58 protein-coding genes and 2 riboswitches (2 of these 60 running past the window's edge) are annotated in these 57,355 nt (G+C 51.1%); of the genes, 43 read left to right on the plus strand and 15 right to left on the minus strand.

The features are described 5' to 3' along the window. Both H70357_RS02565 and H70357_RS02570 read left to right on the plus strand, forming a co-directional pair. Positions 1-738 carry the 3' portion of an ABC transporter permease gene (locus tag H70357_RS02565; RefSeq protein WP_038585422.1) on the plus strand. Its footprint begins 552 nt before the window's first position, so 738 of the gene's 1,290 nt are visible here — the last part of the coding sequence; its start codon lies beyond the left edge, outside the window; it ends in the stop codon at positions 736-738. Positions 739-1,000: 262 nt separating this feature from the next. After that, positions 1,001-1,189, plus strand: a complete 189-nt coding sequence (locus H70357_RS02570) for a hypothetical protein (protein WP_038585425.1) — start codon at positions 1,001-1,003, stop codon at positions 1,187-1,189. A gap of 77 nt (positions 1,190-1,266) precedes the next feature. On the opposite strand, the gene H70357_RS02575 is transcribed toward H70357_RS02570, so the two are convergent. Both H70357_RS02575 and H70357_RS02580 read right to left on the minus strand, forming a co-directional pair. Continuing rightward, the gene (locus tag H70357_RS02575; RefSeq protein ID WP_038585428.1) at positions 1,267-1,719 is read right to left on the minus strand and encodes a hypothetical protein; all 453 of its coding nucleotides are present in this window, start codon (positions 1,717-1,719) and stop codon (positions 1,267-1,269) included. A 28-nt stretch (positions 1,720-1,747) separates the two neighbouring features. After that, on the minus strand, positions 1,748-2,257 hold the full coding sequence (locus H70357_RS02580) for a hypothetical protein (protein ID WP_038585431.1): 510 nt from the start codon (positions 2,255-2,257) through the stop codon (positions 1,748-1,750). Between the two features lie 124 nt (positions 2,258-2,381). Beyond that, positions 2,382-2,564, minus strand: a riboswitch (cyclic di-AMP (ydaO/yuaA leader). Between the two features lie 421 nt (positions 2,565-2,985). After that, positions 2,986-3,174: riboswitch (cyclic di-AMP (ydaO/yuaA leader) on the plus strand. 105 nt (positions 3,175-3,279) lie between these two features. On the opposite strand from H70357_RS02580, the gene H70357_RS02585 reads away from it, so the two are divergent. Then, entirely contained in the window at positions 3,280-3,696 is a 417-nt protein-coding gene (locus H70357_RS02585) for a hypothetical protein (RefSeq protein WP_038585433.1), read from the plus strand. Between the two features lie 97 nt (positions 3,697-3,793). Here the strand turns inward: H70357_RS02585 and H70357_RS02590 are convergent, their stop codons facing one another. Together H70357_RS02590 and ytxJ are read right to left on the minus strand one after the other, a co-directional pair. Continuing rightward, entirely contained in the window at positions 3,794-4,036 is a 243-nt protein-coding gene (locus H70357_RS02590) for a glutaredoxin family protein (protein WP_038585436.1), read from the minus strand. Further along, positions 4,033-4,359, minus strand: coding sequence for a bacillithiol system redox-active protein YtxJ (gene ytxJ / locus H70357_RS02595; protein WP_038585439.1), 327 nt, complete (start codon positions 4,357-4,359; stop codon positions 4,033-4,035). The genes H70357_RS02590 and ytxJ overlap by 4 nt, the downstream gene beginning before the upstream one ends. 195 nt (positions 4,360-4,554) lie before the next feature. Here ytxJ and H70357_RS02600 point away from each other — a divergent pair, with 195 nt between their 5' ends. From H70357_RS02600 to H70357_RS02630, 7 genes are all read left to right on the plus strand, one after another. Next, positions 4,555-5,277, plus strand: a complete 723-nt coding sequence (locus H70357_RS02600) for an SDR family NAD(P)-dependent oxidoreductase (protein WP_038585441.1) — start codon at positions 4,555-4,557, stop codon at positions 5,275-5,277. Positions 5,278-5,316: 39 nt separating this feature from the next. Next, on the plus strand, positions 5,317-5,952 hold the full coding sequence (locus tag H70357_RS02605) for a ThuA domain-containing protein (RefSeq protein ID WP_038585444.1): 636 nt from the start codon (positions 5,317-5,319) through the stop codon (positions 5,950-5,952). 136 nt (positions 5,953-6,088) lie between these two features. Next, the gene (locus tag H70357_RS02610) at positions 6,089-7,852 is read left to right on the plus strand and encodes a spore germination protein (protein ID WP_081965656.1); all 1,764 of its coding nucleotides are present in this window, start codon (positions 6,089-6,091) and stop codon (positions 7,850-7,852) included. 30 nt (positions 7,853-7,882) lie between these two features. After that, positions 7,883-8,971 carry a spore germination protein gene (locus H70357_RS02615; RefSeq protein ID WP_038585447.1) on the plus strand — a complete coding sequence of 363 codons (1,089 nt, stop codon included), beginning with the start codon at positions 7,883-7,885 and terminating at the stop codon, positions 8,969-8,971. Then, entirely contained in the window at positions 8,968-10,161 is a 1,194-nt protein-coding gene (locus H70357_RS02620; protein WP_038585450.1) for a Ger(x)C family spore germination protein, read from the plus strand. The genes H70357_RS02615 and H70357_RS02620 overlap by 4 nt, the downstream gene beginning before the upstream one ends. Positions 10,162-10,257: 96 nt before the next feature. Next, positions 10,258-10,644, plus strand: coding sequence for a MerR family transcriptional regulator (locus H70357_RS02625; protein WP_038585453.1), 387 nt, complete (start codon positions 10,258-10,260; stop codon positions 10,642-10,644). 61 nt (positions 10,645-10,705) lie between these two features. Next, complete coding sequence (locus H70357_RS02630; protein WP_038585454.1) at positions 10,706-11,041, plus strand: thioredoxin family protein; 336 nt, start codon at positions 10,706-10,708, stop codon at positions 11,039-11,041. A gap of 69 nt (positions 11,042-11,110) precedes the next feature. Here the strand turns inward: H70357_RS02630 and H70357_RS02635 are convergent, their stop codons facing one another. Continuing rightward, complete coding sequence (locus H70357_RS02635; protein ID WP_038585456.1) at positions 11,111-12,010, minus strand: CHAD domain-containing protein; 900 nt, start codon at positions 12,008-12,010, stop codon at positions 11,111-11,113. Between the two features lie 211 nt (positions 12,011-12,221). Here H70357_RS02635 and H70357_RS02640 point away from each other — a divergent pair, with 211 nt between their 5' ends. Continuing rightward, positions 12,222-13,292, plus strand: coding sequence for a lipoate--protein ligase family protein (locus H70357_RS02640; RefSeq protein ID WP_081965657.1), 1,071 nt, complete (start codon positions 12,222-12,224; stop codon positions 13,290-13,292). Between the two features lie 578 nt (positions 13,293-13,870). On the opposite strand, the gene H70357_RS02650 is transcribed toward H70357_RS02640, so the two are convergent. After that, entirely contained in the window at positions 13,871-14,650 is a 780-nt protein-coding gene (locus tag H70357_RS02650; protein ID WP_038585460.1) for a carbon-nitrogen family hydrolase, read from the minus strand. A 184-nt stretch (positions 14,651-14,834) separates the two neighbouring features. Here H70357_RS02650 and H70357_RS02655 point away from each other — a divergent pair, with 184 nt between their 5' ends. The 10 genes from H70357_RS02655 (at position 14,835) to H70357_RS02700 (ending at position 23,536) form a co-directional block, all read left to right on the plus strand. Continuing rightward, on the plus strand, positions 14,835-15,266 hold the full coding sequence (locus H70357_RS02655; protein ID WP_081965658.1) for a MarR family winged helix-turn-helix transcriptional regulator: 432 nt from the start codon (positions 14,835-14,837) through the stop codon (positions 15,264-15,266). 38 nt (positions 15,267-15,304) lie between these two features. Continuing rightward, positions 15,305-15,940, plus strand: a complete 636-nt coding sequence (locus H70357_RS02660; protein WP_038585462.1) for a nitroreductase family protein — start codon at positions 15,305-15,307, stop codon at positions 15,938-15,940. Positions 15,941-16,005: 65 nt separating this feature from the next. Continuing rightward, a complete protein-coding gene (locus H70357_RS02665) occupies positions 16,006-16,302 on the plus strand; it encodes a putative quinol monooxygenase (RefSeq protein ID WP_038585465.1) in 297 nt (98 codons plus the stop codon). 31 nt (positions 16,303-16,333) lie between these two features. Continuing rightward, on the plus strand, positions 16,334-16,807 hold the full coding sequence (locus tag H70357_RS02670) for a DinB family protein (protein WP_038585469.1): 474 nt from the start codon (positions 16,334-16,336) through the stop codon (positions 16,805-16,807). Between the two features lie 112 nt (positions 16,808-16,919). After that, positions 16,920-18,092: a pyridoxal phosphate-dependent aminotransferase gene (locus tag H70357_RS02675; RefSeq protein WP_038598450.1), complete on the plus strand. Its 1,173-nt coding sequence runs from the start codon at positions 16,920-16,922 to the stop codon at positions 18,090-18,092. A 171-nt stretch (positions 18,093-18,263) separates the two neighbouring features. Next, a complete protein-coding gene (locus tag H70357_RS02680; protein WP_231578369.1) occupies positions 18,264-19,862 on the plus strand; it encodes a phospholipase D-like domain-containing protein in 1,599 nt (532 codons plus the stop codon). A gap of 62 nt (positions 19,863-19,924) precedes the next feature. Beyond that, positions 19,925-20,302: a hypothetical protein gene (locus tag H70357_RS02685; RefSeq protein WP_038585471.1), complete on the plus strand. Its 378-nt coding sequence runs from the start codon at positions 19,925-19,927 to the stop codon at positions 20,300-20,302. Positions 20,303-20,421: 119 nt separating this feature from the next. Beyond that, entirely contained in the window at positions 20,422-20,748 is a 327-nt protein-coding gene (locus H70357_RS02690) for an ArsR/SmtB family transcription factor (RefSeq protein ID WP_038585474.1), read from the plus strand. Positions 20,749-20,855: 107 nt separating this feature from the next. After that, a complete protein-coding gene (locus H70357_RS02695; RefSeq protein ID WP_038585478.1) occupies positions 20,856-22,631 on the plus strand; it encodes a SulP family inorganic anion transporter in 1,776 nt (591 codons plus the stop codon). Positions 22,632-22,834: 203 nt separating this feature from the next. Then, positions 22,835-23,536: a DUF1361 domain-containing protein gene (locus H70357_RS02700; RefSeq protein ID WP_038585481.1), complete on the plus strand. Its 702-nt coding sequence runs from the start codon at positions 22,835-22,837 to the stop codon at positions 23,534-23,536. On the opposite strand, the gene H70357_RS02705 is transcribed toward H70357_RS02700, so the two are convergent. Continuing rightward, positions 23,512-23,850: an MGMT family protein gene (locus tag H70357_RS02705; RefSeq protein ID WP_038585483.1), complete on the minus strand. Its 339-nt coding sequence runs from the start codon at positions 23,848-23,850 to the stop codon at positions 23,512-23,514. The two genes, H70357_RS02700 and H70357_RS02705, sit on opposite strands and share 25 nt — an antisense overlap. Before the next feature lie 78 nt (positions 23,851-23,928). Here H70357_RS02705 and H70357_RS02710 point away from each other — a divergent pair, with 78 nt between their 5' ends. Beyond that, complete coding sequence (locus H70357_RS02710) at positions 23,929-24,438, plus strand: DUF2569 domain-containing protein (protein ID WP_038585486.1); 510 nt, start codon at positions 23,929-23,931, stop codon at positions 24,436-24,438. A 370-nt stretch (positions 24,439-24,808) separates the two neighbouring features. Here the strand turns inward: H70357_RS02710 and H70357_RS36455 are convergent, their stop codons facing one another. Next, positions 24,809-25,633, minus strand: coding sequence for a transposase (locus H70357_RS36455; RefSeq protein ID WP_231578370.1), 825 nt, complete (start codon positions 25,631-25,633; stop codon positions 24,809-24,811). A 6-nt stretch (positions 25,634-25,639) separates the two neighbouring features. Then, a complete protein-coding gene (locus H70357_RS36460; protein WP_231578371.1) occupies positions 25,640-26,182 on the minus strand; it encodes an IS110 family transposase in 543 nt (180 codons plus the stop codon). A gap of 309 nt (positions 26,183-26,491) precedes the next feature. Between H70357_RS36460 and H70357_RS02720 the strand changes: the two genes are divergently transcribed. From H70357_RS02720 to galU, 11 genes are all read left to right on the plus strand, one after another. Next, positions 26,492-28,042, plus strand: coding sequence for a spore germination protein (locus H70357_RS02720; RefSeq protein WP_197073647.1), 1,551 nt, complete (start codon positions 26,492-26,494; stop codon positions 28,040-28,042). After that, on the plus strand, positions 28,039-29,193 hold the full coding sequence (locus H70357_RS02725) for a Ger(x)C family spore germination protein (RefSeq protein ID WP_038585489.1): 1,155 nt from the start codon (positions 28,039-28,041) through the stop codon (positions 29,191-29,193). Before H70357_RS02720 ends, H70357_RS02725 begins: the two co-directional genes overlap by 4 nt. A 1-nt stretch (position 29,194) precedes the next feature. Then, positions 29,195-29,398 carry a hypothetical protein gene (locus tag H70357_RS02730; protein WP_038585491.1) on the plus strand — a complete coding sequence of 68 codons (204 nt, stop codon included), beginning with the start codon at positions 29,195-29,197 and terminating at the stop codon, positions 29,396-29,398. Between the two features lie 27 nt (positions 29,399-29,425). Then, a complete protein-coding gene (locus H70357_RS02735; protein WP_038585495.1) occupies positions 29,426-30,532 on the plus strand; it encodes a GerAB/ArcD/ProY family transporter in 1,107 nt (368 codons plus the stop codon). An 85-nt stretch (positions 30,533-30,617) separates the two neighbouring features. Next, on the plus strand, positions 30,618-31,250 hold the full coding sequence (locus H70357_RS02740; protein WP_197073648.1) for a DJ-1/PfpI family protein: 633 nt from the start codon (positions 30,618-30,620) through the stop codon (positions 31,248-31,250). Positions 31,251-31,287: 37 nt separating this feature from the next. Continuing rightward, positions 31,288-31,920: an alpha/beta hydrolase gene (locus tag H70357_RS02745; protein WP_038585498.1), complete on the plus strand. Its 633-nt coding sequence runs from the start codon at positions 31,288-31,290 to the stop codon at positions 31,918-31,920. 94 nt (positions 31,921-32,014) lie between these two features. Next, positions 32,015-32,827: a phosphotransferase family protein gene (locus tag H70357_RS02750; protein WP_038585501.1), complete on the plus strand. Its 813-nt coding sequence runs from the start codon at positions 32,015-32,017 to the stop codon at positions 32,825-32,827. A gap of 24 nt (positions 32,828-32,851) precedes the next feature. Beyond that, positions 32,852-33,397, plus strand: coding sequence for a DUF1697 domain-containing protein (locus H70357_RS02755; RefSeq protein WP_038585504.1), 546 nt, complete (start codon positions 32,852-32,854; stop codon positions 33,395-33,397). A 364-nt stretch (positions 33,398-33,761) separates the two neighbouring features. Beyond that, entirely contained in the window at positions 33,762-35,948 is a 2,187-nt protein-coding gene (locus H70357_RS02760) for a glycosyltransferase family 39 protein (RefSeq protein WP_038585507.1), read from the plus strand. Positions 35,949-36,029: 81 nt separating this feature from the next. Then, positions 36,030-37,013, plus strand: a complete 984-nt coding sequence (locus tag H70357_RS02765; RefSeq protein ID WP_038585510.1) for a glycosyltransferase family 2 protein — start codon at positions 36,030-36,032, stop codon at positions 37,011-37,013. Between the two features lie 18 nt (positions 37,014-37,031). Further along, the gene (gene galU, locus H70357_RS02770) at positions 37,032-37,967 is read left to right on the plus strand and encodes a UTP--glucose-1-phosphate uridylyltransferase GalU (RefSeq protein WP_038585513.1); all 936 of its coding nucleotides are present in this window, start codon (positions 37,032-37,034) and stop codon (positions 37,965-37,967) included. A gap of 656 nt (positions 37,968-38,623) precedes the next feature. Here galU and H70357_RS02775 read toward each other — a convergent pair. From H70357_RS02775 to H70357_RS02785, 3 genes are all read right to left on the minus strand, one after another. Further along, complete coding sequence (locus tag H70357_RS02775) at positions 38,624-39,190, minus strand: FAD-dependent oxidoreductase (protein ID WP_038585516.1); 567 nt, start codon at positions 39,188-39,190, stop codon at positions 38,624-38,626. Between the two features lie 207 nt (positions 39,191-39,397). Continuing rightward, positions 39,398-41,032: a sensor histidine kinase gene (locus H70357_RS02780; RefSeq protein WP_052091778.1), complete on the minus strand. Its 1,635-nt coding sequence runs from the start codon at positions 41,030-41,032 to the stop codon at positions 39,398-39,400. After that, complete coding sequence (locus H70357_RS02785; protein ID WP_038585519.1) at positions 41,029-41,715, minus strand: response regulator transcription factor; 687 nt, start codon at positions 41,713-41,715, stop codon at positions 41,029-41,031. Before H70357_RS02785 ends, H70357_RS02780 begins: the two co-directional genes overlap by 4 nt. 478 nt (positions 41,716-42,193) lie before the next feature. On the opposite strand from H70357_RS02785, the gene H70357_RS02790 reads away from it, so the two are divergent. The 3 genes from H70357_RS02790 to H70357_RS02800 all read left to right on the plus strand — a co-directional run bounded on the left by H70357_RS02790 (position 42,194) and on the right by H70357_RS02800 (position 47,018). After that, the gene (locus H70357_RS02790) at positions 42,194-43,357 is read left to right on the plus strand and encodes a glucose-1-phosphate adenylyltransferase (RefSeq protein WP_038585522.1); all 1,164 of its coding nucleotides are present in this window, start codon (positions 42,194-42,196) and stop codon (positions 43,355-43,357) included. A gap of 23 nt (positions 43,358-43,380) precedes the next feature. Beyond that, positions 43,381-44,484 carry a glucose-1-phosphate adenylyltransferase subunit GlgD gene (gene glgD / locus H70357_RS02795; protein WP_038585525.1) on the plus strand — a complete coding sequence of 368 codons (1,104 nt, stop codon included), beginning with the start codon at positions 43,381-43,383 and terminating at the stop codon, positions 44,482-44,484. A 101-nt stretch (positions 44,485-44,585) separates the two neighbouring features. Beyond that, on the plus strand, positions 44,586-47,018 hold the full coding sequence (locus tag H70357_RS02800; RefSeq protein ID WP_038585528.1) for a glycogen/starch/alpha-glucan phosphorylase: 2,433 nt from the start codon (positions 44,586-44,588) through the stop codon (positions 47,016-47,018). Positions 47,019-47,120: 102 nt separating this feature from the next. Here the strand turns inward: H70357_RS02800 and H70357_RS02805 are convergent, their stop codons facing one another. Next, complete coding sequence (locus tag H70357_RS02805) at positions 47,121-47,600, minus strand: GAF domain-containing protein (RefSeq protein ID WP_038585532.1); 480 nt, start codon at positions 47,598-47,600, stop codon at positions 47,121-47,123. Positions 47,601-47,837: 237 nt separating this feature from the next. Between H70357_RS02805 and H70357_RS02810 the strand changes: the two genes are divergently transcribed. The 3 genes from H70357_RS02810 (at position 47,838) to H70357_RS02820 (ending at position 50,473) form a co-directional block, all read left to right on the plus strand. Beyond that, a complete protein-coding gene (locus tag H70357_RS02810) occupies positions 47,838-48,137 on the plus strand; it encodes a hypothetical protein (RefSeq protein WP_038585534.1) in 300 nt (99 codons plus the stop codon). A 274-nt stretch (positions 48,138-48,411) separates the two neighbouring features. Then, positions 48,412-48,939 carry a GNAT family N-acetyltransferase gene (locus H70357_RS02815; RefSeq protein WP_197073649.1) on the plus strand — a complete coding sequence of 176 codons (528 nt, stop codon included), beginning with the start codon at positions 48,412-48,414 and terminating at the stop codon, positions 48,937-48,939. A 25-nt stretch (positions 48,940-48,964) separates the two neighbouring features. Then, the gene (locus H70357_RS02820) at positions 48,965-50,473 is read left to right on the plus strand and encodes an MDR family MFS transporter (protein WP_038585536.1); all 1,509 of its coding nucleotides are present in this window, start codon (positions 48,965-48,967) and stop codon (positions 50,471-50,473) included. 146 nt (positions 50,474-50,619) lie between these two features. On the opposite strand, the gene H70357_RS02825 is transcribed toward H70357_RS02820, so the two are convergent. Next, positions 50,620-51,087, minus strand: coding sequence for a MarR family winged helix-turn-helix transcriptional regulator (locus tag H70357_RS02825; protein ID WP_038585538.1), 468 nt, complete (start codon positions 51,085-51,087; stop codon positions 50,620-50,622). Between the two features lie 533 nt (positions 51,088-51,620). Between H70357_RS02825 and H70357_RS02830 the strand changes: the two genes are divergently transcribed. After that, positions 51,621-52,388, plus strand: a complete 768-nt coding sequence (locus tag H70357_RS02830; protein WP_081965661.1) for an ABC transporter ATP-binding protein — start codon at positions 51,621-51,623, stop codon at positions 52,386-52,388. Then, positions 52,367-53,677: an ABC transporter permease gene (locus tag H70357_RS02835; RefSeq protein ID WP_156130800.1), complete on the plus strand. Its 1,311-nt coding sequence runs from the start codon at positions 52,367-52,369 to the stop codon at positions 53,675-53,677. The genes H70357_RS02830 and H70357_RS02835 overlap by 22 nt, the downstream gene beginning before the upstream one ends. A gap of 128 nt (positions 53,678-53,805) precedes the next feature. Here H70357_RS02835 and H70357_RS02840 read toward each other — a convergent pair whose 3' ends face one another. After that, positions 53,806-55,068: a BaiN/RdsA family NAD(P)/FAD-dependent oxidoreductase gene (locus H70357_RS02840; protein ID WP_038585542.1), complete on the minus strand. Its 1,263-nt coding sequence runs from the start codon at positions 55,066-55,068 to the stop codon at positions 53,806-53,808. A 398-nt stretch (positions 55,069-55,466) separates the two neighbouring features. On the opposite strand from H70357_RS02840, the gene H70357_RS02845 reads away from it, so the two are divergent. Both H70357_RS02845 and H70357_RS02850 read left to right on the plus strand, forming a co-directional pair. After that, positions 55,467-56,975 carry a two-component system sensor histidine kinase NtrB gene (locus H70357_RS02845; RefSeq protein ID WP_156130801.1) on the plus strand — a complete coding sequence of 503 codons (1,509 nt, stop codon included), beginning with the start codon at positions 55,467-55,469 and terminating at the stop codon, positions 56,973-56,975. Between the two features lie 160 nt (positions 56,976-57,135). Continuing rightward, positions 57,136-57,355, plus strand: the 5' portion of a protein-coding gene (locus H70357_RS02850; protein WP_038585544.1) for a BrxA/BrxB family bacilliredoxin. It continues 215 nt past the right edge of the window; the window shows 220 of its 435 coding nt (coding positions 1-220); its start codon is at positions 57,136-57,138; the stop codon falls past the right edge of the window.

Raw genomic sequence — 57,355 nt, forward strand, 5'->3', positions numbered from 1 at the left:
GGTACGGCAGAGGAATCACCGCCAATTATCAACTATGTGATTGTATATGCCCTGCTTATGCTGTTCTTTATGTCGATTATGATGACAGGCAATATGATCTCGGCCGAAATCACTTCGGAGAAAAGCTCCCGTATCATGGAGATCCTGATTACAAGCGCTGCACCACTGACGCAAATGTTCGGCAAAGTGATTGGCATCTTCCTGGTCGGCATCCTGCAAATTGCGATTATCTCCGCAGGCGTAGCTGCCAACCTTATGCTTCCGCATAATGCCAGTATCCTGACCGATTTTGATCTTGATCTGGGGCAGCTGGACATCAGTATCCTTCTATACGGACTGGTACTCTATATTCTGGGCTACTTCCTGTACGCCTTGATGTACGCAGCTGTAGGTTCCATTGTCAGCCGTACCGAGGACCTGGGCCAGGCGATCATGCCGATTCTTATGCTGGGCTTCGTCAATTTATATCTTCCGATGTTCAGCATCTCTGTCCCGGATACCCTGCTCGTTAAGGTAGCAAGCTTTGTTCCATTCACTTCTCCGCTCAGCATGCTGCTGCGTATTGGTGTTGGCGAGGTAGCGACCTGGGAGATTCTGGTCTCGCTTCTCATCTTACTGGCAACTACCTTACTGTTCGGCTGGCTGGCCGCCAAGATCTACCGCACGGGAGTGCTGATGTACGGCAAACGCCCAAGCATCAAGGAGATCAGAAAAGCGATGAAGGCCTACAAAATTTAATTGGAATCATCAATATATACCTTTTGAGGAGTGCTTGATTTCATTCAAGGGCTTTTGACAGGAATGGGCATTGCCGGTATGATTGCGTCATTAATCATCTTTGGCAGACATTCTAAACGCGCAAACTAAGAAGTGATCATAGGTTTTACTGAGGAAGCCGCGGTTCGGAAACCGCGGCTTTTTTGCGGCTCCCCGGGAGTTCAGAGCCAAACTGGATCAGTGAAGGTTTATGGTGTATGTTATTTAATAAGGAGTGGTAATCTTGAAAAAAAACAATCAAATCCCCGCGATCCTCGCAGCTTCAATTCTGCTGATTCTGCTCAGCAGCATGCTTAAGCCAGAGGGCTCTACCCTGCTGGGTGTGCTGCAGACGTTAATGCTCGGAGTGGGCTTGCTGGGCTGCTGTACAGCGGCCTGGAGATTCGCCAAAGGCGGCAAGGGCAAGAGCTGAGTATAAATAGAAAAGGCCGCAGCACTATGCTGCGGCTTTTTCATGCGCTTTGACAAGTTGCTATATTCCATACGCAGCTATACAACAAACAAGTTTGCTTCAGGCCGCAACGTTTCCAACCGGCACATTTGCTCGCGCACATGTCTCAGCCGGGTTTTCAGCACTGGCACGCTTTGCTCAAGAATGGTGCTGATTGCCGGCAGGGGCAGCAGCATGCCGTACCATAACACCTGCACAATCTGATCCTCCCAGGCTAATCCATTGGAAACAAAGAGGCTGCACTCCTCTGCAGCCCGGGAGCATTGCTGAATGCACTCCCGGTACGCATCCAGAGAGAAAGGCTGCGGGATGAAATCATCATGAAGGTACCGGGTATAAAGCTCAGTGAAGGTCTTCATCGCAGTCTTTTCAGCAACGGCACCCTCTCCCAGCAGCAGACTGGTGAGTGCATAAATATTTCCGGTGTTCTTTTGGACATATTCCGCAAACCCGCTGGCAGCTGTCCATCCCGGGGATAATGGGTCTGGCATGTCTTCACGTTCCTTTCTGAATAAGAAATTATAAGATGGAGAAATAAGCGATGGATCTGTCCATTAGCTCGGCTATGTCCGGTTCCTGCCAGCTGCCTTTATGCAGCAGGGAACTTGAAGGTTTATAGTACATCCGTCTGAAGGGGGGCGTACCGCCGGCCCCAGCTGTACGGGAATAGGGAACCATTTGCAGATGTGACGTGACGACCTTGCCTTGCAGCTTGGCTTTTAAATCCAGCAGGGCCGTTTGCACGATTTCTTGCTGACCCGGCTCCCACTGCGCACCTAGCTGCTGTACAATTTCTATGGCTTCTTCCAGCCTGTGATTGCGTATACTTCTCAGAAAGGTGCTCCATTTAATGACGTCAAAATGATCGCCTTCCGCAGACAGTATCCCCGCTCCCCAGCTGCACCCAGCCTTGCACGTAAGCTTCAGCACACCATACCGGCATTTGCCGGATGACTCCGTGGCATGATGGAATGGCCAGGGGGCATCGAATACAAACACTTCTATACGTAACAGCCTGCGCTGGTTCATTTCGTTTTCCCTCCTACCCATTTATAAGCTGCAGCCTCAGCACAAAAAACCGCAGCAGAGGAGGACCTCTGCTGCGGTTTTGGTACAGGCTTAAATACACCTGGCGCAAAAACGTGGCGGATCAAGGTTCTCTCTAGTCGCTTACGGGGTTAGCTGTCGGATTCGGACGGTGAGAGTCGCCCTACCTAATGAGACCACAGTCTCCTTCGGATTCACCCCAAGAAAGATTCTTATCTTCCAGGAAAGGCCCTGCGGGCCTGATGGTTCCCCCGTTTCCCGCACTGCGGGAATTCAGCGTTCATATTGCATTTCATGCATTGGATTCAAACCGAATCATACTCTTTTCGCATGAGCTTTGTAAAAAGGAAAAAACATTCTTCTGAGCCGATTTTCAGGGAATTCTGGCAAAGGAAACGGTAAGATGCGCTAAAAGGGTGTTTATCAACGGTTTTCGGCTTTTTATCTCGTGCATACGACTGCTTTTGAATTAGGGTGATCAGAGCACAAAAGGCAATTTACTCAACATTGGGTGAATAAAATCACAACGCTGAATGCTTTTTCGCAAATCGTTGATAAGCCGAGTAAATAAGAGGAATGATGAGATTGAGGCTTAAGTAAGCGCTACCTGATCTGGATTGGGTTTACTAAATGCATTATTTTGGCAGGTTTGGCGGTTTACAAGGCCGTGACCGCCAGAGTATGATTACTTCTGTTTACTACACAATCGAATACGCAGTCCGCTTAATTTCCGTTATGGAAAGCGGGGGAACCAACAATCGGCAGCCGATGTGAGAGTCGGAGCCGGTTATGGGGTGAATCCTGTGAAAGTGCGAGAGAATGCTCGCATGGATACAGGTAGGGCGACTCTCACTGCCCGAATCCGACAGCTAACCTCGTAAGCGTATTAGAGAGGATGAGCACAATGTGACCGCTAATTGGACCACAGAGGGAATTCCTTTGTGGTTTTTTGCTGTGTTCGTACGAGAAATGAATGGAAGTCCTAGGCCGGAGGAGAGGAAGATATGGCGAATTCGGAAGAATATGTACTCATTAACGCTCCGACTAAAGCGGGGGAGCATTTTATCAAAATCTTAAAGTTCAGAGGCTACAAGATCGCAGGAATCGCCAACAATGCGGCGGAGAAGCGGCGTCTGGAGGAGCTGGGAATCGAGGTCAATCTTGTGGTGGATACACATCATCAGAATACATGGTTCCGCCCCTCTTTTCCGGTAGGCAGAGTATTTCTGTTCGAGAGCAGTGTGACCTTATGCTGCCGGTATATCCAGATGTGCCGGACCTGGACGACAAAACCAATATACGTAATTACGACTTCGATGAATCCCAGACTGGTCTATAAAGGACTTGGAGCGGATTCCGTCATCTATTCCCACAGCGGAAATGTCTCTTTTCTGGCGGATGTCTCAACGAATCCAGGATAAGGCCATATAAAATGGCAAATAAAAGGCATCCCCTGGACAGAGGTCCAAGGAGATGCCTTTTTCAAAATATAAATATTTATATGCCTCACGCTATGAATTATTCAGCAGTTGCTCCAATAAGCTCCTTAAGTTCGGAAACGTTGAAGCCTTTGACTGCGCGGCCTTCGTACACAGTAACAGGCACACCCATGAAGCCCAGCTTCTCGACTTCTTCCTGATACACTGTACTTGTCATAACATCACGCACCTCGAAGCTAACATCTTGCTCGGTCAGCCACTGTTTCACTTGATTACAGTCGCTGCATCCTGTGGTGGAATAGACAATAACCGGCTGGCTCATTGGCTCACAGCTGCCTTGATGGCGTCCCGGGTGATTTTCCAATGGGAGGTGTTCCAGCGCACTTCGCCGTCTTCGAGCAGGAAGATCTGCGGAGATTCATGCTTGATCCCGAAATCTTCGGCAATCTGATTGGACAGCGGACGGTCTTCAATCACATGGACAATGGCAGCTGGAGTCTCGGAGCCTTGCGTATAGGCTGTGAATTCCTCGTTGGCCTTGGCGCTGATCGGGCAGGTAGTGCTATGCTTGAAAAGCAGTTTTTTACCTGGTTGAGCAACATATTGCTGCAGTTCTTCCAGAGTATGAAGTTGTTGGATAGACATCGGTATCTCACCTTCCTATAAGTACTTGTAACTACGATTGTAACATAGTTCAAAATTAAATCAAAAGGAAGTTAGAGCACCTCTTTCAGCGGAATTACAGTCCCATGAAGGACGTTGAAAAAACGTGACTGCCATGCTAATGTGAGAGAGATGCCGCGTGTATTCTGAAGAATCGTAAAGGGTGTGTCCATAATCATGAAAAGGGTTGCTTTTGTTACCGGTGCTGACCGTGGTTTAGGTTTTTTTCTGGCAAGCTGGCTTCTAGAGAACAAATATTCCGTATTTGCCGGTCAGTATATGAAGGAGTCGGAATCGCTGGACGCACTGAAAAAGCAGTACCCGGACCGATTAACTCTGATCCCGCTGGATATCGGCGACCGTGAGAGTGTCAAGCAAGCGGCACGCAGCATTTCGGGCAGTACCGCTCATGTTGATATGATTATCAATAATGCCGGTATTATTCATAGAGCTGATGATGCCACGATGCTTGTTGATATGGACGATGAAGCCATGGCTCACATTTATAATGTAAACACGCTTGGTTCTTTGAGGGTCAGTAATGAATTGATGGGCCTGTTAATGCAGAGCAAGCAGAAATTGATTGTTAATATCTCCTCAGAAGCCGGAAGCATTGGCCGGAACAAACGGATTAATATGTACGGATACTGTATGTCCAAAGCAGCGCTTAATATGCAGTCCTCCCTGATGCACAACCATTTGAAGGTGATGGGCGGGCAGGTTATGGTCTTTCACCCCGGCTGGCTGCAGTCCTATATGAATGGTGAGAAGGCTCTGGAGGCACCTATTCCTCCTGAAGAGTCGGCGCGTAAGATTATGAATATCGTGCAGGAGCACAAGAAGTATATGGGTGAGGAGCCGGCTTATCTCGACCTGGACGGCAATGCGTGGCCCTGGTAACTATACACTAAGAGAAGCAGGAAGAGAGGCGGGAAGAACATGTCTGAATGGAAAGCACTTGCACTTGGCAGCTACAGTGAGGTGAAATACCATCCTTTTGCCGGTGTGGATCATGAGATTAAGCGCATTCTGTCACCTGATCTGCAGGTGGAGGCTTCTGAAGATTACAGTCTCCTGAACAAAGACAACCTCGAGGGATTGAAGCTGGTTATCGCTTATACCGAATTTTCCGATCAGAAAATAGCCCCGGAGCAAAGTGCCGCTTTGCTGTCTTATGTAGCGGGGGGCGGAGGTCTGCTCGTTATACATAACGGAATCTCCCTGCAGCGGAATCAGGAGCTGGGCGCCATGCTGGGCGCGCATTTCACCCATCACCCGGAATACACCTCCCTGCATATGAAAATACCGGCACACGGGCATCCCATTATGCAGGGGATCAGCGAGTTCGTCATCGAGGACGAGCCGTACTACTTTGAAATGCATCCTTATTTTGAGACGACTGTGCTGGCAGAGTACCTTCATGAAGGGGCCATGCGTCAGGCAGCCTGGTGCCATGAGTTCGGACTTGGCCGTGTAGTTTATCTGATGCCGGGGCATCATTTGCCTTCCTTCTCGGTAGAGCCGTTCCGCCAAATGATCCGCCAAGGCGGAATGTGGGCAGCGGGTCTGTTGTAACTCCTATCTTTGAATCGTTTTCGCACATCATAACAGCTGCACGTTCCCCAAGAGGAGCGTGCAGCTGTTTTTTTGATGTATGAATGTTCCAGCTTCGGTCAAAATAGGGTTACGAATAAAAAGGGGGACGCATGGAATGTGGAAGATGCTATGGGATCTAGTGCCCGGCTGGAAGGTGCTGTTTCAAGGTTTTGTCATCTTCGTCGTTCCGGTTGTCTTAACCCGCCTAATGATCTGGCTCCGAATGAAAGAGGGCAAGGCGAGCACCCGGGGAATGCGGGCTGAAGGCAAAAAAGGCGGGGGTGTTCCAAGCTCCGAAGATACGGGGGAGGCGGATCAAACCAGCGTCGCTGTGCAGAATAAAAAATCCGCCGCACCCGCACCCCCTGTTCAAAACAACGCTGGACAGGCCACTCCTTCCCTGACCTATACCGGAGAGTTCCAACATGATGTTCAGTCCTTCAGGGAGATAAGTACCGATATGTCAGACGTCAATGTCAGAGAGCTGCGCATTGGAAGCCTGGGAATCAAGGCGGCGCTGTTTTTTGTGGATGGACTTACAGACAAGGAAGGCATGGACCAGAACATCCTGATGCCCTTGATGAACACGGTGCGGCCCTTTGAAGGCATGAGTACAGCCCCGCCAGCAGAGATATTGAAAGGAATTATCGTGCATCAGGTAGTACAGGTCTCGGAAATTGAATATACCGACCAGCTGAGACTCTCGCTGCAAAAGGTATTGTTCGGCTCTGCGGTATTGTTAATTGACGGAATGTCGGAGGTTTTTGTACTAGGTACCCCGAAAGGCAACACAAGAAGTGTGGAGGAGCCGATATCGGAGGCGCTTCTGCGCGGTCCGCGGCTGGGTTTCAATGAAACGCTCAGTGATAACACGGCGATGCTGCGAAGACACGGGCAGAGCACGGAGCTGGCCATGATTTCTTTTACCGTGGGAGAGCGAATTGAGAAGGAACTGGTGCTGACCTATCTCAAGGGCGTCGCCAACGATGAGCTGATTAAGGAAATCACCCGGAGAATCAAGACGATCAATATAGATGATGTCCAGGAATCAGGATATTTGGAACAACTCATGGAAGACAACTACCTCAGCCCCTTTCAGCAGATCCAGAACACAGAACGCCCGGACCGGGTCATGGCGGCGCTGCTGGAGGGAAGAGCGGCCATTCTTCTGGACGGCACGCCGTTTGCGCTGATAATGCCGACTACCTTCGGAATGCTGCTGCAGTCACCGGAGGATTATTATGACCGCTGGTTTTCGGGTACACTGCTGCGGCTCCTGCGTTTTTTTGCCGCATCGGTCTCGTTGTTTGCTCCGGCGCTCTACATTTCTTTTCTCTCGTTTCATCCCGGGCTGATTCCTACCAAACTGGCGATTTCAATCATCAGCTCCAGGCAGGGCGTCCCCTTTGCTACACTGATTGAAGCGCTGATTATGGAAATCTCTATCGAAATATTGCGTGAGGCCGGCCTGCGCCTGCCCAAACCCATTGGACCGGCCATGGGCATTGTCGGGGGTCTGATTATCGGCCAGGCAGCGGTAGAGGCGGGGATTGTCAGTCCGATTCTGGTCATTGTCGTTGCGGTTACAGCGATCTCCTCTTTCTCGATTCCCATGTACAGTGCGGGGATTACCTTGCGCTTTCTCCGTTTCCTGGCGATGTTTTTCGCTGCTGTATTCGGGCTTTACGGTGTCGTTATGTTTTTCCTCCTGCTCAGCAGCCATTTGATTAAACTGAAGAGCTTCGGGGTTCCCTATTTAAGCATGGTTACTCCCTACAGGATGAGCGACCTGCGCGATTTTATTATCCGCATCCCCCTGCAATTGATGAAGCGCCGTCCGGCATTGCTGCAGCCCAAGGATCCAATACGTAAAAAATAAACCACAACTCAGGAGATCGAGGTGAGAACCATGAATGCGAAAGTACAGGATAGCATCACGACGAGCCAAGCGACCATTATTATGGTCAATTACATCCTCGTAGCAGGCGTATTCACCCTTCCCCGGACAACTGTACAGGCTGCCGGCACTCCTGATGTATGGATATCACTTATTGTGAGCGCCCTGCTGTCCATGGTGGCCGGCACGGTAATTGTCCTGCTTAGCCAGCGGTTTCCGGGCAAGACCTTCTATCAATACAGCAGGAGCATTATCGGCAAGCCGCTTGCAGCGATTCTGGGAGTGGTCATCGCCGCGTATTTTCTATGTATTTCCGGATATGAGCTGCGTTCGATGCAGGAGGTGACCGGATTCTTTCTGCTGGAGGGAACGCCCAACTGGGCGGTTGCCTCTGTATTCATGTGGATTGCGATTTATTTATGCAGAGGGGGAATTAATGCGCTGTCCCGGATGTGCAGACTGATTGCCCCCATGGCCGGGGCGATTTTTTTCGGGGTTTGTCTGCTTAGCCTGAAAATATTTGATATAGACAATCTCCGCCCTGTGCTCGGGGAAGGGCTGGGTCCGGTATGGAGAGGCACTAGGCCGACAGCGCTGACGTATACGGCAGGTGAAGCGCTGCTGTTCCTTGTAGCTTTTATGGAAAAACCCAAAAAAGCAGGGCGGGTGCTTGTCGTAGGGACATTGATTTCTATGATCTTTTATGTGGTTGCTGTTGTCATGACGATAGGGGCATTTTCTGTAGAGGGTGTAGTCACCCGGACATGGCCCTTCATCGATCTGATACGCAGCTTTGAGGTGAACCTGCTGTTTGAACGTTTCGAATCCTTGCTCCTGGTCATCTGGATTATGCAAATTTTTTGTACCTTCTGCATTTCCTTCTATGGAGCGGCGCTCGGAATATCGCAAATCTTCAACAAAAAGCTCGACCATTGTCTATTCGCCTTGCTTCCGCTTGTTTATTTTATTACGGAAACTCCTCCGAATATCAATGGCTTGTTCGCATTCGGCACCAGCCTTGGTAATTGGGCCATTCTGCTGTTCGGATTGCTGCCGCTGCCGCTGCTAATTATTGCTCATTTCAGGAGAGCCGGATCATGAAGCGAATCGTACTGCTTGCCGTGCTTCTAATTCAAAGCATAGGGTTATCCGGCTGCTGGAGCAGCACGCCCATTGAGAACTTAAATATGGAAGTGGCCGTGGCACTCGACGTAGCGGATGAAACACCAATCGAAGAGGATTTTGAGCAGAGGGGCGGGGGGTACCCGAAGAATAAACGAATGTCCTGCACCTACCAATTTATCGTACCCCAAGGTTCAGTGGGTTCCAAAAAAGAAGGCGCATCCTCCAGAAATTTCTATAATATGACTGAAACCGGAGACTCCATCTTCGAAGCGATCCGTGAACTGTCGCTGCGTACAAACAATCCTCCCATTGGACATCATCTGAAGGTCATCGTAATCGGCGAGCAGCTGGCACGTTCTACCAAGCTTTCAGAGCTGATCGATTTTTTCAGCCGGGATAATGATATCCGCCCCAGTGTGCTGATTCTCGTCAGCAAGGGAAAGGCCAGTGATGTGCTGAACAACGTGCTTCCGGGCCAGACACCGGCGTTTGTGCTGGAGGGGATATTTGGCAACCGGGACCGGAACCTGCGAATCTGGGAGCCAGTGTCTATCGCCAAGGCCGCAGGACCCCTGCACGGGAAAACCACCTTTATGTTGCAGAATGTCATTGCTGCGAAGAATGAGATGAAATTTGCCGGAGCCGGTGTGATCAAGGGGGAGACGGGCAAGCTGCAAGGCTTCTTAAACGAGGAGGAGCTGGAAGGTGTGGTCTGGCTTACGGGAAAAGGGAAAGGCGGAGTGCTTAAGACCACTGAGGATGGCAGCGGCAGGCTGATTACTTATGAGGTTAAGTCCATGGGCAGCAAAATCAAGGCTAAGGTCGAGGAAGGTAACATCTCTTTTGCCGTGAAAATCGAGTCTACAGGCAGATATGCTGAGACTTTCGCTCATGGAGGACAAAAGCTGGACGCTGCTTATATGAAGCAGGATGAACTGGTGCTGCAGGATAAGGTAAAGGAAATGGCCGGAGCCTCTGTGGAGACAATGCAGCAAAAGCTGCATGCCGATGCCGCCGGATTCGGCAAAATCCTGCATATTCAGCATCCTGCCGTATGGAGAAAGGTGAAAGGGAACTGGGATGAAACCTTCAGCCGGGTTCCGATAACCATTGATGTCAAGCTGCATATAGAGGAATACGGGGCTTCCGGAACCTCCACCGAATAAAGCACGGTTATTCAAGAAAGTCCTTGACCCTTACACTGGTGTCAGGGTTTATACTTGGAATAGAAGTTCTCATGAACCCCGGGGAGAATGAATGCTATGAAAATAGGTGAACTTGCAGCACAGACGGGCGTCAGTGTCCGATCACTGCGTTATTATGAGCGTCAGGGGCTTATCGCTCCCCTCCGCCAGGCGAATGGATACCGGGAGTATTCAGCGCTTGCTGTAGAGACGGTGGAGACGATTAAGCTGTATTTAAATTTGGGTTTGTCCACGGAAGAGATTTCCGGTTTTCTGCACTGCGTGCTGAAGAATAAAGAAGCGTTCTGCGCGGAAGTGATGCCGCTATACCGCAGCAAGCTGGAGGAGATTGAGCGCCAGATTGTGCAGCTCAGCCAAATTAAGCTGAACCTGCAGCAGCGGATGGCCTCCATCCAGCAGGAACGGCTGGAGGCAGAGGCAGCTGTTAATTCGCTGTCTGAATGAAGTTCTGTCAAATTATGTACTTTTTGTATTATTCGGGATATACACATGGGAGGAACTAACGATGGCTATTATCAATGCAGAGAAAACTGAGGATCTAAGAGCCGAGCTAAGAGGCAGCGGGGCCGTACTGGTTGATTACGGAGCGCCATGGTGCGCGCCTTGCAAGATGCTGCTGCCTGTTCTGGAGGAACTGAATGACGAGTATGGAGACAGTGTGGCTATCGTTAAGGTGAACTGTGATGAACTGCCGGAGCTGGCGGGGGAGGCTGGAGTCATGGGCCTGCCTACCGTGATTGTGTATAGCGGAGGACAACCGGTGGAGAAGCTGGTCGGTCTGCGTCCTAAATCGGCCTACCAGGGTGTATTGAACAAGTATGCGGCTGTAAGCAACAGATAAGAGAATAAGAGGCAGTGAGCGGCATGCCTAGCATGCGCTTCCTGCCTCTTCCTATGTCTATTTATGAATTCAAAGTGACTTGGCTTTCTCTGTAACGGGAACAACCTCATTATGATGCAATGCCTCCAGCACTTCGGTCCGAAGAGCATCTGTGAACTCATTCCACGTTTTTTTGCCAACACCCAGCTCATCGCGTCCGATGGAATTCAGTGTTTCCAGCCACACGCGTTTGTCATTAATTTCGCCAAGCTGCTCCTGGATCTGTTTATAGATCTCCTCATGGGCATGGAATTTCTGGTTGAGTGCGAATGCGGCCGCATTGGCCGTATAGCGCAGCTCCTTGGCGGCGATCCGCAGCTCATGCAGTGCGTCGAAGGCTTCCTGTGATTCGGCCCCGGGACCTTTGAATAGGGTTTTGCATGTTTTTTTCTTCTGCTCAAAAGCTACTTCAAGTTCGCGCATGACGACGTTTACATCTCTTTTCGCTGCCAGCGGCTCAAGCGTGCTGCTCCGAAAAGCTTCCCATAACCCGTCCAATTCCTTGCCGGCCAGCTTTGGGAGCTCAGCCTCCAGCTTCTTGCGGTATTCCTTCCGCTTATCCTTCTGGTGTTTGATGACCGCCTTCAGCAGTTCGGCAGTTTTCGCCTCGCCGGCTTCCTTGGCGCGCTTGCGTCTTTCCTTGAAAGATTCAATAAGAACATCTGCATCCCTGACCTTACCCAGCCTTTTCTGGGCCTGCTTGAATACGTTGTACAGCTCGGCTGCGGCGGAATGATCCGGGTCGAGAATGGACAGCAGGGTCAGCAGCTTGCGGCTGTTGACTCTGGCTTGATGAATATCCTCGTCATCAAAGTTTTTGAGCGCGTCTTTGCTGTAGTCCCTAAAGTTGATAAACAGCTTGTGCATCGCCTGTTCCCACTGCCTGGTCTTGCTTAACTGCCTGTCCTTCGCAAGTTGTTCGACTGTCATGCGGCATCACTCCTCAAGGTTGTGTATAGCATGAGCTTCAGCGCTTAATCTTGCCGCTGATTGAAACTTGTTATGGTAATAGGATAACGGTATCCTGCAGCTATTTCAAATGCTGAACTCACGCTTTGCCTTCGCGCCAGGCTGCGGATCGGTTACAATATGACTATTGGTTCGGACAAAGGTTAACATTCAATAGGTACTCGGGGGATGAATGATGATCAATAAAGGAATTAACAGAGCAGAATCGGGCGCGGAGCGCGCTCTTCCGAATGTAATGGTGCTGTTTGAGCATTTGTCAGAAGATGACGGGAAGGCTGCAAAATATGGCGGAAGTGGGGCTGCTGAAGGTGGAGCGGTGACGGAACATGCTGTGAGGTCAGGAGATGCGGGAGAAGCGGAACATGTTATGTTGGCCGGAGATGCCGGGAAGCCGGAGCATGCTGTGACGTCAGGAGATGGTGGAGAGGCGGAGCATGCTGTGATGGCCGGAAATGCGGGAGGCATGCTGGTTCCCTTTGCATTTGAGGAGACGCTGTGCCGGGACATTGGAGCGGGACTGGCCCCTCCAGCCCTGCATCTCTGGAGTCATCCCGCAGGTGTTGCACTGGGCCTGCGGGACAGCAAGCTACCCCGCGCAGATGAGGCGATGGCCAGGCTTGAGCGGCGCGGGTTTCGTACAGCGGTCCGTCACTCCGGCGGGGCTGCCGTGCCGCTGGATGCCGGGATCGTCAATGTGGCGCTGGTCCTTCCCAAAACTCCGGGCAAGCTGGATTTTCACGACGATTTCCGGCTGCTGGCTTCCCTGATTCAGGAAGCCGTAGCGGTAAGCCATCCGCAGGCTGCGGCGTTGATCCAGGCCGGAGAAATCACCGGTTCCTATTGTCCCGGTGATTTCGATCTGGCTATCGGCGGCCGCAAGTTCTGCGGCATTGCCCAGCGGCGGCAGAGCAGCGCGTATTTCGTTCACGCGTTCGTTGTGGTCTCCGGCTCCGGGCAGGAGCGCGGGGAGCTGATCCGCGGATTCTATGAGACTGCGTCCGGCGGGGACGAGTCTTTGTCTTATCCGCGGGTCCGCCCGGAGACCATCGCTGCGTTAAGCGAACTCGGCGGGCCGGCTTCGGCGGCGGTGTTCTCTTCAGGCATCCGGCAGGCGATATCCGGGCGCGGAGTGCAGCTTAAACCGGCTGCCCTCCTCAGGGAGGAGACCGGTTATGACTTGCAGTATGCGGATCAGCGTGTGCTGGAAGCGGCACGGGTGCTGCGGGAACGTTATGCCCGCTGAGATCTGTGCGTCTGCAGGGATTGAGCTTGAATCTGAGCTGAAGCTTGAGTTGGAACTGGGGTTTGAGTTTTGGGTTTGGGTTTTGGGTTTGGGTTTGGGTTTGAGTTTGGGGTTTGGGTATGGCGATTCCGGCCAGACCCCGCAAAAGGTGCTGCAAGACAGCTGCTTTAAGCAGCTGCAGCAGCACCTTTTGTTATGGGGTGATAAGGAGCCGCAATGTTACTGATATAAGCTGAGCTGAACGCAAGTTTGCAACTAATACCGTGCCCATGCTAACCGCACAGTGTCCACGATAATAAGAGGCACTGCTAAGGCGATAGCTGTACTCCATACAACTAAAACCTGACCTTTTAGGCCTGGCAAGGAGATAACTGCACTCTGTACACTTAAAAAGTGTCGAACCGGCCCAAACATAGCTTTCCGGAATTTTTAATTGCAGGAAATACACTTATTTCCAAATAATCTCCATTTTGGACCTGATTAGTTGCAGTAAATACATCTATATGGTGCGGTGTAATGAGACCGCTGTTTTGTTCAAATTATATAATTCTTGTTTCGGCTTTTCCTGCGGGCAGCGGCTACGTATACAGCTCCGGCCGTCTGTCGGAGAAGATCGGAATCTGCTGTCTTACCTCCCGCACCTTCTGCAAATCAATGACGCCGCTCAGGATTTCCTCGCTTTCTCCGGCCTCACATATAATGTCGCCCCACGGATCAATGATCATGGAATGCCCGGCGAAAATATTCGCCGGATCAGCCCCGGCGCGGTTGCAGGCGACGACGTAGCATTGGTTTTCGATTGCCCGGCTGATCAGCAGGGCACGCCAGTGGGACAGCCGGGGCAACGGCCATTCGGCGCTGATGAACAGCACCTCCGCTCCGAGTGCCGTATGGGCGCGCACCCACTCCGGGAAGCGGATATCATAGCAGATCAATCCGGCGCATAACGAGCCGTCCAGGCTGAACAGCCCCTTGGCTTCTCCCGGCTGAAGATACAGGTGCTCATCCATCAGGCGGAACAGATGCAGCTTGCTGTATTCCCCGGCAAGCCCGCCATTACGGCCAAAGACGAACATGCTGTTGGTGATCCCGGCAGCCTGCTTGTTGGCCACGGAACCGGCAACGATGTTGATGCCATATTCGCGGGCCAGGCCGGAAATAAAGTCCTTCGTAATCTGCCCCTCTGGATCGGCAATTTCATCAAGCCGTGTTAGATCATATCCGGTCGTCCATAATTCAGGGAGAATGAGGCAGTCAGGACGAGTTGCTGCGGCCTGGCGTATTTTGTGTTCAGCCGCTACATAATTTGCCTCGGGTTTGCCAAATGCTATATCGAGCTGAATCAGGGAAATTTTCATATTTCCTGCCTCCTCTTTCATTATTACTGATAAATTAGTTGACGGGTCAACCATATCGGTGTAAACTGATTTTTATCAAAAGGATTTTGCGCAATATATTTGCGTTAGTGTATTCTTTTTGAAGCCAGTTTTGCACAAAGCAATCCACAATAGTGGAGCTTATAAAACTTTAAGGGGGTTAATTTTGACTGAACATCTGCCTGAGGAAGAAGAGCAAATATTAGAACTGCTGCAGGCGCTTAACAAGGGAATCAGCCCCAAGTTTGAACGTTGTGCAGGCATCAGCCCTACGCGGCTCCGCCTGCTTCACGAGCTGTTTCAGGTTGCAGAAATTAGCCAGATTTCGCTGCAAAAGGAAGTCGACATTGATGCTGCAGCTGTCACCCGCCATTTGAAGGGGCTGGAGGATAACGGCATGATCTCCCGCCGCAACAATCCTGCCGACAACAGGGTGACTTTGGTCTCGCTCACTGAACAAGGACGGGAGAAAATCCTCTCCTACAAGGAGGAGAAGATCCGGTTCCTCCGCTCATTGCTCACCGGATTTGAAGGGCAGGAGCTCAAAGTGCTTATAGATATGCTTACCCGGCTGCAGCAAAACATCGATTTACTGTAGCCTGACTTATATACCAATTATAAAGGAGATTATTACAAATGAATGCTACCAGAACCAACGATTTCAATTCTATTATTACAGGCCGCCGCTCGGTCCGCAAATATGATACCTCTGTCAAAATCAGCAAAGAGGAAATGACCGAGATTCTAACTGAGACTACACTGGCTCCTTCCTCGGTCAACATGCAGCCTTGGCGCTTCCTCGTGATCGAAAGTGCGGAAGGCAAAGCCAAATTGGGTCCTATCGCCCGCTTCAATCAGGTGCAGGTAGAAACCTCCGCAGCAGTTATTGCCGTATTCGGCGACTTGAACAATTTTGATTATGCTGAACAGATTTACGGTACAGCTGTTGAGCGCGGACTCATGCCTCAGGATGTGAAAGAGAACCAATTAACCCGTCTGGCCAGCCATTTCGCAACACTGCCAGCAGATGTGAACAGAGAGACTGTGATGATTGACGGCGCATTGGCTTCCATGCAGCTGATGCTGGTTGCCCGTGCCCACGGCTATGATACAAACCCTATCGGCGGATTCGAAAAGGATCAAATTGCTGAAGTCTTCGGCATGGACAAAGACCGTTACATCCCGGTTATGCTGATTTCGATTGGCAAAGCGGATGGAGAAGGATACGCATCCGTCCGTCTGCCGATTGACACTATTGCTGAGTGGAAATAAGAGCATAAGCTCCCGAATTCAGTTACGAAGTTCATTCTGACAAAACCATTTGGAGGAACAAAACTATGATCATTATCCACGCTTTAATGCAAGTGAACCCCGAACGTGAGGAGCAGTTCCTGGCTGAAGCTAAGACGTTGCTTGCAGCAACCCATGAGGAAGAGGGCAACCTCTCTTATGAGCTGTACAAGCACGCCGCGCAAGAGAATGTATATATTATGGTCGAAACCTGGCGCGATGCAGCTGCTGTAGGCAGCCATAACACAAGCCCGCATTTCACGGGATTTGCCGCTAAGGCAGGCGAGTTTCTGACTGCGCCGCTGGATGTGAAGGTATACAACGGCGAGCTGTTGCAGCAATAAGGGCAATGTAACAAGTGGGGAGGGATAGGGAATCGTTCATGCAAAGGATGTTCTGGCCAATCAGTTACTAGCCAATGCCAATGATCCAAGCTGGTATTCTCCGTTCGCGCAGGCGGTAGAGGGTTTAGCAGAGGAAGAAGCCTTTTGGAAGCTTGACGGGAACAGCAACAGTATCGCTGAAATTACGCAGCATCTGCTGTATTGGAACAATGCCTGGCAAACCAGATACCATCTGGGCCGGGTAGATGCTGTCCCTCCGATTGAGGATAACAACAGCAGTTTTGTCATACCGGAGGGCACAGCCTTTGATCAGTTGAGAACGAAGCTGCTGGAGGTGCTGCTTGGTTGGCAGCCGCTGCTGCAGGAAGACAGACTTGAGGCAAAAGTGGCAGGGTTTCCTGTGCCAGCGGAATGGTGGGAGATTATCAGCAACGCGGCAATGCACAATGCCTATCACATTGGTCAAATCGTTTTTGTCCGAAAGCTTATTGGCAGCAGGGAATAACTGTAGCCAGGAAGAAAAGAGCACTCCATCCACCAGGAGGCTCTTTTTTTTGTATTATAATATGAATGACGATTACAGCAAGTAACCTCTGAGGAAAGGGTGACCATTGCCAGTGAATATTTTTGAGCCTTCCGATGTGCTGAATGCTTTGCCCAAGCAGTTTTTCGCTGCGCTGGTTGCCAAGGCCGGCCTTGTCGCCGCCGCAGGACATGATGTGATCCATCTTGGACAGGGGAATCCTGATATGCCTACACCGGCCCACATTGTAGAAGCACTGCAGGCGGCAGCGGCTAACCCGCTGAACCACAGGTATCCGCCGTTTCGCGGCCACAGCTATCTCAAGGAAGCTGCAGCCAGATTTTATAAGCGGGAGTACGGAGTGGAGCTGGATCCGCAGCAGGAGATCGCCATTCTGTTCGGCGGAAAAACCGGGCTGGTTGAAGTGGTGCAGTGTCTCCTCAATCCGGGGGATATAGCACTTGTGCCGGATCCCGGATATCCTGATTACTGGTCAGGCATCGAGCTGGCCCGGGCGGTCATGGAGAAGATGCCGTTGACTGCGGAACATGGATTTCTGCCCGTTTACGGGGACATCAGCCCGGAGCTAGCCGCTAAGGCCAAGCTGATGTTCCTCAATTATCCGAACAATCCTACCGGTGCGGTAGCTACGGAGGATTTTTTCGAGCAGACCGTGAGCTTCGCGGCAGAACACAGGATTTGTGTTGTGCATGATTTCGCTTATGCTGCCATCGGGTATGATGGACAGAAGCCGCGCAGCTACCTGCAGACGCCGGGGGCCAAGGAGAACGGCATTGAGATCTATACTTTGTCAAAAACCTATAATATGGCTGGCTGGCGTGTGGCTTTTGCTGCCGGTAACGCCAGCGTTATCGAGAGTCTGAACATCTTGCAGGATCATATGTACGTGAGCCTGTTCGGGGCAGTGCAGGAAGCAGCTGCGGCTGCGCTGCTGGGACCACAGGATGCTGTCCGGGATAATCTGGACCGCTACGAGTCGCGGCGCAACCTCTTAATCGGCGGCTTGCGGAAGATTGGCTGGAAGGTGGAGGCGCCTAAGGGCTCGTTTTTTGCCTGGCTGCCGGTTCCGGAAGGCTATACCTCACAGAGTTTTGCCGATTTGCTGCTGGAGAAGGCGCATGTGGTGGTAGCTCCCGGTATTGGTTTTGGCGCTTATGGCGAAGGTTATGTGCGGGTTGGGCTGGTGAGCGATGAAGCACGGCTTGCAGAAGCGGTGGAACGGATAGCGGGACTGAAGCTTTTTTGATCCGGTTTATCCATAACGATTAGAGGGATGATATGAGGCGATTTTGTATGAGGCATTTGCGTGTGCGGGTAGCGGCTGTTTATAAGTAAATCCTGAGGGGTATCTAACCTTAGCCCGATCAGAGACCTATGTGCACCTGAGAGGAAGGGCAGTGGAATGGAGGATTTACATATGAACAACAAACTTCCGCAAGCGGAATGGGATAACAGGGTAGAGCAGGATATCATAAACGTTGTGAATTATTATTTATCGGGTGGCTCCCTGAAGGCTGCAAAGGAAATGGACAAGGCCCAGGAGCTGCTTGCCGATGTATTGAATGGCCGGGAGGCGCGTGCGCACCGGCAGGCTCTCGGCGGAGTGATTACAGAGATTAGCCAGCTGTCCGGCATGCCGGGTTTCAGCGGGGAGCTGCTTGAACGGCTTGCGCTTGAAGTCAGCGGACTGGACTCAGACAAGCTTCGAATATTGGCTCCGCAGACGACACGTCATAACCGGGTAGACCCTTATGTGAACGGACCGCAGTGCCTGGAAATGATCCTTGAGGAAATCGGGAAGGCGCGCCGTTATATTCATCTGTCCATAATGCTGTTCTTTAACGACCATTCGGGAAATCTGATAGCGGCAGCGCTGCTGCAGGCACTGAAACGGGGTGTCGAAGTCCGCATCATGGTAAATTATACGGTTACCGCACTTGGCTATGGGATGAATCTCGAGGTGGGTAAGTTCTCCAAGATCTCTACGATGCTGGAGAATGAAGGGGCCAGGCTGCTCGATACGTTCAACTCCTATTATTCTGCGGCAGAATGGAGTGAGAAACGGGCGGAGCTGAAGTCCGGAGGGGTATCCGAAAGTATTCTCTTCCTGCAGGATAAGGTACAGGAGGACGTGGAGATCACAGGACTCAATGTCATTGACCACCGGAAATTCATGGTCATTGACGGGATTACTTCGATTGTCGGCAGCCTGAACTTCGGGGATCAATATACGTATCAGACGCCGATAGAGGCCTCTTCACCGGTAGAAGTAGACGGCCGGCCGATGGGTATTCCAAGCGGTGAGGAGGAGTGGCATGATGGCTGCTTCCGGATTCAGGGCGCGGCGGCGTTGCCGCTGAATGCTGTTTTTCAATCAAGATGGCTGTTGCTTGGGGGCGATCATTTTGATCTGGAAGATGACTTCTACCATCCTGATACAAATTATGCATTCGGTGAGGAGGAGTGTACGCTCTTCGTGAGTTTTCCGGGCAACCCCGTTAATCTGATCCAGCAATATTATTTGGATTTAATTACTTATGCAGCCGAGGAGACGGTGATCGTGAACCCCTATCTGATTGATCAGGCCTTCTGGGACCGGCTGGGTGAGCTTGGCCCGGACTGTTCCTGCCATCTGGCCATATGCAATCCGCTGGAAGTCAATGACCACCCGACGAACCGGGCGGCTGTGCGCAGCAATATGTATGAGCCTTTTCTTAACGGCGTTTCTTTTTATGACTACAGCTTTACGGGGCGTTTCTCCCACTGGAAAATCACCTACGACCACAGGTCGCGGGCCGTTTTTCACGGCTCCTACAATATCAATGAAAGAAGCGCCTGCCATGACTTTGAGCTGGGACTGCTGGTCAAGGGGGAAGGATTCGCGAAAAGGATCAAATCCATGATTGATTATGACCTTGGCGTTTCGAAAAAGATCAGCGACAAGAAGGAGTTCTTTAAGCATCCGTGGATGCATCCCAGCACTTATCTAAATAAGGCAACCCAGAACTACACCTGATCGTTAATGGGATCACTATCCTGTATAATAAACGGTAACACTATGATGATGGAGCGGAAGAGATGAACATTACAATATTGCGGAACGGCCCCCGTAAGAACGAAGTGTATTTTGCTGCGGAGTATGGCGAGGGCAAGGGGATATGGAATGGTGATCCTGTGGAAGCGGGTGAGGAGCTTAAGGTCGAATTTGAGCTCCCCCCGCTATTTATGCGCTGGGTGGATATTGTGCCTGTAAGCGGCGTCGATTACGGCATCCGAATGGAAGGGGATAAGATAATCTTAACCGGGGTGCTGGAGAATATTGAGGCAGACGGAACTGGTTATCTGCGGATTGCCGGCGACCTGATCATGTTCGAATGCCTGGGTGAGCCGATGGCGCTGGGCGGCTATGTGGAGATCCGGACCGGAGAGCTGGGGATGTATCCCGTATTCTTGTAAGCGGGGCGGGGTGCTGCAGCCGTATACGGCATGCAATTTACTGCCGGCATAGCCACTGCACAAGAAATGAGCTAAGATAACAATAGATTTGAAGTAAAGCTATGAGGAGCAGAAGTCCAATGAACAGCGATATTCAGCAATTTAAGACGGAATTTTTCAAGGCGCTGGCTCATCCGATGCGGATCCGCATTCTGGAGCTGCTGAGCGAAGGCGAGAAGAATGTGAACGAACTGCAGGCGATTCTCGGCTCGGAAGGCTCCGCCGTATCCCAGCAGCTTGCTGTACTCCGCGCCAAGAATGTAGTAGCCAGTGTAAAAGAAGGAACCACCGTCATTTATTCTCTGCGCGACCCCCTGATTAAAGACCTGCTGGCGGTAGCCAGACAGATATTCGATAACCATCTCGTGAATGCCATTTCACTCCTGGAGGGTATCCGCAGCGAATAACCCCGGACCATCCGGGGGCGGATTTCCCGTTGACAAGAGCGGCAGGCAGGAGTAATGTTGCTCTTATATTCAAATAATCAGATATTCAAAGAAAAGAAGGTTAGATGATGACAGGGTGGGGCCGCTTTAAAGGCTACAGCATTGCTTCTCTGCGCAAGGATATCATTTCAGGGACGATCGTCGGCGTTATTGCCATCCCGCTTGGGATGGCTTTTGCTATTGCCTCGGGCGTGAAGCCGGAGTACGGGATTTATACAACCATTGTCGCAGGTATACTGATCTCCTTATTCGGAGGTTCGAAATTTCAGATTGGCGGACCTACGGGAGCCTTTATACCCATTTTGTTCGCGATTGCTATGGAGTACGGGTACGAGAACCTGCTGATTGCAGGAATGATGGCCGGAGTCATCCTCGTCGTTATGGGGCTGCTGAGGCTGGGTGTTCTGATCAAGTTTATCCCGAAGCCGGTAACCATCGGCTTTACGGCAGGGATTGCCGTCATTATCTTCAGCGGGCAGATCGCCAATTTCCTCGGCCTGAAGGATATGGAGCGGCATGAGAGCTTCGTGGACAACATGCAAGAGATCGGCCAGCATATCTCAACGGTCAATCTGTACAGTGTTCTGACAGCAGTCATTTGTCTGGCGGTTGTCATGCTCGGTATGCGTTTTGCACCCAAGGTGCCGGGATCGCTGATCGGGTTGTTGTTTGCAACGTTAGTTGCAGTGCTGTTCTTCAGCGGCAAGGTGACTACGATCGGCTCCGCATACGGCGATATTCCAAACACGCTGCCGAGTTTTCACTTTCCGGTGATCACCTGGGAGCGGATTAGGCAGCTGCTTCGTCCGGCGTTTATCATCGCCATACTGGGGGCGATTGAGTCGCTGCTGTCGGCAGTGGTAGCCGACGGGATGACTGGCAGCCGCCATAACAGCAACCGTGAGCTGATCGGCCAGGGTATCGCGAATATAGCCGCACCTATGTTTGGCGGAATCCCGGCCACAGGTGCTATTGCCAGAACCGCCACCAACATTCGCAGCGGGGCCGCATCCCCGCTGTCGGGAGTGATTCACGGTGTCGTAGTGTTCCTTATTCTTCTGCTGTTTGCGCCTTATGCTTCCAGCATTCCGCTTGCGGCCATGGCGCCAATCCTGATGGTGGTCGCCTGGAATATGAGCGAACGCAAGGAATTTCTGCATCTGCTGAAGCTCAAAACCGGGGATTCTCTGGTGTTGTTCCTTACCTTCCTCTTAACGATATTTGCGGATTTAACGATTGCGGTAGAGGCCGGGCTGGTGCTTGCCGTAATCCTGTTTGTGAAACGGATGGGTGAAGGGCATCTCGTATCTAAGGTGCTGCCCGACCCCTCATCGGTCAAGGTAGAGGCGCACATGGTAACGGAGAACCATGATTGCCCGCAAATCGGAATTTATAATGTGGAAGGCCCGCTGTTTTTTGGAGCAGCCTACAGATTCGAGTCAACGATGCCGGAGCTTGGACCGGACCTTGCAAAAATTATATTGCTGCGTATGGGCAAGGTGCCGTTTATGGATACCACCGGGGAGGCCAATCTGTCTGGGCTGGTGAAGCAGCTGCAGGCAGACGGAGGAAGGCTGATGATCTCCGGCATTCAGCCGCAGCCGCTTGATCTGCTGAAGAAGACGGGACTGTACGATAGAATTGGGGCCGCGCAGTTTTATGACCATACTGGAGAAGCGATCAATGAAGCGCTGGAACTGATCAATCCGGGCCGCTGCGCCGGCTGCAGGCATGGGGCATTCCGGGAATGCGGCGCGTTGTGCGGTCTTGAAGAATCGCCGGGCCGCAGCGTCTTTAGAGCCCGCAAACCGGCAGTGGCGGGTAAACTGGGCAGCGAAGTTTAAGCACGCACTGCCGAACCAGCGGGAACAGCATGGGCCCATCCCTGTGTTGCTAAATTTCATTATAATATAACAGCCCGGGTGCATTTTGCCCGGGCTGTTATATTATAATGGACTAATGACTGCCAGATTTGTACAATTACCGTAATGAATCTGTTCTATACTGGAACAGATCTCACTACGATTGATAAGGAGACCGCACCCTAATGAAGGAATTGAATTATCCTAAAGTATTCATGCTTTTGGCAGGACTGTCACTGGCGACGCTGGCTGTCTACCGTGTGGTTTCGCTGCGGACCGATACGTTTTTTGCTTTTTTGCTCTGGAACTTCTTTCTGGCCTGGATTCCCTTTTTATTCTCCATGGCCGCTTACGGCCTGGATAAGCGTAAGGTTTCCGGGCTGTTGCTGCTGCCGCTTGGCATAGCATGGCTGCTGTTTTTTCCGAATGCGCCCTACCTGATGACCGACCTGCTGCATTTGACGATCAGAAAAAACATATATTTCGTAGACGGAGTTGTTCAGAGCCGGTATTGGTACGATTTAATCACCTTACTGCTGTTCACCTGGAGTGGCTGGCTGACCGGTTTTTTCTCCCTGTACCAATTTCAAAGCGTCATCTTCCGCAGAAGCAATCTGCTGCTCTCCTGGATTTTTGTCCTCGCGGCCTGTGCGCTGGGCGGATATGGCGTATTGCTCGGCCGGGTATACCGGCTCAACAGCTGGGATGTTCTGACCGACCGGCATCAGCTCTACCAGCTGGTGGTTGACAGCCTGAACCGGCAATCGCTCTTCTTCAGCCTGTTCGTCGCAGCTGTTCTGCTGGTCATCTATGCTACGCTGTATTTCCTGCTGAATGGACTGGGCACAGGGAGTGTGCAGGCTTATTCCAAAGGCGGAAAAAGATAATCGTCCTGCTCCGGATGGAACTGAAACAACTCCAGGTCGATCACGCCATGATCATCAAAAAGAACGCCTTCTCCCAGCAGATACAATCTTTGTGTAAAGACCGCCTCGTCTTCGGCAAGAGCAATTTTGCCCTGGGAATTAACAACTCTATGCCAAGGCAGCTTGTATTTGCGGCTCATGGAATGGAGAATGCGCACGACCTGCCGGGCCGCCCGGGGGCTTCCTGCAGCACGGGCGATCCCGCCATAGGTCATAACCTTCCCCTCGGGGATGGATTGAATAATGCAAATAACCTTCTCTGTAAATGGTGTCATAAGGGCTCCTTAAGCTTAACGTAGGCAGTAGTATCTTTAGTATCAATACAATGAATTATAACAGAGGGGGCACGTGGTTTGGGAACATTGATACCCGATAAACGCGGGATGAAGCTGATGTCCAATGAGCCGAAAGGGATTGGCGGCTGGCTGGTGCTTGTACAGCTTGGGCTTTTTCTTACTATTTTTACGTTGACTTTATCCGTCATCCATTTTTTCTTCACAACGCTTGGCGGAGAGGTTTGGGATACACTTACTTCACCGGATTCTAACGTTTATGATCAGCTATGGAAGCCGACACTGATTTTCGAATTGGCTGGCAACGTTGTCTTTCTTTTGTTTGCAGCTTTTCTGGTCGTGTTGATGTACCGCAAGAAAGCTTCTTTTCCGCGCTGGATAATCCTTTTTTATGCCGCCAATACGCTGTTTCATATCGTTGATTATGTGCTGCTCACCAATATTCCGCTGCTTGCCGAGTTCGGAGAGGATCCGGACGTGCAAAGTATTGCCAGAAGCCTGGTTCCGCTCATCATATGGATTCCTTATTTTATCCGGTCGCGCAGAGTACACAACACATTTATCAATTAAGTACATAACACACTTTTTCAGAAGGAGCCGCAGCCGCGGCTTCTTTTTTGTGCAAAGATAAGCGTACTATGTCAACAAGCTAAAACTGACTATAAAAGCAACTCAAACACACCTAACTCTTTGTTTTCCAAAAAATAGTTAGCAACTGACGAAGAGCGATGGACAGAACCGGAAGGTCTCGAACTTGAAAGGAAATAGCCTCGTGTTCAATCCTGTTATGCAATCTGGCTGAGTGCAGATCGAGATCTAACGTACAATTCGCATTAACAGGACGAGGTGGATAAGGCTTATTTACGAGGTCTGGGCCTCTAGAATTTAATCCGATCTTCCCTCAGTCCCAGACCCACCGGTTCAGTCATTTCAGGCTTGTTCAGGCAACATCCAGCGTAATGAAACAGCTAAAACGGAGCTTCTTATTGATCTCCTTGGCAAACGGACAAGAGGGCTTGGTGGAGAGAAAGGGCTTCTTGTCACGTAGCATCGCAAATGCAATTTTCAGCATCTTATTCCCCATAGCTACAAAAATGGAGCGAGGATGCTTCCCGCGGCTCTTTAACCGCTCGTAAAACGGTTTGAGATCCGGGTTATGCAGGCAGAGGCTTCGACCGGCTAAGTAGGCAACATAGCGCAAATGAGAGTTCCCTTGCTTGGAAATTTTTCCATAAGATCCGGCACTTCCGCCCGTTTGCTTAACGACGGGATTCGTTCCTGCTTTCTTAATCAACTGTCCGGCATGAGTGTAATGGGACACATCGCCAATCTCAGCGTAGAGCTCGGCTGCAGTGGAAACGCCAAGGCCTGGAACGGTAAGTAAAACCCGCCCGTCGGTCTGAAGCAAAAGGGCTTCGATCTCCTGCTCAAGCGTATCGATCTTAGCGTCAAAGGCGCGAAGATCCTGCAGCTTCATTCGCAGCAGAAGGAGTTCGGGACGAAGCGTTTGTTCGTCAGATGAGAGCGACTCCGCAGCCACCAGAAGGAGCTTGCGAATCGCAGCGACTCGAAGCTTCAGGTTATGCTGGATGGACAACCTCCGGAGTCCCGTTTCCCCCAGCTTACAAATCGCAGCAGGATGTGGATAGTGCTCCATGAAGAAAAGGGAGGCCTTTCCCCAAAAGTTGCTAAACACCTTGATTTTCCGAGCCCGCCCATTCTGATGGTCGGCATAGCCCTGAAATTCGCGCCAAACGATGTCCATGAGTGTTCAGATTTCCATCCGCAGAGTGGAGCGTTTGCGGATCTCCGAGCGTCTGGCCCGGGTGAGAACATGCAACTGCCGTTGAAGGCCCTCGGCCAAACGAAACTCGGTGGCTTTATTGCTCTTCAGCGCATGAGCGATAGCGACTAGATCGAGGTCATCGGTTTTACACCAGTTCAGCGCACTTGCCCGCTCTTCGAAAGTCGTATACGCGTTGAGAATCTGGACGAGGTAGCCTTGCTTGGCCATTTCTCTAACGATATCTTCATAGTAATGGCCAGTAGCTTCAATTCCTAAAAACAGGCGTACGGCCCCAGTGGAGGCCACCGCTTGTTCGATGGCATGGTATAGAGTCTGCATGCCGGATTGATTGACGGAAAAGAAAAAGGGTTTTGCAAGGATGTCGCCGAAATAATTGCAGATCAGGGCTTTTTGGTGGAGTTTGGCCGCATCGATAGCAACGATGAGGACCTGCTCCAGGTTAACACCCCGTAGTTGTTGACTGAACTTGGTTCCCTTTAAGCCTTGAATGTGTAGGGATTTCCCCATGCGACTTCAACCTCCTGTGGTAGGGTAGGTACGATTGAAGCTCTTTGTCAGGTGCTTCTTTCTTCGATAGTCGCTGGGGATTTTCCTTTTCTACAAGGATTATATATTACGCCAGAATTTATATGCTTCACGCTATAAATTATCCTTCTATTTCTCGCTGAAACGGATACCGTCCTTTTGAGGACGGCGAAGCCGTTTCCACTTGTGAGAGGCAAGCTCATAATTTCCTCTACAGCAAAAAGTTGGGGAATAGGAGTTAGAGTGTCGGGGGATAATCAGATCAAAAGAATAGTGACGGGAGTGAATACTGTGAAGAATACAGAGGCTGTGGAAACAAGCGACCGTTCTTCCGGCAAAATATCTTCTTCCCGGCCGCTCAGTCCCTCATTGGATGAGACGGTGGCTCTATTCCGGCGTATCTTCAGCAACGACGGGACACTGAGAGTACGGATAATTGAGAATACACATAACACGTGGATCCGCTGTGGCCTGATTTATGTGGATGGGATGATCGACCGGAATTTGATTCAGAATGGCATTACCAAACCGCTGATGACCTACGAATTCCTGGACAAGGATCTGGGAACCCCGGCAGAGCTTATGGAACTTATCCGCCTTCAGATTATCAATATCAGTGACATTATGGTCTCTACGGATTTGGATGAATTAATAGGGGCCATAGTGGGAGGGAAAACGGTATTTCTGCTGGACGGATACGCCGGTGCGCTGAATATTAATGCCCAAGGCTGGCAGACCCGCGCCATTGAAGAACCTACGACCGACAAAGCGGTCCGGGGCCCAAGGGAAGGCTTCAATGAATCGCTGATGACCAACCTGACGCTGATCCGCCGCAGAGTGCAGAATTCCGATTTGAAGTTTGTATTTACCGACATCGGTACCCGGTCAAAAACCCAGGCCTGTATCTGCTATATGGAAAGCCTTGCTTCACCGGATATTCTCAAGGAGCTGCATGGAAGGCTTGCAAGGGTACAGCTCGACCATTTGCTGGATACCGGCTATCTGGCCGAGCTGATCCGTGATGAACCTTATTCGCCTTTTGAGATGATCGGCAGTACGGAACGGCCGGATTCGGTAGTGGGCAAAATCATGGAGGGCAGAATTGCCCTGCTGATTGAAGGAAGTCCGTTTGTTCTGACGCTGCCCTATGTTTTTGTGGAGAATTTTCAGGCCAGTGAGGATTATTATATCGGTTATATGTTCGCTACTTTCAACCGTGTGCTCAGAGTGATGGGAGCCTTCATGTCCATCAGTATTCCTGCACTTTATGTCGCACTTGTTACTTACAGCCAGGAGATGGTTCCTACATTACTGCTGCTAAGCATTGCCACCGCACGATTATCGGTTCCCTTTCCCACAGTAGTCGAGGCAATTCTTATGCTGACCATCTTTGAGATTCTGCGTGAAGCGGGGGCGCGGATTCCCAATTCCATTGGCCAGGCGGTCAGCATTGTAGGCGCGCTGGTGCTGGGCCAGGCTGCGGTGGATGCACGGATCGTCAGTGCCCCGATGGTCATTGTTGTGGGTCTTACCGGGATTACTACCCTGCTGAATCCCCGGCTCACCGGACCGTTAATTGTAGTACGGATCCTTTTGCTGCTGATGAGTTTCTTTTTTGGAATCTACGGCTATTTCTTCGGCTTGCTCGGTTTGGTCATCCATTTGATGAGCCTGCGCTCCTTCGGAGTTCCCTATATGCTCGGGGTGGGCTCGATCCGGCCGCAGGATATCAAGGATACCGCCATCCGTGCACCTTGGTGGGACATGTATCTGCGTCCGGCGATCATCGGGGCGCGCAACATGAAGCGGAAGCCGCCCAAGAAACCGGTTAAGCGGTTATGAACAGGGGACAAAAAATACTGTCTGCGCTGCTCTCCGCAGTGCTGCTGTTTGTCATCTCCGGCTGCTGGAATTATTCCGAGGTGGATGATATGTCCATCGTGGCCGGCGTAGCCATCGACAGGAACAAGGCGGACGGCAAGCTGCAGATGACAGTGGAAATGGTGGACACCCAGGGTGGACTTCAGGAGAATCAGGCAGGCTTCAAGACGCTTAGTTTTACAGGAGATACTATATTTGAAATCGCCCGCGACATGATATCGATGACCGGCAAGAAGCTCTTCTGGAGTCACGCCAAGGTGATTATTTTCAGTGAAGAGGTTGCGAGGGAAGGCTTGATCAAAGCAATAGACTGGTACAGCAGGGATACAGAGACCCGATCCGATGTCTTTATTTTTGTATCAGAACAGAAAAATGCACGGGATGTAGTTAACCAGAACAGTACAACAGAAGCGATTATGTCCTTTGAACTGGCACAGATGATGCGTGATGAGAAGTACGTCAGCAGCGCTCCGGTTGTGGAAATCTGGGATTTCATCGACAAGCTGGAGACCTCAGGTTATAATGCCGTCGCACCGCTGGTGTATATCAATGAGGAGAACGGGCAGAAAAATGAGCGTGTGGATGGAGCAGCAGTATTTGTAAAGGATAAAATGGTCGGAAAATTGACCGGGAAAGAGGCGAAAAACATGCTTTTCGCCAAAAATGATATAAAAGGTGGTGTACTGGAGGTGAATAATGCGCAGGGGACTCCCGCTTATTCCCTTGAAATATTATCAAGCAGGACGAAAGTCAAACCTGCAATGATAGATGGTAAAGTTCATATACAGATCAATACAGTGACGCATACCGGGCTGGACGAAGTGATGACTGCAGCGGGTTTATCCAGCAACGAGAACATAGCGGCTATTGAAAAACGCGCAGGCGAGGAATTGCAAAAGGAGATACTCTCCTTAATCCATAAGGTGCAGCAGGAATACCATGCCGATATCTTTGGCTTTGGCGAAGCTGTTCATGAGAATCTGCCCAAGACCTGGACCAAGCTCCGCGAGCAATGGCCGGATGAATTTGTCAATCTGGATGTGGACGTCAGCTCCAAGGTGATTATTCAGAGCACTGCCAAAACAACGCGGGCGATTAAGCTGGGGGATTAGCATGGTCATTTATGTAGTGCTTATGTATGCCGTTGTTGTGCTGGTTGACCCCTATGGTCTGCTCAAGCAAGGGAAGAAGCGGGACTTTTACGTTTGTTCCGCGCTGTGCCTGATCTCCTTCTCCCTGGCTTTTGCCTTGTCGATGCATTGGGAAATTCCCAGTCCCTCAGAGCCGATCGTTTATTTGATTAAAAAGCTGTTCTAGAATGCACTCCTGAAAGGAGGGGAAGACATGAGCAAAGAAATCGTACCGGCGGGACAGTCGATTAGCATAGCGATCCTGTTTATTATCGGCAGTTCACTGTTCATGGGAGTCTCGGGGCAATCCGGCAACAGCAGCTGGATCGGGCTGATTTTTGCCATTGTGCTCGCGGTTCCGCTCATGCTCCTCTACGCGAGGCTCCATGCGCTGTTTCCGGGCAAGGATCTGTATGATATGCTGCATGCGGTGTTCGGCCCTATTCTCGGGAGGCTGTTCTCCTGCCTGTATATCTGGTATTCATTGCATCTGGGATCGCTTGTGCTGCGGAATTTCGGGGAATTCAGCAAGACGGTAGCCTTAACCGCGACACCGATGTTTGCACCGATGCTGATCATCGGCCTCCTCTGCATTTGGGTAGTGAACGCGGGACTTGAGGTGCTTGGGAGAAGCGCCAAATTTCTGCTGCTGTTTACAATATTGGCGACTGCCTTAGCACAGCTGCTTTCCATTCCCAAGTATGAGTTCCATTATTTGAAACCGCTGCTGGAAAGCGGCTGGGGACCTGTCTTTACGGATGCAATAGGCTCCTTTACCTTTCCGTTTGGCGAAATTGTTGTTTTTCTCGGCGCGTTTAGTGTGCTCCCGAAGAAAGGTTCAGCGTTTCGGGTGCTGCTCAGCAGCCTGCTGATTGCAGGAATCATTATGATCTTCGTTACCTTGCGGAATTTGCTGGTGCTGGGTCCTGAAATTTTATCCAGCCTGTATTTTCCCTCCTATGTCGCGGTGAGCAGAATTAATGTGGGGGATTTTCTCACCAGAATCGAAGGTTCCTCCTCCATTACTTTTGTAACCGCGCTGTTTATTAAAACGAGTTTATGTCTGTATGTAACCAGTAATGGAGTAGCTAAAGTGTTCAAGCTGAAGAGCTACCGTTCCGTTGTGATGCAGATGGGCCTGATCATGGTCTACATGTCTGTCTTTATCTACAAGGATATTCTTCAAATGCAATACTTTGCCTATCATATCTACAAAATTTATGCCCTGCCGTTTCAGGTGGCCATTCCGCTGCTCTTATGGATTGTTGCCGAGTTTATGTCCAGAAAAGCGAGCCGCAGGCAGACAGCCCCGCAGCCGTAGTGCCGGATCTGAGAAGCTTAAACTCCACCACCTCCCGGGCCAGGCTTTTTTTTGTGATTTCCCAGCTGCAGGGAAGATAGCTATAATGATAGTCATAGAGAATAGGATGTTTGAGACTGTAAAGGTGGAAGGGGCTGTTGGCTTAACGATGAATACATATGTACTTGTATATAACAGCTTTGTTCAGTTTGAGGTAGTTTTGGCTGCTTATTTTATGAAGACACAGAGCGAGGTCCACACCTTGGGGCTGAACAGTATGCCCGTTATTTCCTGTGAGGGCTTCTCGATTAACCCGTCAGCGGTACTCGGGAATATAGATGTGAACGCTATAGATCTGCTGGTTATCCCTGGGGGTGAAGTGGAAGAGCTTGCTGCGAATGAGGGGCTGCTTGCCTTGATCCGCAGCATGAACGCTTCAGGTAAACCGGTCGCGGGCATTTGCGGCGGGGTTACGGTGCTGAAAGCTGCCGGGGTTCTGGAAGGCAGATCCTATGTGGACAACCAGGAGGGCAGGGAAGCTGCGGAGAGTTCCAAAGGATTGCCGGACGCGGGAGCATCAGACGAGGTCAATGTAATCAGGGACGGAAATATTCTTACGGCTAAGCCCAACGGGTATGTTGATTTTGCGCTTGAACTCGGCAGGATGATGGACATTTATCAGGACGAGGCTGATCTGCAGGAAACGATTGATTTCTTTAAATATTTCAAATCCGTTTAGAACGGCTGATGACGGATAACGGGAAGGAGAAGGCATTATGAGTGTATCACGTATCGTTATGTCCTCACATTGGGGCAGGGAAGTCAGACATAAATATGTGGCCCAAGGCGAAGCGAAAGCACTGGCTGTCGTCTTTCCGGGGAAGGATTATTCCGTGGAGCGCTCGCTGCTCGATTATGCGGCCAAGGTGGCCCGGGAACATGGCTGTGATCTGCTGCTGCTGGAGTACGGCTATCAGAGTGCACGGGCGGACTTTAAGCGCGAAGACATGGATATCGTTATAGAGGAATGCAAGGCGGCGATTGCTGCGCTTCCTGCACTTCCCGAATATGAACAGCTGCTGTTCATCAGTAAAAGCATGGGTACGATCATAGCCGGAAGAGTGGCGGCTGAAATGGGTGTTCAGCAGAAAACCTCCCATCTTTATTTGACACCGCTTGTAGACTCCATCCCCTGGATAAAGCAGAGCCGGGGCAGCATGATCTACGGCGGCAGCGATCCGCTGTTCAATGAACAGCATTCCGCCGAGATCACCGGACTGCAGAATATCAGGGTATACAGGATCGACGATGCCAATCATGCGCTGGAGGTAGGCAGCGTCAATGAGTCGCTGGCGGTGCTTCTGGTGATTATTAATTTCTATCATGAGTTTTTCCGCGATACATTGTAGCATTGAATAGCCATCTAATCTATCTCAAGGAGTGTATCAAATGATGCTGGATTTGAACGTATCTATTTGGAATAAACGGGAGGCGTAACATAAGATGCAGGGGAAGCTGGTTGGAAAAGGGCGAACGGCAGAGGTGTGGGAGCATGGCGAAGGAAGAATCATTAAACTCTACAACGGGGACATCCCGGAGCCGTATGTGGAACGGGAATATCTGGTCAGTAAATATGTATTTGAACAGGGTCTGTGCACTCCTGAGCCGCTGGAGCTTGTCGGGATTGACGGACGTAAAGGAATCGTATTTCAGCAAATTCAGGGCCGCTCCCTGCTGAGGATGATCAGCGGACAGCCCTGGCAGCTTGGCAAATATGCCAAACAGATGGCTAGACTGCATAATAACCTGCATCAGTTGGAGGGAACAGAAGACTTTGGCCGGCAAAAGGCGGAGCTGAGAAAAAGCATTATTGCAGCACCCATGCTCAGCATGGAGGAGAAGTCGGCGGTGCTGGACCACCTGGAAGGACTTCCGGAGGGGAATAAGCTGTGCCATGGAGACTTTCACCCCGACAATGTGCTTTTAAATGAACAAGCCTGGATCATCGACTGGATGACCGGTATCATGGGGAATCCTGCCGGTGATGCGGCGCGTTCGGTGCTTCTCTTCAGTATGGGCGCCATGCCTCCGGGAGCCTCTAAGTTGGCGGAATTCGTTATAGGTTTTATGAGACAAAGGCTTACCAAAGGATATATCCGGGAATACCTCGCATTGTCGGGGCAATCCTATGCCGCAATAGACAGTTGGATTCTACCCGTAGCGGCGGCGCGCCTTGTTGAGGGTGTTCCTGTGGAGGAGAAGGAGCAGCTTGTCCGGGAAATCCGTAAACGTCTGAGCAAGAGTTCGGCCATTTGAATTACCTATGGGAAGAGGTGTGTTATGACTACATATATTGCGCTGCTGCGCGGCATTAATGTCGGCGGCAACAAAATCATTAAAATGCAGGATTTGAAAAGCATGTTCCAGGCACTGCACTTTGAGCATGTCCGCACCTATATCCAGAGCGGCAATGTTGTATTTGAAAGCACGGAGGGTTCAGGCCACCAGCTTGCTGCAGTGATCGGAGAGCAGATCCGGGAGACCTTTGGTTTTGACGTATCCGTAATTATCCGCAGTCTGGAAGAGCTGGAAGCAGCGATTGCGGGCAACCCTTTTCAGCTTACGGAAGCTGACGAGTTCAAGCGGCTGTATGTCTCCTTTCTGGCTGATGAACCTACGGCAGAGGCACTGGAGAAGCTGCGTCCCTACGAGGATGGAGCGGATAAGGTGCGGGTAATAGGCAAGGAGATGTACACGCTGTATGAGGTGAGTGTAAGCCAATCGCCGCTGTTTAAGGTTCAGCTGGACAAGCTTCTCGGGACGCCTATTACCGCCCGCAATTGGAATACGGTAAACAAGCTGGCTGCATTAGGACGTTCGGTTTAGAATACAAATCACGTAATTATGGTTTTGCGGTTTATGCAATCTGCTGCATTTATGTACATAGCAGTCTTTAAACGAAGCCCTGGATTCCGGGGCTTTTTTTTGATGTCTTGATAGGTTTCCCCTCTGAATCTTCCTTGTATTACTCGCAGAAAAGAATCCTTCGGCGCGATACTAAGTACCGCCAGCACCCGGAAGCCTGCGTTATTTGGAAGGCTATGCCGCTCTCCTAGCTTTCAGCAAACATTCAGCCACATTTCATTATGAGTTAAGGTACGGATGCAATAATACAGCTAATCAAAGATTGGGCCGGGGGGCAGAGCACTGCCGGAATGATTGAGTTATAGAGGAATGGGAGTGGAGAGAGATGAGACTGCTTAAGAAGCTGGGTTCAGATGTTGTGCTGCTGTGGATCTTGCTGCTTGCAGCGTTTCTGTACGGCTATGGAATCTGGAATGATCAATATGTAAATACGTACTATACCACTGCGGTGGGCAGCATGATGCAGAGCTTTCACAATTTCTTCTTCGCATCGCTTGACTCTGCAGGTTCAGTAACGGTGGATAAGCCGCCGGTTACATTCTGGATTCAGACGGTCAGCGCCCTGATCTTCGGGCTGCATGGCTGGAGCGTCATCCTGCCTCAGGCACTTGGCGGGGTAGGATCAGTGCTTCTCGTATACCTGATGGTCAAGCCAACCTTCGGCAGAACCGCGGCGCGGTTAGCGGCACTGGCCATGGCTTCCACACCGGTAGCCGCTGCTGTCAGCCGGACGAACAATATTGATGCCATGCTGGTGTTCACGCTGCTGCTGGCAGCATGGTTTCTGTTCAAAGGAACAAAGACGAATAGAATCGGCAGTCTTCTCGCTGCATTTGGGCTAATCGGAGTTGCCTTCAATGAGAAGATGCTGCAGGCATATATGGTTTTACCGGCATTTTATCTCTTTTATATTCTAGCCGGCAAAGTGAACTGGAAGAAAAAAACCGGGGTGTTGGCAGCCTGCACCGCAGTACTGCTGGCGGTTTCGCTCTCCTGGGCCGTCATTGTCGATTCCATTCCAGCGAGCAAACGTCCCTATATGGGCAGCAGCGGCACCAACTCTGTATTAAATCTGGCCTTTGGATATAACGGGGTATCCCGTTTAACTGGTGACCGCAGTACTGGCGGCGGGGGTAGCGGTGGAATGCCAGCCAATGGCGGCGGAATGTTCGGCAGTGGCGGTGAGATGCCGGCAATGAACGGTGAGATGCCGGCGATGAACGGTGGGATGCCGGCGTTAAATGGCGAGATGCCGGGGATGAATGGAGCTGATGGCGAACGAAGTGACGGCCGGGGAACACCTCCGGGCCAAACCGACGGCTCTGCCACCGGAGGCCAATCCTCCGAGGATGGCGGAATGCCGGGGCAGGCACCGGGAGGTCGAACGGATGATGGAGGACGGCAGTTCGGCGGCGACGGGAGCCAAGGCAATCGCGGCGGCATGAACGGCGGGGGTGGCGGAATGTTCAATACGGGGACAGCCGGTCCCCTGCGGCTGTTCCAATCTGCTCTGTCCGGTCAAGCCAGCTGGCTGCTGCCATTCGTATTGTTCGGGTGCATCGGTATCTTTACCAGCCTGCGCAGAACAAACTTTACGCAGAAGCATAAGGAAGCACTGTTCTGGCTGGCTTGGCTGGTGCCGGTCATGGGATTCTTCAGCATCGCCGGATTCTTCCATCAATATTACCTGATTATGATGGCACCGCCGATTGCAGCGCTGGCTGGAGCAGGCTGGTCCCAGCTCTGGAGCTATTATAAGGAACGTTCAACCTGGCTTTCCTGGCTGCTGCCGCCGGCAGTTCTCACAACAGCAGCTTTTGAATGGTACATTATTCATCCTTATGACGATACCATCGGCAAGGGTTGGGCGATAGGGGTTCTGGCAGCAGGAATGATTGCCGCCCTTCTGCTCTTGATTCTTCGAATAGTTAAAGATAACAAAAAGCCATTTGCACAAGCTGCAGCCATCGCCGGACTGCTTGTACTGTTGATCGGACCGCTCTACTGGGCATTTACACCGGTCACCTATGGCTTGAACAGCATGACCCCGGCAGCAGGACCTGACAGCAGCGAAAGCCGCGGAGGCGGAGGCATGGGCCCAGATGGAGCTGGAGCTGGAGGCGGAGGCGGCAGAAACAGTACCTCCGGTGTGAACGAGACTCTGCTGGCCTACCTGAAGGAGCATAATACCGGCGAGAAGTATCTGTTCGCCGCTATGGATTACGGAACGGCAGGCCCTTACATTATCGACGAAGGTGAATCGGTTGTGATCCTGAATGGGTTCAACAGTTCCGATGTGCCTTATACGACCGACACTCTGAAGGCGCTGGTAGAGAGCGGCAAAGTGAAATACTTCCTTGTTACCAGCGGCGGTATGGGCGGCGGACGCGGCGGCAATTCCGAAATCACGAGCTGGATTACCGAGAATGGTACAGAGGTGCCTTCAGCCGATTGGCAAGGTACAGTGACAGACAGCAATGGCGGAACCTTGTACGAGATTACCCTGGACTAATTCTGTTGCCGGATATACATGAAGCGCACCGCATTACTTGTCCGGCGCGCTTCATCACTACAATTTGAGGAGGAGCTGCTCATGGGCTACAACGTGCGCTATTCCATAATTATACCGATGTTTAATGAAGAGGCAGTGATTCAGGAGACATACCGCCGGATCAAAAAAGTGATGGGAACGACAGGTGAGCCGTATGAACTGCTCTTCGTCAATGACGGCAGTACTGACAACTGTGCGCAAATGATTGAAGAATACAGCTACTGGGATGAAAGTGTGAAGCTGATCGACCTTTCGCGGAATTTCGGGCATCAGATCGCGATAACCGCGGGTATGGATTATGCACTGGGCGATGCGGTGGTCATTATCGACGCCGATTTGCAGGACCCGCCGGAGCTGATTCTGGACATGATTACAGAGTGGAAGCAAGGTTATGAGGTTGTATACGCCAAGCGGATCAAACGCCGCGGCGAGTCCTTGTTCAAAAAGTGGACGGCAAGCGCCTTTTACAGAGTGCTGCGCTACTCAACGGACATCTCGATCCCGGTGGATACCGGAGATTTCCGGCTCATTGACCGCAAGGTCTGCGATGAGCTGAAACGTCTGCCGGAGAAAAACCGTTTTGTACGCGGCCTCGTCAGTTGGGTGGGCTTTCGTCAAAAGGCGATCGAATATGAACGCGATGAACGGCTCGCGGGAGAAACCAAATATCCCCTCAAGCGGATGCTCAAGCTGTCTCTGGACGGCATCACATCCTTTTCCTACAAACCGCTGAAGCTGGCGGGATACTTGGGAGCGTTGCTGTCCGCATCCGGGTTTCTCTACCTTATGTATGTGCTGTACCTGGTGCTCTTTACGGACGAGGCCGTTAAGGGCTGGGCGTCGATGATCGGCATTACCTTGACCTTCAACGGATTCGTGCTTATTATGCTGGGCATTCTCGGTGAATATGTCGGCCGGATTTATGATGAGTCCAAGGGCCGTCCACTCTATATCGTCCAGGAGTTCTATGGCGGCAAAAAGCAGCAGGATGTGCGGGAGCGCAGAATGGCTCCACTTAACAAATAACGAAGGGAGCGATCCAACGTGAAAATCAGAAAAGCTGTGATTCCCGCCGCCGGTCTGGGCACGCGCTTCCTGCCGGCTACCAAGGCCCAGCCGAAGGAAATGCTGCCCATTGTGGATAAGCCGGCGATTCAATACATCGTAGAGGAAGCGGTCCGCTCCGGTATTGAGAGTATTATTATCGTAACCGGCCGCAACAAAAAATCGATCGAGGATCATTTTGACAAATCGGTGGAGCTGGAGCAGACCTTGCTGGAGAAAGGAAAACTGGACCTGCTCTGCGAGGTGCAGGGAATCAGCGAGCTGGCAAGCATTCATTACATCCGGCAAAAAGAACCGCTGGGGCTGGGTCATGCCATTCATTGTGCAGAGCAATTTATCGGAGAAGAGCCGTTCGCGGTGCTGCTCGGTGATGACATTATGGTGTCCGAGCCCCCGGCGCTCTCGCAGATGATGAGGCTGTATGAGCAGGCGGAGAAGACGATTGTCGGTGTTCAAAGGGTGCCAAGGCAGGAAGTCAGTAAATACGGGATCATTGCTTCAGGAGGTTCCATAGACGGTGTACATGCCGTAAGCGGACTGGTGGAGAAGCCTGTGCCGCAGGCTGCGCCTTCGGAATATGCGATTATGGGCCGGTACATTTTGCAGCCTTCGATCTTTTCGGTGCTGGCTAGACTTGAGCGCGGAGCTGGCGGTGAATATCAACTGACGGATGCTTTGCATGAAGTGTGCCGGAATGAAGGGCTGCTGGCCCTGGATCTGCAGGGCAAACGTTATGATATTGGCGACAAGTTCGGGTACATTCAGGCCACGCTGGAAATAGGGCTGCAGAGGGAAGCGTTGCGGCCGCAGCTCCTGCCGTATTTACGCAAGCTGCTCGGCAGCCTGGAGGGCAGAGAGGAAGCTCAGGCTGTATTGGGGAGTACGGCAGCAGGCAGAAGCAGCCGCATCCTTTGATGCTGAAGCCGGGGCAAACATCAGGCAGACCCAGTGTAAACTTAATAGGCTGTTCCGGATAATGATTGGCGTACAGCCATCATAATTTGGAGCAGCCTTTTGTGCAGGCCCGCAAATCGAAACTGTACATGTTACAAATTTAGAGTTTTCACGTGTGCCCTTTGCTGCTAAAGAAAAGTGGAGTTGTTCCCCCTGTTATCACGCCGCAGTGCAGTGAACGGGGAGGTGATCCGCATGAAGATTATTATTTGAACGCTTGAGTGAACGTAGTTGTATTTACTACAGCTATTGGGTGCGTTAAGGGCCGATTCTAGAGTATAAGTGTATTGGGTACAATTAAAAATAGTGAACCGTGGCGGTTCAGTGGAATTTCGTGAAAATAAATGTACGGAGTACAACTACCTCTTCGTAGGCCGCTAAACGTGGGGGAATAGCTGTACAAACTGCAATTATCGGACAAGTGGAAACGGCTTTGCCGTCCTTTTTTAAGGACGGTACCGTTTCAGCGAGAAATAGAAGGATAAGTTATCGTGTGAAACATATAAATTCTTATATTTTGAAAAAGGCCAACCGCAATCGCGGCTGGCCTCAATCCAGCTACGAGAGGGACTCTTGAAGCGAAGTATCCGCCCGGAGTCCCTCTCGTATGAATATAATTATGCCTTCAGCAGATCGTGATCGACATATCTTGCACCGTTCAATTCGCTGATGACATTAATGGCGACCTTCGCGCCGTCACCTGCGGTAATAATAGCGTGCACGCTTACTCCGGCAACGGTTCCGGCGGCCCAGATGCCTTCGACATTTGTTTTGCCTTCGGCGTTGACGGCTACCACGGTCTTGATTCTTGGCTCCATGCCATCCTTGGTTTCCACACCGGCTTTAGCAGCCAAATCGGTCAGGACGCCTGTAGCCAGAATCACATGTTTCGCTTCATAAGTGGCACCGCTCTCGCTTTCAATGACAAAACCTTCACTGCCGGCGGTAAGACCGACAGCTTGATCAGCCACTAATTCCGCCCCGAATTTGACGGCTTGCTTGTGTCCGGTTTCCACGAGGTCGGGACCGCCGATTTCGGAGATTCCATAAAAATTCTCATACCACCCTCTGCGGGTCATTCCTTTGTCATTGTCAATCAGCAGCGTTTTTTTGCCCGCTTTGGCGGCGAAGAGGGCTGCACTGGCACCGGCTGGCCCGGCTCCGATCACGGCGATTTCGTACATGAATTCGACCTCCTAAAAGTTTTGTGAGCCTAACATCCTTGAATCGACTTCGTACAAAACTTACTTCGAAAGCATAAGCTTAAGTTTTGTGAGCCTAGCATCCTTGAATCGACTTCGTACAAAACTCACTTCGAAAGCATAGGCTTAAGTTTTGTGAGCCTAGCATCCTTTTCACACACTATTATAACGTTAATTACACTACATAAGCTAATCCAGCAAGCATGGAAGAGAGACTTTAAAGACAGTGCCTCCACCGAGAGTACTCTTCACGCTGATGTTCCCGTTATGTGCATCCACAATAGACTTTGTAATGGACAATCCAAGGCCAGAACCGCCGTATTTGCGCGTGCGCGAGGAATCGCTGCGGTAGAAGCGGTCGAACACATGGGGAAGATGATCAGCAGAGATGCCGGAGCCGTTGTCCCTGACAGTCAGCGTTGCTTCGGTGTCCCGGGCGTGCAGGGAGATATGGATCGTCCCCTGTTCGGCATCCGTATGCTGCACGGCATTGTGGAACAAGTTGAGAATGACCTGTTTCATTTTGTCGGGATCATACATGCCGCGGATGCCGTAAGAAATATCGAAGTTGATCTTGCGGTTCGCGGCCAGCACCAGAAGCTGCGGCTGCATTTCATCGATGACTTCACCCAGCAGCAGGTTCTTGACCCTTAGCTGAGGCGCGCCGTCCATACGGGCCAGCAGGAGCAAGTCTTCGACCAGCTTATTAATCCGTTTGGATTCACCGTGCATGCTGTTCAGTGCGCCGTAAAGCTGGTCTTTATTATCCGCAGCTCCCCGCAGCAGCACCTCCAGGAAGCCGTGAATCGAAGTGAGGGGAGTCCGCAGCTCATGGGAAGCATCGGCGGCGAAACGGCGCATCTGTTCCTTGGCTTCACGTTCATTATGGAACGAAATTTCCAGACGCTCCAGCATCCCGTTGAAGGACTGGGACAGCTTGTCGATTTCTGTCTGTCCCTGGTTGACGGGGAAGCGTACGTCTAAATTGCCTGCGTCGATGATTTGCGCGGCTTCGCCCATATTGGATAAGGGAACCAGTGTTTTGCGCAGTGCAGGCAAATACAGGAACAGCCCGGCCAGCAAAGCAATTACCGCCAAGCCGGCGAAGATCATCAGCTGCTGCATGATTACATCTCTCAGCGGGCCGGTGGCTACGCTCATTTGCAGCAGCATTTTGGGTGCACCCGGCTTGCGCAGATTCATGAACACGGCCAGGTGTTCACTGCCATCCTCAGCGGTTATCAGCCGGTATTCACCCGTTTGCTTGTCCGTAGTATGTTTGAGCAGCTCATCATACTCTTTGTTCGTCATTCTTGGAGCGGCAGAATCGGAAAGCGTATCCTCCTGGAAATCCTTGAAGGTGCCGTCCGGGCTGTAAATGGCGATAGTTGTATGGGCATCCAGCAGGAGAGGACGCCTGTCACCGCCCATCCGCTGCCCGTACGGGCTGGTGTTCTGGTTCTCCCCGGGTGCTGCGTTACCGCCGCTCGTGGCGGGGCTGGCACCAGGCAGTTCCGGCTTAACCATCCCTGGTGTGCCTGTTGTCCAAGAAGGGTCTGAAGCGCCTGAAATACTCAGGTCAGCCGGAGTACTGTTCCCGGAATTGAGAAACGTAAAATAGAACTCACGCGGCACGGACCGCAGCTGCGTTTCCATGGATTCCGCCCGGTTGGTGTAGATGAAGTTCCGCATCAGCACATACTGCAGCACACCGATCAGCAGCAGCAGCACGGACAAAATGATGAGCGAGATGGCCAGCAGCTGCTTGCGCAGGGAACGCGGAGACGGGAGCCTGCTGATGAAGCCCGAGAGGCGGGCAATCATACCAGGTCCACGCGGTATCCTGCGCCGCGCAGCGTGCGGATAATCTTATGCTCTTTATCGCCAAGCTTCTCGCGGAGAGAACGGATATAGACCTCCACGATATTTTCCTCTCCGCCAAAATCATATCCCCATACCTTGTCCAGAATCATCGGCTTGCTCAGTACCAGGCCATGATTGATGACCAGGTATTGCAGCAGCTCATATTCGGTAGGGGAAAGCTCCAGAACCTCTTCCTTGTGGCGGATTTCCTTGCGGCGGCCGTCAATCCGGAAGGGGCCGCAGCGCACTTCCCCAAGCAATCCCGGGAACTGATTGCGCAGCCGGGCCTGGATCCGGGCCAGCAGCTCATCGAAGCTGAACGGCTTGACCATATAGTCGTCAGCCCCGATGGACAGGCCCTTGACCCGGTCGTCCACTTCGTCTTTTGCAGTCAGCATGATGACCGCAATCTCCGCTTCTTCTGAACGCAGGTAACGGCAGACCTCAAAGCCGTCCATGCCCGGCATCATCACATCCAGAATGGCCACATGCGGTCTGAAATCGGCAGCAATTGCGATCGCGCTGACACCGTCAGGTGCAGTCATTACTTCAAATCCTTCGTTCATCAGACCCAGTTCCAGAAACTGCAGGATATGAGGCTCGTCATCTACGAGCAGTAGTCGCACGCCTTGGGCAGCTTTCATGAGTAGTACCTCCGTTTACAGTAAAAGATAGTTCATTATGACACATTACGTTGAACGTTTGCTGAAAGAAGCGCCTGCTTAAGTTCAATATCAGATTAGAATTTTAGTTCATGGTTAATCATTCTGGTTAATCTAATTATATGAAATATAAATGTTATTAATAAGGAATGTAATTACAATTTAAGGTTTTTGGAATTCAATAAAGGGTTTTGACGGCGACTCTAGAACACTTTACAATAAGGATACAAACCCGGTTTTTGGAGAGCTTTTCTCATGAATCCGGCAACTTGTCCCGATATCAGGTGTCCCCCCGTTTGTTAACCTTATCCAAATTTCCTATCAAGCACATTTCTTTCATTTTACTTCTTGCTGGTTCACTTCTTTTTGAATTCTATCTTGGGTCTATTTCGCACCACCAAACTTCATTCAACCTTATTTATTACATGCTTTACTACCCATATGTCAAGGAGGCTCTTCCATGAAGAAAAAAGAAATGGTAGCCATGCTATTGGCGGGAGGCCAAGGGAAAAGGTTGAAGGGATTGACCAAAACGCTTGCCAAGCCCGCTGTTTATTTTGGGGGAACTTACAGAATCATCGACTTCCCCTTAAGCAATTGCTCCAATTCAGGTATTGATACAGTTGGTGTGCTCACTCAATATGAGCCGCTTGTACTGCATTCATACATTGGGGTAGGAAGTGACTGGGATTTGAACCGTAAGGATGGCGGTGTATTTGTATTGCCGCCGCATGAACGGGAGAATGGAAGCAGCTGGTACCGGGGAACGGCTGATGCAATTTACCGCAATCTGAAATTTGTTGATCAATTTGATCCGGAGCATGTGCTTATACTTTCCGGCGACCATATTTACAAAATGGATTACAATGCTATGCTGCAATACCACAAATCTAGAAACGCCGACTGCACCATCTCGGTCATTGATGTTCCGCTTGAGGAGGCCAGCCGCTTTGGCATTCTTAACACAGATGAAGATCTGAAGATTTATGAGTTTGACGAGAAGCCGGTGAAGCCGAAGAGCACGCTGGCGTCGATGGGCGTTTATATTTTTAAATGGGAGGTCCTCCGCAAGCATCTGCTGGAAGACGGGGAGAATGCAGACTCCTCCCATGATTTCGGCAAAGATATTATTCCTCTGATGCTGGAGGACGACAAATCCCTTTTTGCCTATCCATTTGAAGGCTACTGGAGAGATGTAGGTACAGTGGCCAGCCTGTGGGAGGCCAATATGGATTTGTTAAGCGATCATCCGCCGCTGAATCTGAATGATCCCAATTGGCGCATTTTCACCCGCAATCCGAATCAGCCGGCACAATATGTAGCTCCTGGAGCGAAGGTATCGAGCTGCATTATTAATGAGGGCTGCATCGTGTACGGAGAGGTGAAGCATTCGGTGCTCTTTTACGGTGTGGAAGTGGGAGAAGGCAGCGTCATTACCGACTCCGTCATTATGCCCAAGGTCAAGATCGGCAAGAATGTACGGATCCATAAGGCTATCATCAGCGAAAATACGGTAATCGAGGATTATATGGAGATCGGAGTCGATCGGGAGAATGAGGACGAAATCCTGCTGATCGATAATCGGAGCAAGAAACGTAAATCAGTTGCAGCCAAAACCATATAACCATTAGAGGACGGTGAACCGGGATGAAAAAGCTTATGGGTGTAATCAATCTTGATCATGAACTGGATAAATTAAATGAGTTGACCTATTTCCGCTGCGGTGCTGCCGTGCCTTTTGCCAGCCGCTACCGGCTGATCGATTTCGTTCTTTCCAATATGATGCGGGCAGAGCTGGAAAGCGTTGGACTGTTTGTCCGCCGTAAATACCGTTCGCTGATGGACCATCTCGGCGACGGCAAGTCCTGGGATATGAACCGCAAGCACGGAGGACTGTTTATTCTGCCGCCCGACTGGAATGATCCGACAGACACCTCGCTTGGGGATTTGCAGCATTATCATAACAATCTGGATTTCTTCAAACGGGCCTCGGCCAAATATATTGTGTTCTCCGGCAGTCAGCATATCAACACTGTGGATTTCCAGGAGGTATTCCAATACCATCTGGAGAAGGGCGCGGATGTAACACTTGTCTACAAAACGATAGACCAGCTGCAGCCTGAGCATGATCCCTGCCTGCGTGTTGAGGTAGACGAAGAGAATGCGGTTACGAATATTCATCATGAGAAGGACCATCACAATGTGTATCTGGATATCTTTATCATGGAGAAAAAAATGTTCCTGGAGCAGGTAGAACATTGCATCGCCCATGGCGAGAGTTTCTTCTTCCGCGATGTGATCCAGAAGAACCGGCACAAATTCAAAATTGCCGCCTACGAGTACAAAGGTTATCATGCAGTGATCAATTCGCTGGAAAGCTATTACAAAAATAGTCTGGAGCTGCTCCGCCAGGACAATTATTTCAGCCTGTTCAAGGAGAATCCGGTGCAGACCAAGATTAAATATGAAGCGCCAACCCGTTATCTGGACAGCGCAGAGGTCAGCAACTCCCTGGTGGCCAACGGCTGTATCATTGCCGGAACCGTGGAGAACAGCGTGATCTTCCGGGGTGTGCAGATCAAAGAAGGCGCCCGAATCATCAATTCTGTCATCATGCAGAAATGTGTAATTGAAGAAAATGCCGTAATTGAAAATGTCATTATGGATAAAGATGTACACTTAAGCAGAGACCGGATTCTGGTCGGAGATAACAAACGTCCATTTGTTATCGCCAAGAGCAGCAAAATTTAACCTCAGGATCAGTTGAACCGGGCAACACCCCGTTCAGCTGATCCTGAGTTTTCATAAATATGCATTCACAAAAATAAGGATCTGTCAGGAGGAACCCGCTGTTGTTCAACGATAAAGAAACCTTTAAACAAGCGTTCCGCGAGGCACTCATCAGGAAATTGGGCAAGCCGCTTGAAGAAGCTTCGAATGCTGATGTGTATAACATCATCGGCAATATGATCCGTGAGAATGCAGGCAAAAACTGGGCAGATACCAACCAGAAGTATAAGGTTGATAAGGAAAAGCAGGTCTACTATTTTTCCATGGAATTTCTGATTGGCAGGCTTCTGGGCAATAATCTGCTCAACATGGGCGTGCTGGAGGTAGTACGCGAAGGACTTGCAGAACTGGGCTTTTGTCTTCAGGATATTGAAGAGGAAGAAGCAGATGCAGGCCTAGGTAACGGAGGTCTGGGGCGTTTGGCCGCCTGCTTCATGGATTCGCTGGCCTCCCTGCAGTATGCAGGGCATGGCTGCGGCATCCGTTATAAATACGGCCTGTTTGAGCAAAAGATTGTTGACGGATATCAGGTGGAGCTGCCCGATTATTGGCTGCAGAACGATAATGTGTGGGAATTGCGCCGGGAAGACAAGCAGGTGGAAGTGCGGTTCTGGGGACATGTGGAGACCCGTGAGGAGAACGGTGAACTGGCCTTCGAGCATAAGGATTATGAAGCGGTGCGGGCGGTTCCTTATGATATTCCGATTATTGGCGCGGACCGCAAGCATGTGAATACACTGCGGAACTGGAGTGCCGAATCGATCAATCCGTCTTCGAGAATAACCGGCTCCCTGGCTGGAACGGATTATCACAAGTTTCTGGAATACAAACGTTCGGTGGAATCGATTTCGGAATTCCTGTACCCGGATGATTCACAGTATGAAGGCAAGCTGCTCCGTTTGAAGCAGCAGTATTTCTTGTGCAGCGCAGGTCTGCAGAGCATTCTGCGGACGTACAGCAAGACGGGCCTGCCGATTGAACTGCTCCCAGACAAAGTGGCTCTGCACATCAATGATACGCATCCAACGCTGGTTATCCCTGAGCTGATGCGGATTCTGATGGATGAACACGGCATCAGCTGGAATCAGGCCTGGAGCATGACGACACGGATGGTGTCTTATACCAACCATACCATTCTCAGCGAGGCGCTGGAGAAATGGCCGATGGGGATGGTCCGGGAGCTGCTGCCGCGTATTTTCCTCATTATTGAGGAAATCAATGCCCGGTTCTGCGGCGAGCTGATGAGCAAATATCCCGGCGATCAGGACCGGATCAATCAGATGGCAATTATTCATGATGATCAGGTGCGGATGGCCCATCTGGCAATAGTAGCCAGCCATAGCGTGAATGGAGTGGCTGCGCTGCATACGGAGATTTTGCAGAAACGCGAGATGCGGCTGTTCAATGAGATGTATCCGCACCGTTTCAATAACAAGACGAACGGCATCACGCACCGCCGCTGGCTGCTGCATGCCAATCCCGAGCTGGCCGGACTGATCAATGATTCCATTGGCACACGCTGGATTCACCATCCGCAGGAGATGATCGGGCTAATTAAATATTGTGAGGATGCTTCATTCCAGGAGCAGGTGGCCGGCATCAAACGCCGCAACAAGCAGCGCCTGGCGGAATACATCGGCAAGAAGCATGGAGTGCAGGTAGACCCGGATTCCATCTTCGATGTACAGGTCAAACGGCTGCATGCCTACAAACGCCAGCTGCTGAACATTCTGCATATTATGCATATGTACAATCAGCTTAAAGACAATCCATCTATGGACATGGTGCCGCGCACCTTTATATTCGGGGCCAAGGCCGCACCCAGCTATCATTTGGCCAAACGGATTATTAAACTGATTAATACTGTGGCTGATGTCGTCAACAAGGACCCGGATATCAAAGGCAAGATCCGCATTTTTTTCCTGGAGAATTATTCGGTCTCTTTGGCGGAGAAGATTATTCCCGCTGCTGATGTAAGCGAACAAATCTCTACAGCAAGCAAGGAGGCTTCCGGCACCGGCAACATGAAGTTTATGATGAACGGTGCGCTGACCATCGGCACGATGGACGGGGCCAACGTGGAAATGCACGAAATGCTGGGTGACAACAACATGTTCCTGTTCGGACTGCGGGCAGAGCAGGTGCTGGATTACTACCAGTATGGGGGCTATCATTCCCGTGATATCTATAATGGCGATGGACGAGTCAAGGAAGTGCTGGATCAGCTCATCACACCGGGGCCAATCTGCTGCCATACCCAGGAGTTCGATTCGCTCTATCAGTCACTGCTCGACAATAATGATGAATTTTTTGTGCTTAAGGATTTTGCCGGCTATGTGGAGACCCATGTCAAAATCGATCTCGCCTACCGCAACCAGAAGGAATGGCTGAAAAAGTCGATTATCAACATCGGCCACTCCGGCAAATTTTCCAGTGACAACACGATCAGCCGCTACGCCTCCGAAATCTGGAATATTAGTCCGGTCCGGCAGTAATCGGGTATTGTCCTCAGCATAAGAATGATCAACAGCAAGAAGGCCGTCACAAATGCAGAAATTCCTGCGAATGTGGCGGCCTTTTACATGCAGCCGGGAAAATTAGATTACGTCCGAAACCATAGCCGCGAACCGCTCCAGGAAGCGGCGTTCCTCATCATCGAAGCGGTGCTTGAGCGGGCTGTCGATATCCAGCACACCCAGCAGCCGGCCCTCCTTAATCAGCGGCACGACAATTTCGCTGTTCGAAGCGGCATCACAGGCAATATGTCCCGGGAAGGCATGAACATCATCCACGACGAGCGTCCGGCGTTCGCTTGCGGCCGTTCCGCAAACTCCGCGGCCCAGTGGGATACGGATACAGGCAGGCAGTCCCTGAAAGGGTCCAAGCACAAGCTCCTTGCCGTCAAATAAATAGAAACCGGCCCAATTGGTATCCGGTAGAGAGAACTTAAGCAGTGCCGAGGCATTCGCCAGATTGGCAACGGCATTTGGCTCCCCTTCCATCAGCGCTCCCAGCTGGGATAGAACCGCTTCAAAGCGCTCGCTGCGCGTTCCGTCGTAGGGCATAGCCTGAAACATGAAGCATCACCTTCCTGTACCTTGAGTCAGTATGAATCCATAACTGTAACTAACAACATAGTACAGCAACGTTCAATACGTCAAGCATTACCGGATTTATGCAGATTGCAGAGCTCACACCCTTACCGTAACAGTCCCCCGTGTTTCCACAAGCCATCACTAGGGTAATGCTTTTATAAGAATAAGCAGTGATTGAATTTACTAAAACTGGAGGCTTTTGGCCGGAAGGAGTGGAATATGCGCGCCGATGTACAGAACTTGTTCGTAGGGATCCATATGCTTTATTTTGCACATGAGAGGGACCTTACAGTATCAGAAATGCAGCCTGAACTCGAGAATTTGGGATACCGGGTGGCGGAACGTGAAGTGAAGCAGGAACTGGAACGGCTCTCCCAGGAGAACTTCCTGACTGCCCATGGCGAGGGATTCAGCATTACCGGGACGGGGATTGAAGAATTCAAGGCGATTCAGGAGAAGCTTCAGGTTCTCTGCACCGAGGTGCTTAAGCCGGTCAAGGCAGCAGGGGCCTCAGGTTAATCCTGAAGATTATGCCGATTTCCACTATACAACAGCATGAGCGAACCTTATGCACAAAAACAAACGTCTGCATCAGGGTGGGACCAAGCCGCCCCGATAAAGGCGTTTTTCAAACGATTTCTCACTGAAACGGTACCGTCCCGCTTAAGGACAGTGCCGTTTCTATGTGTGTGAAATTTATGTTTCTATTCAGGACATCCTTACATATGTTGTATACTTATAAGGTTGGAAGGGGACGAGAGCGTTGTACGTGTGCAATGGGATGGTACCGGCTTTGAGCGGAGAAAGAGTGGAACTGCGTGTCATGACCGAAGATCATGCCGCCGCATTATATGACCTCTGGTGTCATCCTGAGGTGGCGCCCTGGCTGGACATGCCCCCTCTGTCTTCGGCTGCTGATGCAGAGCATTTGATTGGATTACTGCGGCAAATGGCGCGGGAAGAAGAGAGTCTGCGCTGGAGCATCATAGGACCGGAGGGGGACGTAATCGGCAGCTGCGGCTATAACTACTGGCAGCTGCCGGGAGCGTACCGGGGGGAAATCGGCTGTGAGCTGTCACCGTCCCATTGGGGGCAGGGATATATGCAGGAAGCGCTGGAGCTTGTACTGGATTTCGGCTTCGGCACCATGGGGCTGAACCGGATTGAAGTATTATGCCATCCGGACAATGTCCGGGCGCAAAGGCTGTTTTCAGCACTGGGCTTCCGTAAGGAAGGACTGTTGCGGGAATACCGTCATACGTCCTCTGGCTTTCAGGACGTTATTCTGTATGCGCTGCTGCGCAGTGAGGCTAGACGCTAATATATAGAGAGAGGATTTGGATTCATTGAAGTCTCCAGGAGAAACAGAACGCAAGCTCATTTTGATAGGGGTGCTGCTGGCTACATTTTTGGCAGCAATTGAAGGAACAGTAACCGGGCCTGCCGGACCGGCGATTGTTGGAGATTTCCAGGGGATGCAGTGGCTGAGCTGGATATTTACCGCCTATCTGCTGGCCATGGCGGTCACGACCCCGATATTTGGCAAGCTGAGCGATCTGATTGGCCGCAAGCCTGTGTTCATCGGTGGAGCTGTGGTGTTCTTGCTCGGCTCGCTGCTGTGCGGCATATCGCAGAGCATGGAACAGCTTATTATATTCCGCGGCATCCAAGGAATCGGAGCGGGAGCACTGATTCCGATGACCTTTACGATAATCGGTGACATCTACAGCATTAAAGAACGGGCAAAGACACAAGGGCTGCTTAGTTCGGTATGGGGGATCTCCTCTCTGGTTGGACCGCTGCTCGGCGGCTATGTTGTAGATTACTTAAGCTGGCGCTGGGTGTTTGTGTTTAATCTGCCTTTTGGCCTGTTATCGATTATATTTATTTCCCGCTATCTGAAGGAAGAACGGGTAAGACGCAAGACGAAGATTGATGTAGCCGGTGTGCTGCTGTTTGCGGCAGGGATGGGCGCTCTGCTCTTCGGACTGACGACAGGAGGGCAGAATCTGCCCTGGACATCTCCGCTGCTGCTGGCGATATTGGGGGCGGCAATTCTGCTGCTGGTAGTATTTCTGTTTGTGGAGCACCGTGCTCCTGAACCGATGCTGCCGCTCACGCTGTTCTCCGTTCGTAATATTGCTGTATCCACCGGGGCCAATCTGCTGGTCAGTACCTTGATCATTGGCTTGTCCACCTATGTACCGCTGTGGGTACAAGGAGTGTTCGGAAAAAGTGCAGCCCTCTCAGGCCTGCTGCTCGCGCCGATGTCTGTAGGCTGGATGTTGGGCTCCATTGCCGGAGGACGGATGATCCTGCGCTCCGGCTCCCGCCGGACGGGCATGCTTGGACTGTTGCTGATTTCCATAGGGGCCATCGGCCTTGCGTTTATGAACGGGGATTCATCACAGTTGCTGCTTTTATGTCTTATGCTCTTCTGCGGAGTCGGGTTTGGCTATGCCTCTACCGTCTTTACCATTATCGCCCAGTCCTCTGTGGAGCATGAGCAGCGCGGGGCCTCAACGGCACTCAATACGTTCACCCGTTCACTCGGGCAGACGGTTGGGGTAGCAATTTTCGGTTCCTGGCTCAACCTTACAGTTGACAGACGGCTGGCGGAACAGCCCGGCAGTGCAGTTACAGGGGATGACATCAATACACTGCTTAATCCGCATGGCGGCAGCACACTGACCGGGGAGGCCTGGAGCAGTCTGCATGGTGCGCTGGAAGGCGGCCTGCATTCACTTTTTATAGTGATGGCGGTATTCGCAGTCTTGTCCCTGATTATTTCTTCGGGTCTGCGGAGTGGTGTTCCTTCCATTGCAGAGGAGAATCCGGCGCTTAAGAAGGCTTAGTGAATAACACTTGTATCAGAACCCTTCTATTGCTGCAAGAAACAAGAGACGGCTGAGGCATCCTTAACAGGACGGCTCAGCCGTTTCTACTTGATCTAGAGTTATTCTAAAAAGTGAATATATTCACAATCTTGTTGACCCGGACCCTATTTGCGTGGGAGCGGGGAGAGTTTCTCAGCCTGGAGACCCATCTTCTTCAAAAGAGTAATCATCTGTTCCTTCTCTTCATCACTCAGGCCACTGAAAGCGAGGTGCAGGCGCTCCGAATACTTCGGATACATTTCGTTCATCAGATGTTCGCCTTCTGAAGTCAGCTCGGCGAAAATAACCCGGCGGTCGTTTGCGCAAGGCTTGCGCTGCAGGTAGCCGCGTTCCTCGAGCTTGTCGATCACGTAAGTAACATTACCGCTCTGCAAGAGCAGTTTGGCGCCGATCTGCTGAATGGGTTGCGGTCCCTTATAGTAGAGGACCTCCATAACAGCAAAAGCTGTGGGATTGAAACCTTCAATCTTGCTTCCGGTAACGGCATGCTCGTTGATGCTCTTGAAAGACTTGGCAAAAACCCGGTACAAATGCAATGTCAGTTGAGTATCGCGTTCATAGGATTGTATCATGCTTCTCCACCCTCTATCGTTATCGTTAATCGTACGGGTTGCCCCGTACGGTACTAAATCATGGCTTGAATTGCACGGTTTAGCCGTGCAATGACTTGATATAGCTTTACAATACGTCAAACAATGGATCAAGAACATGTGATTTGTCACAATGAGCACACTTTTAATTATTAAAAATCAAACAATTTTTTTAGAGCGCGCAAAAGGTGCATACTAAATTAGTTTTTTTGGTGTGCGTCTCCGGCAGGAGGGCATTTTCAGCCTCTGGCGCGGCGGAGATTTACTCCCGGGGATTGATGAACAAACCGTTGGCTTCCCTTACTTTAAATTACAAAGAAGCAAAGATTAGCATGGGGTGTGTTGCCTGATCAAGGTGTAATCTGGGGGTCTTTCCTTAAGCCGGAGAGGTCTCTTTCCGCACTTCGGGGAAGTAATGTTTGATGATTCTTCCCTTTTGTCCGTATAATGGATAAAAAAGAACGGTAATAGCAGCCGGGACACTTGTGAATTGACACTTAGGAGATGGAAGCCGTATGAAAGAGACAGAGTTTGAAGATGATTCTGCAGAGGGGTTCAAAGCTGAGGGCGAATGGGAAGAGGAAGATATTGTGCTCGATGTTTCCATTGAGGAAGCTGGTTACGAAGCGGGCGACAAACGGATTTCAGATGTTTCTTTCCAGGTGCGGCGCGGCCAGCTGCTGGGATTGATCGGACCAAACGGAGCAGGGAAAAGCACCACCATCAAGACGCTGCTCGGCTTGTTGAAATATGCCAAGGCTAAAGTGATTATCGGCGGAGAGAGTCAATCGTATGCATACGTGCCGGAACAGCCGGTATTTTACGAGGACCTGACACTGTGGGAGCATCTCGATTTGGCAGCTGCTGCCTATGGTTTGAGCTATGAAACCTTTGTGGCCACCGCCGAGAAGCTTCTGGTGCAGTTCGGTATGGGAAATGTGCGGGATGACCTGCCTGCAGGCTTCTCCAAAGGTATGAAGCAAAAGATGATGCTGATGCTTGGCTTCCTGGTCCAGCCCGATGTCTACATTGTGGACGAGCCGTTTATCGGGCTTGACCCCCGTGCCACGAAGGATTTCCTGCGTCTCCTGGAGGCCGAGCGGAAGCGCGGTGCGGGCGTTCTGATGTCCACGCATGTACTGGATACTGCGGAGAAAATCTGCGACAGCTTCGTGCTGATCTCCAGCGGGGAAGTAACAGCAACAGGCACTTTGGAGGAAATCCGCGACATTGCCGGATTGCCGGAGGGGTCGTTGTTTGATTGCTTCGACGAATTGACATGAGCAGTCAGGAACAGGCTGTTCTTAACCCTAAAACTTCCGGCAAAAAAGCCGGGTATGCTTTTCCTACGGCTCCGCAGCTGTTCCGGCGGCGCCTGATCTCCCATTGGCGTGAGCAATCGGCGATTATCCGTACGGCGGCCGACTGGACGGTCCTGCTCTACCTCGTTATTCCCGGCGGCCTGCTGGGCGGACGGTTCTATTTCGGGTTCTGGAGCGGGGAAATGCCAACATGGACGACCGCGACCCCCTTTATGCTGCTTCCGCTGCTGCTGGCGGCTCTAATTGCTACCGGAGGTATGGTGCTGCTGCTCCAGGAAGGGGATTCGTTGTTTCTCAGGCAGCGGCAAAACTGGATCAGAAGCATTATGCTGCGGGGGCTTCTGTATAGTCTTACCGTAACTGCCCTCAAGATGGCTGCGGTATTTGCTATTCTGCTGCCCTTCATCGTCCGGGGGTACGGACTCAGCGGGGCAGCTGCCGCATCGCTTCTTGCAATGACCATAACCTGTAGCTGGTGCGTCAAACTGCTGGGACACCTTGTTAAAGTACAGCGCCAGGGCTTCCGCCGCTGGCTGTGGCTCATTCCGGCCGTGACTGTCCCCTGTGCCGCTTATGTCAGGGCTGCTATTTATTGGGACAGCCAGCCCTTGCTGCTGCTGGCAGCCGCTGCCGTATATGGTGCTGTGGTTGTATGGGCCATACGCTTCCGCTTGCGGCTGCACGCAACCTTTATGAGCGATGTGCGGGAAGACTACAAGCAGCGGATGAGAATTGCCGGTTTATTGCTGCGCGGCGTGCTTGATAAACCGCGCCCCACACGCTATAAACCATGGATTTTCCGCAAATCACAACCGCTCCTGGCTTCGAAGCAGCCGGAGAGCCGCTTCGCGGCGGCAGGCATTAAAGCACTTGTGCGCAATCCGGCACACCTGAAGCTCTATTTTGCGTTCATGGGCGTTTCCATGATAGCTATTTTTATCGTTCCAGGGGTTTTGAAATGGGGGTTGCTCATTATTCTGGCGTTATTAATGGCCTACTGGCTGACTTCTTTCTGGTTATTGTTTGCAGGGGACGACTATATCGGGATCCTGCCCTTTACCAAAGCTCAGAAAGCCGATGCCGGTTCCGCAGCAATACCGATTCTGCTAGTTCCTTTTACAGTGATCTGTTCTGGCGTGGTTTGCATTCCTTTGTATGGATGGTGGGGGCTGCTGCTGTTTATTCCACTCGGATATTTAATCGGGGTTTTCATTGCCAGAATGTTCAGCACGATGCGGTTTCAGAGATAGGTGCCGCAGACCCGCTAAATACAAAACAGCGTTACTTGCCGATTTACGCAAGTAACGCTGTTTTTAAATTAGAGGGGATGCTATTTGGGCGGGCTTTGTAGTCCTAGACGGTGGATTTCTCTCTGGTTCTAATGCTGTCCAGCTGCATGTTTGCCTGCTGTGTAACCTGTGGAGAAAGCAGCGGTAATATTGTAGCCGCCGGTATAGCCGTGAATATCCAGCACCTCACCGCAAAAATAAAGTCCCTGCATAAGTTTAGACTCCATCGTCTTGGGATCGATTTCCTTCAGATTGACACCTCCGCCGGTAACAAAAGCTTCAGCCAGAGACCGGGTGCCGTGAACATAGACCGGCATCCGTTTCAGAAGGGCGGCCAGCGCTTGCAAGGCGCTTTTGGGAAGATGATGGCCGGTGATGTCTCCGTCCACCCCGGCTTTGGCCAGCAGCAGCGGAATGAGGCGCTCCGGAATCAAACCTTTCAAGGAATTGCGGATGGCCTTCTTAGGCTCCAATTCCAGCTTGTTCTGCAGCTGGGACTCCACCTCCTGCGGGTGATGGTCGGGAAAAAGGTCGATGGACAGCTCAACTGTGTCCGTTCCGGATTTGCGCTGGACCTGGCGCAGGAACTGGCTGCACCGCAGCGCAATCGGGCCGGACAGCCCGAAGTGAGTGAAGATCATATCTCCCCGGTGGGAGATCACCCTCTTGCCTTTGGGATTCCAGACACTCAGCGTCACATCCCGCAGGGACAACCCCTGAAGTTCCCCTGACTTGATCCATTCCTCCCTAGAAACAATGGGGACTTCCGTCGGGAACAGCTCCGTAATTGTATGTCCGGCGGTGATCGCCCAAGGATAGCCATCCCCGGTGGAACCGGTCTGAGGTACAGATTTGCCTCCCGTGGCGATTACGACAGCGCCAGCGGCAACCCCCTTGCCTGATTTCAGGCGGATTCCTTCTACTTTACCGTCTCCGTACAGGACCTCCTGCACCGGGCTATCTGTCATAATCTGCACACCCAGGCTGCGAACTTTGCCGATTAGAGCGGAAACGACGCTGGAGGCCTTGTCCGACACGGGAAACATCCGCCCGTTGTCTTCCTCTTTCAGGGCGATGCCCAAATTTTCAAAGAAATCGACAATATCGCGATTATTAAAATGATCAAACGCGCTGTATAAAAAGCGGCCGTTGCCCGGGATATGGGCAATAAGCTCGGAGGTTTCCTTGACGTTGGTTACATTGCAGCGCCCGCCGCCCGAGATTCCCAGCTTCCGGCCCAGCTTAGCCCCTTTATCAATCAATAATACGGAGGCGCCGTGCTCCGCAGCGGCCACGCTGGCCATCAGTCCGGAGGGGCCGCCCCCAATGACGATTACATCATAGTTGCTCATGAATCTGCTCCTTTACATGCTTAAGGTATAGCGAATTTCAGCATTTTCGGTGTTCTACTAACGGCATCATACCATTCCGGCCGCGGTGTAGCCAGACCTGTGGAACCGGCATGTGATTATCGTTGTCAGAAAAGCCCGGCTGTGCTTTAATCTAAGGGGAAAGGGTAATTTGTCCAACTTGGGGAGTGATTGCAATTTTAGATGCGGTAAAGGATATTTTATTGCAAATCTTATCTGCCAGTTCCTTTATATTTCTATTTCAATGGTGGCTGGACCAAAGCCACATTATACGCAGAAATCGGCAATTTCCGGATGATCAGGCTTTGCTGATTATTTGCTGTGCCATTAGCATTACCCTCTGCACCATTTTCTCAACAACATTATTCGGGGTTGTTTATTTGAACTTGGCTATATTGCCCGCTTATATCGGTATATTATATGGGAATTTCCGCTCCGGGATAAGTCTGGCTGCTTTTTTTATGCTCTGCACGGCACTGTTTTCGGTGCCACCGGGAATCGGCAATATGGTAGTTAATACTGGGGTTCTTATGTATCCGCTATTGCTTGGCTTTGTCCGGCCTTTTAAGAAGGGAAAGATTATTCAGAAGATAGGCATGCTATGGGCTATTCTGGCCCCCAGCATGCTCTTTATTGTGCTCATGCCCAAAATGAACGGCAAGAATATATATGAAACCCTTTCGGCAGACACCTTTCTGGTAACGGTATATCTGTTTATTACCGTTATGCTCGGCGGATTATTTATATTTTGTATCGAAACCGCTTGGGATAGGCTTCAAATCAAGGAGCAGATGAAGGGAATCTCCGAGAAATTCAAGCTGGAATCAGAGAAGCTTCAGCAAATTACCGACGCAGTACAGCTGAATATTATGTCGATGGATGACAGCGGGTATGTGACAGAACTTAACGAATTTATGCTCAAGCTGATTCATCGCCATTATCCTGAACTGACAAGGGAGACTATAATGTCCCAGCCTGCAGGCCAGCTTTTCAGAAAATATATTGACGAGCAGACCTATTCCCGGCTGGAGAACATCGTCCGCAGCAAACAGCGCACCAATGCCAAAATTACATGTGCAACGAGTACATATCAAATTTATACGGAGCCTCTGCTGCGGGATTCCGGAATTCCTGGCGGCGTTGTGATGATCGTTCAGGATCTGACCGAGGAGGCGAAGCTCCGCAGCGAGCTTGATAATGTAGAGCGGCTAACGCTGGTTGGACAGATGGCTGCAGGCATTACGCATGAGATCCGCAATCCCATGGCAGTCGTTCGCGGATTTCTCCAGCTTATGAGAGAGAAGAGTCCGGGAGAGCTGGATTCATACTACCAGATCGTGATGGATGAGCTAGACCGGGCCAACGCCATCATCAATGACTTTCTGTCACTTGCACAGACCCGTGTATCGGATAAAGAAATGGTGCAGCTTCATCTTATAGTAGAAGAGCTGAGTCCTTTGATCTGGGCGGATGCCAATCTCCGGGGTCAGAGCATTGAACTCCGGCTAAACCCGTCATTGCCTCTGCTGATGCTGAATGTCAGGGAGATTAAGCAGCTTGTCCTTAATCTGGCGCGCAACGGGATGGAGGCCATGGACCCGAAGGGGGTGTTGACCTTGGAGACACGTGTGAATGAGGATAGAGTTGAGCTGATGATTAAGGACACTGGAGGCGGAATTTCAACAAGCCAGATTGAGAATTTATTTGTCCCCTTCTTCACAACAAAAAATCATGGAACCGGGCTCGGGTTGTCGCTTTGTCTGAGTATTGCCGAGCGGCATAACGGAAAGATTGCGGTTGAATCGCAGGAGGGTGTGGGCACAGTGTTCACCGTATCCTTTCCTTTTGAGAAGGAAGAAAGTGCAGCAACGACTAGGCTGCTGAAGTGAACGTCCCTTGATAGAGGCACAAGTCACAGACGATGGGCTCCGCTGCAGCAGCAGGTCCCTCCCTTGCTTTCACAGAGTATGCATGTATAATAAAGTTAGTAAGTGCTGCTGTAATGCAGCCTGACCAAACACTTTACAAGGCAAAGGAGAGTGCAGAGGAATGTCCATGTCATTTAATCAATATATGAGAGATTCAATTCAGCCTATGCGTGATGACCTGACAAGTATCGGGTTCCAGGAGTTATTGACTCCAGAAGAGGTGGAAACCACTCTTCCAACCGCAAAGGGGACGTCGCTCGTTGTCGTCAATTCTGTATGCGGCTGTGCAGCCGGCCAATGCCGTCCTGGTGTAGCCCAAGCTTTGCAGAACGAAATTCTGC

The sequence above is a fragment of the Paenibacillus sp. FSL H7-0357 genome (assembly GCF_000758525.1).
Lineage (GTDB): Bacteria > Bacillota > Bacilli > Paenibacillales > Paenibacillaceae > Paenibacillus_AQ.

Coding starts and splice junctions, on each gene's coding strand:
- H70357_RS02575 (WP_038585428.1), bottom strand. CDS start 1,719: ATGCCAGACCCATTATCCCCGGGATGGACAGCTGCCAGCGGGTTTGCG.
- H70357_RS02580 (WP_038585431.1), bottom strand. CDS start 2,257: ATGAACCAGCGCAGGCTGTTACGTATAGAAGTGTTTGTATTCGATGCC.
- H70357_RS02585 (WP_038585433.1), top strand. CDS start 3,280: ATGGCGAATTCGGAAGAATATGTACTCATTAACGCTCCGACTAAAGCG.
- H70357_RS02590 (WP_038585436.1), bottom strand. CDS start 4,036: ATGAGCCAGCCGGTTATTGTCTATTCCACCACAGGATGCAGCGACTGT.
- ytxJ (WP_038585439.1), bottom strand. CDS start 4,359: ATGTCTATCCAACAACTTCATACTCTGGAAGAACTGCAGCAATATGTT.
- H70357_RS02600 (WP_038585441.1), top strand. CDS start 4,555: ATGAAAAGGGTTGCTTTTGTTACCGGTGCTGACCGTGGTTTAGGTTTT.
- H70357_RS02605 (WP_038585444.1), top strand. CDS start 5,317: ATGTCTGAATGGAAAGCACTTGCACTTGGCAGCTACAGTGAGGTGAAA.
- H70357_RS02610 (WP_081965656.1), top strand. CDS start 6,089: ATGTGGAAGATGCTATGGGATCTAGTGCCCGGCTGGAAGGTGCTGTTT.
- H70357_RS02615 (WP_038585447.1), top strand. CDS start 7,883: ATGAATGCGAAAGTACAGGATAGCATCACGACGAGCCAAGCGACCATT.
- H70357_RS02620 (WP_038585450.1), top strand. CDS start 8,968: ATGAAGCGAATCGTACTGCTTGCCGTGCTTCTAATTCAAAGCATAGGG.
- H70357_RS02625 (WP_038585453.1), top strand. CDS start 10,258: ATGAAAATAGGTGAACTTGCAGCACAGACGGGCGTCAGTGTCCGATCA.
- H70357_RS02630 (WP_038585454.1), top strand. CDS start 10,706: ATGGCTATTATCAATGCAGAGAAAACTGAGGATCTAAGAGCCGAGCTA.
- H70357_RS02635 (WP_038585456.1), bottom strand. CDS start 12,010: ATGACAGTCGAACAACTTGCGAAGGACAGGCAGTTAAGCAAGACCAGG.
- H70357_RS02640 (WP_081965657.1), top strand. CDS start 12,222: ATGATGATCAATAAAGGAATTAACAGAGCAGAATCGGGCGCGGAGCGC.
- H70357_RS02650 (WP_038585460.1), bottom strand. CDS start 14,650: ATGAAAATTTCCCTGATTCAGCTCGATATAGCATTTGGCAAACCCGAG.
- H70357_RS02660 (WP_038585462.1), top strand. CDS start 15,305: ATGAATGCTACCAGAACCAACGATTTCAATTCTATTATTACAGGCCGC.
- H70357_RS02665 (WP_038585465.1), top strand. CDS start 16,006: ATGATCATTATCCACGCTTTAATGCAAGTGAACCCCGAACGTGAGGAG.
- H70357_RS02680 (WP_231578369.1), top strand. CDS start 18,264: ATGAACAACAAACTTCCGCAAGCGGAATGGGATAACAGGGTAGAGCAG.
- H70357_RS02685 (WP_038585471.1), top strand. CDS start 19,925: ATGAACATTACAATATTGCGGAACGGCCCCCGTAAGAACGAAGTGTAT.
- H70357_RS02690 (WP_038585474.1), top strand. CDS start 20,422: ATGAACAGCGATATTCAGCAATTTAAGACGGAATTTTTCAAGGCGCTG.
- H70357_RS02695 (WP_038585478.1), top strand. CDS start 20,856: ATGACAGGGTGGGGCCGCTTTAAAGGCTACAGCATTGCTTCTCTGCGC.
- H70357_RS02700 (WP_038585481.1), top strand. CDS start 22,835: ATGAAGGAATTGAATTATCCTAAAGTATTCATGCTTTTGGCAGGACTG.
- H70357_RS02705 (WP_038585483.1), bottom strand. CDS start 23,850: ATGACACCATTTACAGAGAAGGTTATTTGCATTATTCAATCCATCCCC.
- H70357_RS36455 (WP_231578370.1), bottom strand. CDS start 25,633: ATGGACATCGTTTGGCGCGAATTTCAGGGCTATGCCGACCATCAGAAT.
- H70357_RS36460 (WP_231578371.1), bottom strand. CDS start 26,182: ATGGGGAAATCCCTACACATTCAAGGCTTAAAGGGAACCAAGTTCAGT.
- H70357_RS02725 (WP_038585489.1), top strand. CDS start 28,039: ATGAACAGGGGACAAAAAATACTGTCTGCGCTGCTCTCCGCAGTGCTG.
- H70357_RS02730 (WP_038585491.1), top strand. CDS start 29,195: ATGGTCATTTATGTAGTGCTTATGTATGCCGTTGTTGTGCTGGTTGAC.
- H70357_RS02735 (WP_038585495.1), top strand. CDS start 29,426: ATGAGCAAAGAAATCGTACCGGCGGGACAGTCGATTAGCATAGCGATC.
- H70357_RS02740 (WP_197073648.1), top strand. CDS start 30,618: ATGATAGTCATAGAGAATAGGATGTTTGAGACTGTAAAGGTGGAAGGG.
- H70357_RS02745 (WP_038585498.1), top strand. CDS start 31,288: ATGAGTGTATCACGTATCGTTATGTCCTCACATTGGGGCAGGGAAGTC.
- H70357_RS02750 (WP_038585501.1), top strand. CDS start 32,015: ATGCAGGGGAAGCTGGTTGGAAAAGGGCGAACGGCAGAGGTGTGGGAG.
- H70357_RS02755 (WP_038585504.1), top strand. CDS start 32,852: ATGACTACATATATTGCGCTGCTGCGCGGCATTAATGTCGGCGGCAAC.
- H70357_RS02760 (WP_038585507.1), top strand. CDS start 33,762: ATGAGACTGCTTAAGAAGCTGGGTTCAGATGTTGTGCTGCTGTGGATC.
- H70357_RS02765 (WP_038585510.1), top strand. CDS start 36,030: ATGGGCTACAACGTGCGCTATTCCATAATTATACCGATGTTTAATGAA.
- H70357_RS02775 (WP_038585516.1), bottom strand. CDS start 39,190: ATGTACGAAATCGCCGTGATCGGAGCCGGGCCAGCCGGTGCCAGTGCA.
- H70357_RS02780 (WP_052091778.1), bottom strand. CDS start 41,032: ATGATTGCCCGCCTCTCGGGCTTCATCAGCAGGCTCCCGTCTCCGCGT.
- H70357_RS02785 (WP_038585519.1), bottom strand. CDS start 41,715: ATGAAAGCTGCCCAAGGCGTGCGACTACTGCTCGTAGATGACGAGCCT.
- H70357_RS02790 (WP_038585522.1), top strand. CDS start 42,194: ATGAAGAAAAAAGAAATGGTAGCCATGCTATTGGCGGGAGGCCAAGGG.
- glgD (WP_038585525.1), top strand. CDS start 43,381: ATGAAAAAGCTTATGGGTGTAATCAATCTTGATCATGAACTGGATAAA.
- H70357_RS02805 (WP_038585532.1), bottom strand. CDS start 47,600: ATGTTTCAGGCTATGCCCTACGACGGAACGCGCAGCGAGCGCTTTGAA.
- H70357_RS02810 (WP_038585534.1), top strand. CDS start 47,838: ATGCGCGCCGATGTACAGAACTTGTTCGTAGGGATCCATATGCTTTAT.
- H70357_RS02825 (WP_038585538.1), bottom strand. CDS start 51,087: ATGATACAATCCTATGAACGCGATACTCAACTGACATTGCATTTGTAC.
- H70357_RS02830 (WP_081965661.1), top strand. CDS start 51,621: ATGAAAGAGACAGAGTTTGAAGATGATTCTGCAGAGGGGTTCAAAGCT.
- H70357_RS02840 (WP_038585542.1), bottom strand. CDS start 55,068: ATGAGCAACTATGATGTAATCGTCATTGGGGGCGGCCCCTCCGGACTG.